The 57,444-nt window shown below is 38.4% G+C and carries 54 protein-coding genes; 21 read left to right on the plus strand and 33 right to left on the minus strand.

All coding sequences use genetic code 11. The features are described from left to right. Positions 1 to 18: 18 nt before the first annotated feature. Complete coding sequence (dnaA, locus tag GO621_RS16935) at positions 19 to 1,443, minus strand: chromosomal replication initiator protein DnaA (RefSeq protein ID WP_157569238.1); 1,425 nt, start codon at positions 1,441 to 1,443, stop codon at positions 19 to 21. A 393-nt stretch (positions 1,444 to 1,836) separates the two neighbouring features. Continuing rightward, complete coding sequence (locus tag GO621_RS16940; RefSeq protein ID WP_157569241.1) at positions 1,837 to 2,367, minus strand: DUF7935 family protein; 531 nt, start codon at positions 2,365 to 2,367, stop codon at positions 1,837 to 1,839. Positions 2,368 to 2,461: 94 nt separating this feature from the next. Between GO621_RS16940 and GO621_RS16945 the strand changes: the two genes are divergently transcribed. Further along, positions 2,462 to 2,815: a HesB/IscA family protein gene (locus GO621_RS16945; protein WP_157569243.1), complete on the plus strand. Its 354-nt coding sequence runs from the start codon at positions 2,462 to 2,464 to the stop codon at positions 2,813 to 2,815. 54 nt (positions 2,816 to 2,869) lie between these two features. Here GO621_RS16945 and GO621_RS16950 read toward each other — a convergent pair whose 3' ends face one another. The 5 genes from GO621_RS16950 to GO621_RS16970 are packed head-to-tail and all read right to left on the minus strand — an operon-like array spanning position 2,870 to position 7,996. Further along, positions 2,870 to 3,613, minus strand: coding sequence for a tyrosine-protein phosphatase (locus GO621_RS16950; RefSeq protein WP_157569245.1), 744 nt, complete (start codon positions 3,611 to 3,613; stop codon positions 2,870 to 2,872). A gap of 2 nt (positions 3,614 to 3,615) precedes the next feature. Beyond that, positions 3,616 to 4,671, minus strand: coding sequence for a dTDP-glucose 4,6-dehydratase (gene rfbB, locus GO621_RS16955; RefSeq protein ID WP_157569247.1), 1,056 nt, complete (start codon positions 4,669 to 4,671; stop codon positions 3,616 to 3,618). Between the two features lie 3 nt (positions 4,672 to 4,674). Beyond that, positions 4,675 to 5,700, minus strand: a complete 1,026-nt coding sequence (gene galE, locus GO621_RS16960; protein ID WP_157569249.1) for a UDP-glucose 4-epimerase GalE — start codon at positions 5,698 to 5,700, stop codon at positions 4,675 to 4,677. Between the two features lie 2 nt (positions 5,701 to 5,702). Further along, positions 5,703 to 6,686 carry a UDP-glucuronic acid decarboxylase family protein gene (locus GO621_RS16965; protein ID WP_157569251.1) on the minus strand — a complete coding sequence of 328 codons (984 nt, stop codon included), beginning with the start codon at positions 6,684 to 6,686 and terminating at the stop codon, positions 5,703 to 5,705. Beyond that, positions 6,686 to 7,996: a UDP-glucose dehydrogenase family protein gene (locus GO621_RS16970; RefSeq protein WP_157569253.1), complete on the minus strand. Its 1,311-nt coding sequence runs from the start codon at positions 7,994 to 7,996 to the stop codon at positions 6,686 to 6,688. The genes GO621_RS16965 and GO621_RS16970 overlap by 1 nt, the downstream gene beginning before the upstream one ends. Before the next feature lie 63 nt (positions 7,997 to 8,059). Between GO621_RS16970 and GO621_RS16975 the strand changes: the two genes are divergently transcribed. Further along, positions 8,060 to 9,289: a 3-deoxy-D-manno-octulosonic acid transferase gene (locus tag GO621_RS16975; protein ID WP_157569255.1), complete on the plus strand. Its 1,230-nt coding sequence runs from the start codon at positions 8,060 to 8,062 to the stop codon at positions 9,287 to 9,289. A gap of 141 nt (positions 9,290 to 9,430) precedes the next feature. Here the strand turns inward: GO621_RS16975 and hemH are convergent, their stop codons facing one another. Then, on the minus strand, positions 9,431 to 10,447 hold the full coding sequence (gene hemH / locus GO621_RS16980; RefSeq protein ID WP_157569257.1) for a ferrochelatase: 1,017 nt from the start codon (positions 10,445 to 10,447) through the stop codon (positions 9,431 to 9,433). Positions 10,448 to 10,620: 173 nt separating this feature from the next. On the opposite strand from hemH, the gene GO621_RS16985 reads away from it, so the two are divergent. Next, positions 10,621 to 10,854: a hypothetical protein gene (locus tag GO621_RS16985; RefSeq protein WP_157569259.1), complete on the plus strand. Its 234-nt coding sequence runs from the start codon at positions 10,621 to 10,623 to the stop codon at positions 10,852 to 10,854. Between the two features lie 36 nt (positions 10,855 to 10,890). Continuing rightward, positions 10,891 to 11,091, plus strand: coding sequence for a type II toxin-antitoxin system RelE/ParE family toxin (locus GO621_RS19450; protein WP_394350193.1), 201 nt, complete (start codon positions 10,891 to 10,893; stop codon positions 11,089 to 11,091). A gap of 15 nt (positions 11,092 to 11,106) precedes the next feature. Here the strand turns inward: GO621_RS19450 and GO621_RS16995 are convergent, their stop codons facing one another. From GO621_RS16995 to GO621_RS17065, 15 genes are all read right to left on the minus strand, one after another. Beyond that, positions 11,107 to 11,802 (minus strand): fatty acid desaturase, encoded by a 696-nt coding sequence (locus GO621_RS16995; RefSeq protein WP_198170296.1) that lies wholly within the window; start codon positions 11,800 to 11,802, stop codon positions 11,107 to 11,109. Positions 11,803 to 11,811: 9 nt separating this feature from the next. Further along, positions 11,812 to 12,663: a 4-hydroxy-3-methylbut-2-enyl diphosphate reductase gene (locus GO621_RS17000; protein ID WP_157569261.1), complete on the minus strand. Its 852-nt coding sequence runs from the start codon at positions 12,661 to 12,663 to the stop codon at positions 11,812 to 11,814. Positions 12,664 to 12,709: 46 nt separating this feature from the next. Next, on the minus strand, positions 12,710 to 13,342 hold the full coding sequence (locus GO621_RS17005) for a carotenoid biosynthesis protein (RefSeq protein ID WP_157569263.1): 633 nt from the start codon (positions 13,340 to 13,342) through the stop codon (positions 12,710 to 12,712). Then, positions 13,339 to 14,430 carry a glycosyltransferase gene (locus GO621_RS17010; protein WP_157569265.1) on the minus strand — a complete coding sequence of 364 codons (1,092 nt, stop codon included), beginning with the start codon at positions 14,428 to 14,430 and terminating at the stop codon, positions 13,339 to 13,341. Before GO621_RS17010 ends, GO621_RS17005 begins: the two co-directional genes overlap by 4 nt. Next, positions 14,430 to 15,053, minus strand: coding sequence for a 1-acyl-sn-glycerol-3-phosphate acyltransferase (locus tag GO621_RS17015; protein ID WP_157569267.1), 624 nt, complete (start codon positions 15,051 to 15,053; stop codon positions 14,430 to 14,432). The genes GO621_RS17010 and GO621_RS17015 overlap by 1 nt, the downstream gene beginning before the upstream one ends. A 20-nt stretch (positions 15,054 to 15,073) precedes the next feature. After that, positions 15,074 to 15,700, minus strand: a complete 627-nt coding sequence (locus tag GO621_RS17020) for a 1-acyl-sn-glycerol-3-phosphate acyltransferase (RefSeq protein WP_157569269.1) — start codon at positions 15,698 to 15,700, stop codon at positions 15,074 to 15,076. Then, positions 15,666 to 16,514 carry an alpha/beta fold hydrolase gene (locus tag GO621_RS17025; protein WP_157569271.1) on the minus strand — a complete coding sequence of 283 codons (849 nt, stop codon included), beginning with the start codon at positions 16,512 to 16,514 and terminating at the stop codon, positions 15,666 to 15,668. Before GO621_RS17025 ends, GO621_RS17020 begins: the two co-directional genes overlap by 35 nt. Before the next feature lie 107 nt (positions 16,515 to 16,621). Further along, positions 16,622 to 17,173: a YciE/YciF ferroxidase family protein gene (locus GO621_RS17030; protein WP_157569273.1), complete on the minus strand. Its 552-nt coding sequence runs from the start codon at positions 17,171 to 17,173 to the stop codon at positions 16,622 to 16,624. A 74-nt stretch (positions 17,174 to 17,247) separates the two neighbouring features. Beyond that, a complete protein-coding gene (gene crtD, locus GO621_RS17035; RefSeq protein WP_157569275.1) occupies positions 17,248 to 18,723 on the minus strand; it encodes a 1-hydroxycarotenoid 3,4-desaturase CrtD in 1,476 nt (491 codons plus the stop codon). A gap of 105 nt (positions 18,724 to 18,828) precedes the next feature. Continuing rightward, positions 18,829 to 19,416, minus strand: coding sequence for a type 1 glutamine amidotransferase domain-containing protein (locus tag GO621_RS17040; protein WP_157569277.1), 588 nt, complete (start codon positions 19,414 to 19,416; stop codon positions 18,829 to 18,831). Positions 19,417 to 19,501: 85 nt separating this feature from the next. Then, complete coding sequence (locus GO621_RS17045; protein ID WP_157569279.1) at positions 19,502 to 20,680, minus strand: threonine synthase; 1,179 nt, start codon at positions 20,678 to 20,680, stop codon at positions 19,502 to 19,504. A 66-nt stretch (positions 20,681 to 20,746) separates the two neighbouring features. Next, the gene (locus GO621_RS17050; RefSeq protein ID WP_157569281.1) at positions 20,747 to 21,640 is read right to left on the minus strand and encodes a LysR family transcriptional regulator; all 894 of its coding nucleotides are present in this window, start codon (positions 21,638 to 21,640) and stop codon (positions 20,747 to 20,749) included. A gap of 68 nt (positions 21,641 to 21,708) precedes the next feature. After that, a complete protein-coding gene (locus GO621_RS17055) occupies positions 21,709 to 22,722 on the minus strand; it encodes an aspartate-semialdehyde dehydrogenase (protein WP_157569283.1) in 1,014 nt (337 codons plus the stop codon). Positions 22,723 to 22,818: 96 nt separating this feature from the next. Further along, positions 22,819 to 23,166: a PIN domain-containing protein gene (locus GO621_RS17060; protein WP_317163466.1), complete on the minus strand. Its 348-nt coding sequence runs from the start codon at positions 23,164 to 23,166 to the stop codon at positions 22,819 to 22,821. A gap of 97 nt (positions 23,167 to 23,263) precedes the next feature. After that, positions 23,264 to 23,494, minus strand: a complete 231-nt coding sequence (locus GO621_RS17065) for a hypothetical protein (protein WP_157569285.1) — start codon at positions 23,492 to 23,494, stop codon at positions 23,264 to 23,266. 215 nt (positions 23,495 to 23,709) lie between these two features. Between GO621_RS17065 and GO621_RS17070 the strand changes: the two genes are divergently transcribed. From GO621_RS17070 to GO621_RS17080, 3 genes are read left to right on the plus strand one after another with little or no spacing between them, the layout of a single operon-like run. Further along, entirely contained in the window at positions 23,710 to 24,435 is a 726-nt protein-coding gene (locus GO621_RS17070; protein ID WP_157569287.1) for a YebC/PmpR family DNA-binding transcriptional regulator, read from the plus strand. Between the two features lie 58 nt (positions 24,436 to 24,493). After that, the gene (locus GO621_RS17075) at positions 24,494 to 24,805 is read left to right on the plus strand and encodes a hypothetical protein (protein ID WP_157569289.1); all 312 of its coding nucleotides are present in this window, start codon (positions 24,494 to 24,496) and stop codon (positions 24,803 to 24,805) included. 5 nt (positions 24,806 to 24,810) lie between these two features. Continuing rightward, positions 24,811 to 25,842 (plus strand): hypothetical protein, encoded by a 1,032-nt coding sequence (locus GO621_RS17080; RefSeq protein ID WP_157569292.1) that lies wholly within the window; start codon positions 24,811 to 24,813, stop codon positions 25,840 to 25,842. Positions 25,843 to 25,927: 85 nt separating this feature from the next. Here GO621_RS17080 and bglX read toward each other — a convergent pair whose 3' ends face one another. The 9 genes from bglX to GO621_RS17125 all read right to left on the minus strand — a co-directional run bounded on the left by bglX (position 25,928) and on the right by GO621_RS17125 (position 45,523). Then, complete coding sequence (gene bglX, locus GO621_RS17085; RefSeq protein WP_157569293.1) at positions 25,928 to 28,255, minus strand: beta-glucosidase BglX; 2,328 nt, start codon at positions 28,253 to 28,255, stop codon at positions 25,928 to 25,930. 12 nt (positions 28,256 to 28,267) lie between these two features. Further along, entirely contained in the window at positions 28,268 to 30,019 is a 1,752-nt protein-coding gene (locus GO621_RS17090) for a family 43 glycosylhydrolase (protein WP_157569296.1), read from the minus strand. A 10-nt stretch (positions 30,020 to 30,029) separates the two neighbouring features. Further along, positions 30,030 to 31,397 (minus strand): glucoamylase family protein, encoded by a 1,368-nt coding sequence (locus GO621_RS17095; RefSeq protein WP_157569298.1) that lies wholly within the window; start codon positions 31,395 to 31,397, stop codon positions 30,030 to 30,032. Positions 31,398 to 31,458: 61 nt separating this feature from the next. After that, positions 31,459 to 33,018, minus strand: coding sequence for a RagB/SusD family nutrient uptake outer membrane protein (locus GO621_RS17100; RefSeq protein WP_157569300.1), 1,560 nt, complete (start codon positions 33,016 to 33,018; stop codon positions 31,459 to 31,461). Positions 33,019 to 33,029: 11 nt separating this feature from the next. Then, positions 33,030 to 36,053 (minus strand): SusC/RagA family TonB-linked outer membrane protein, encoded by a 3,024-nt coding sequence (locus GO621_RS17105; protein ID WP_157569302.1) that lies wholly within the window; start codon positions 36,051 to 36,053, stop codon positions 33,030 to 33,032. Positions 36,054 to 36,299: 246 nt separating this feature from the next. Further along, a complete protein-coding gene (locus GO621_RS17110; RefSeq protein ID WP_157569304.1) occupies positions 36,300 to 39,206 on the minus strand; it encodes a triple tyrosine motif-containing protein in 2,907 nt (968 codons plus the stop codon). A 151-nt stretch (positions 39,207 to 39,357) separates the two neighbouring features. After that, a complete protein-coding gene (gene trhO / locus GO621_RS17115) occupies positions 39,358 to 40,326 on the minus strand; it encodes an oxygen-dependent tRNA uridine(34) hydroxylase TrhO (RefSeq protein ID WP_157569306.1) in 969 nt (322 codons plus the stop codon). 148 nt (positions 40,327 to 40,474) lie between these two features. Next, entirely contained in the window at positions 40,475 to 42,949 is a 2,475-nt protein-coding gene (locus tag GO621_RS17120; protein ID WP_157569308.1) for a DUF5686 and carboxypeptidase regulatory-like domain-containing protein, read from the minus strand. Positions 42,950 to 43,063: 114 nt separating this feature from the next. Next, entirely contained in the window at positions 43,064 to 45,523 is a 2,460-nt protein-coding gene (locus GO621_RS17125) for a DUF5686 family protein (RefSeq protein ID WP_157569310.1), read from the minus strand. A gap of 928 nt (positions 45,524 to 46,451) precedes the next feature. Between GO621_RS17125 and pheS the strand changes: the two genes are divergently transcribed. The 7 genes from pheS to GO621_RS17160 all read left to right on the plus strand — a co-directional run bounded on the left by pheS (position 46,452) and on the right by GO621_RS17160 (position 51,431). Further along, entirely contained in the window at positions 46,452 to 47,504 is a 1,053-nt protein-coding gene (pheS, locus tag GO621_RS17130) for a phenylalanine--tRNA ligase subunit alpha (RefSeq protein WP_157569312.1), read from the plus strand. Beyond that, positions 47,501 to 47,920: a Rieske (2Fe-2S) protein gene (locus GO621_RS17135; protein WP_157569315.1), complete on the plus strand. Its 420-nt coding sequence runs from the start codon at positions 47,501 to 47,503 to the stop codon at positions 47,918 to 47,920. The genes pheS and GO621_RS17135 overlap by 4 nt, the downstream gene beginning before the upstream one ends. After that, positions 47,920 to 48,498 (plus strand): TetR/AcrR family transcriptional regulator, encoded by a 579-nt coding sequence (locus tag GO621_RS17140; protein WP_157569317.1) that lies wholly within the window; start codon positions 47,920 to 47,922, stop codon positions 48,496 to 48,498. The genes GO621_RS17135 and GO621_RS17140 overlap by 1 nt, the downstream gene beginning before the upstream one ends. A gap of 172 nt (positions 48,499 to 48,670) precedes the next feature. Then, entirely contained in the window at positions 48,671 to 48,886 is a 216-nt protein-coding gene (locus GO621_RS17145) for a hypothetical protein (RefSeq protein ID WP_157569319.1), read from the plus strand. Positions 48,887 to 49,025: 139 nt separating this feature from the next. Continuing rightward, positions 49,026 to 50,459, plus strand: a complete 1,434-nt coding sequence (gene rlmD, locus GO621_RS17150) for a 23S rRNA (uracil(1939)-C(5))-methyltransferase RlmD (protein WP_157569321.1) — start codon at positions 49,026 to 49,028, stop codon at positions 50,457 to 50,459. A gap of 5 nt (positions 50,460 to 50,464) precedes the next feature. Next, positions 50,465 to 50,863, plus strand: coding sequence for a hypothetical protein (locus tag GO621_RS17155; RefSeq protein ID WP_157569323.1), 399 nt, complete (start codon positions 50,465 to 50,467; stop codon positions 50,861 to 50,863). Positions 50,864 to 50,921: 58 nt separating this feature from the next. After that, the gene (locus GO621_RS17160) at positions 50,922 to 51,431 is read left to right on the plus strand and encodes a phosphoribosyltransferase family protein (RefSeq protein ID WP_157569325.1); all 510 of its coding nucleotides are present in this window, start codon (positions 50,922 to 50,924) and stop codon (positions 51,429 to 51,431) included. Between the two features lie 33 nt (positions 51,432 to 51,464). On the opposite strand, the gene GO621_RS17165 is transcribed toward GO621_RS17160, so the two are convergent. After that, entirely contained in the window at positions 51,465 to 52,622 is a 1,158-nt protein-coding gene (locus GO621_RS17165; protein ID WP_157569327.1) for a hypothetical protein, read from the minus strand. 97 nt (positions 52,623 to 52,719) lie between these two features. Between GO621_RS17165 and GO621_RS19245 the strand changes: the two genes are divergently transcribed. The 7 genes from GO621_RS19245 (at position 52,720) to GO621_RS17195 (ending at position 57,239) form a co-directional block, all read left to right on the plus strand. Beyond that, positions 52,720 to 52,854 carry a hypothetical protein gene (locus tag GO621_RS19245; RefSeq protein ID WP_262885001.1) on the plus strand — a complete coding sequence of 45 codons (135 nt, stop codon included), beginning with the start codon at positions 52,720 to 52,722 and terminating at the stop codon, positions 52,852 to 52,854. After that, the gene (locus GO621_RS17170; protein ID WP_157569329.1) at positions 52,851 to 53,189 is read left to right on the plus strand and encodes a single-stranded DNA-binding protein; all 339 of its coding nucleotides are present in this window, start codon (positions 52,851 to 52,853) and stop codon (positions 53,187 to 53,189) included. The genes GO621_RS19245 and GO621_RS17170 overlap by 4 nt, the downstream gene beginning before the upstream one ends. Then, on the plus strand, positions 53,182 to 54,288 hold the full coding sequence (locus tag GO621_RS17175) for a tyrosine-type recombinase/integrase (RefSeq protein WP_157569331.1): 1,107 nt from the start codon (positions 53,182 to 53,184) through the stop codon (positions 54,286 to 54,288). The genes GO621_RS17170 and GO621_RS17175 overlap by 8 nt, the downstream gene beginning before the upstream one ends. A gap of 522 nt (positions 54,289 to 54,810) precedes the next feature. Next, positions 54,811 to 55,254 (plus strand): DUF4304 domain-containing protein, encoded by a 444-nt coding sequence (locus tag GO621_RS17180; RefSeq protein WP_157569333.1) that lies wholly within the window; start codon positions 54,811 to 54,813, stop codon positions 55,252 to 55,254. Between the two features lie 230 nt (positions 55,255 to 55,484). Beyond that, on the plus strand, positions 55,485 to 55,775 hold the full coding sequence (locus tag GO621_RS17185; RefSeq protein WP_198170298.1) for a hypothetical protein: 291 nt from the start codon (positions 55,485 to 55,487) through the stop codon (positions 55,773 to 55,775). Beyond that, a complete protein-coding gene (locus tag GO621_RS17190; protein WP_157569335.1) occupies positions 55,772 to 56,182 on the plus strand; it encodes a type II toxin-antitoxin system VapC family toxin in 411 nt (136 codons plus the stop codon). Before GO621_RS17185 ends, GO621_RS17190 begins: the two co-directional genes overlap by 4 nt. A gap of 250 nt (positions 56,183 to 56,432) precedes the next feature. Continuing rightward, positions 56,433 to 57,239, plus strand: coding sequence for a hypothetical protein (locus GO621_RS17195; protein ID WP_157569337.1), 807 nt, complete (start codon positions 56,433 to 56,435; stop codon positions 57,237 to 57,239). Positions 57,240 to 57,444: the final 205 nt, after the last annotated feature.

The raw sequence follows: 57,444 nt of genomic DNA on the forward strand, positions 1-57,444 counted from the left end.
TGTGAACAAGCTTTTGGCTTAGTTCATCTTTAATTTCTTTTGAATATCAGCTACGTATGTTTTAAACTTTTTATCGGTATCAATTAAATCTTCTACCGTTTGGCAGGCATAAATTACCGTAGAATGGTCTCTTCCCCCAAAAAACTGTCCGATTGTTTTTAATGAACTTTTAGTATGTGCTTTAGAAAGATACATCGAGATTTGGCGTGCCTGTACAATTTCACGTTTTCGGGTTGATGATTTTACCATCTCTACGGGAACTTCAAAATACTCGCAAACTAATTTCTGGATAGATTCCATCGAAATTTCTTTGCTTGAATTTTTAATAAAGTTCTTTAGCATCTGACGGGCTAACGCCAAATCAATTTCTTTTTTATTAAGTGTTGATTGCGCTAATAACGATACCATTGCACCTTCCAGTTCACGTACGTTATTATCAATGTTATGGGCAACATATTCAATTACTTCCTGGGGCAATTCTATGCCATCCTGGTAGATTTTCTTTTTCAGGATTGCCATACGTGTTTCCATATCCGGGATTTGCAGATCTGCTGACAAGCCCCATTTGAAACGGGACAATAAGCGTTCCTCCAATCCTGACAGATCTTTTGGGGATTTATCAGAAGTCAGGATAATCTGCTTTCCTGATTGGTGCAGGTGATTAAAAATGTGGAAGAAAATGTCCTGCGTTTTATCCCGGCCGGCAAAGTTGTGAACATCATCTACAATCAGTACATCCATTGCCTGGTAGAAATTTACAAAATCGTTGATGTTGTTATTCTTTAATGATTCTACAAATTGTGTCGTAAACTTTTCGCAGGAAACATACAATACCAATTTCTCCGGAAAAGATTGCTTGATCTCGTTACCAATAGCTTGCGCTAAATGCGTTTTTCCTAAGCCTACACCACCATAAATCATTAAGGGGTTAAAAGAAGTTCCACCGGGCTTTGCTGCTACGGCATAGCCGGCAGAACGGGCCAAGCGGTTGCAATCGCCTTCTATAAAAGTTTCAAAAGTGTAGTTCTGGTTTAGTTGCGGGTCAACCTGTAGTTTTCTTAATCCCGGTATTACAAATGGGTTTTTAATATCCTTGTTAATAGAAACAGGAATCGGCATAGACTGGTTTTTACCTTCGCTCCCATTTCCATTAGAAGGCATGTTAGTAGTAAAAGGTTTAGCCGAAGATTGTTCCATCACTATATTATACTCCAGCCTGCCTTCTTCACCCAACTGGTTTTTAATTGTTTTACGCAACAAGCCCACGTAATGTTCTTCCAGCCATTCATAAAAGAATAGGCTGGGAACCTGAATTGTAAGAACACTGCCTTCCTGCCGGATAGCTTTAATAGGTTCGAACCAGGTTTTAAAACTTTGGGCCGGAATATTGTCTTTTATGATGTTCAGACAGTTGTTCCAGATATGCGTACCAGTTTTTTCCATGTAGTTTTTATCAAAAAGTTGATTTCCAATCGATCAGTAAGGTTTCTTATAAACCCGTTTGGAAGACCGAAGATTCAAAAAAAAGATGTGGAAAAAAACTTTAATTTCCGATTTTTTATAAGCTGCTCAAATGCAATAAGATAAGAAATCCACCCTCAAATGTGCAAAAAAACATAACAAAAATGCTTTGTTTTGATTCCTTTTTTTATAATGTGGTAGTTCATCCAAATTTAACAATAAAAAAAATTGTTTATATTAAAGGTTTAATAATCAGTAGTATAAATATTAAAAAAATATTAACCCCAACTTCCACTATCAAAAAAACTGATATTTCTTACGTAAATACCAGTCATTTTATAAATACTTATCAACAAAGTGCTGTTTAATGGATTTTTACCGGAGAAGCTGTGCAGCTTCGTCCCGTATTATGGCTGCTGCCAACTCATAAGGGTTGTTTTCCATCCTTCCGATCTGCTCCAGTACAAGTTTTCCAAAATCTAAACCTGTTGCTTGTGGCGGCAGTGCTTTTACCGCACTGTTCATTAAAGATACTGTATCATTTTTAACCCTGTTTACAATTTCCCATGAAGCATCCCCCACATAAATTTGCTGTGTAATGTTATGCTGATACTCATTTCTGATTTCTGTTAATATCAGATAATGGAGTTCTCCGGCAGAAAAAGTATGGTTGTTTAACCTTACTAATAAATTAACCGGGTTTGTTCTGTCTATAAATAAAGTTAGCCGTTCATAAGCTTGTAAACGCAACGAAAGCGTTTGTTGATTAGCAGCTTGCTTCAGTTTGATCAACTGTTGATTTTCAAAACGCTGCAAATAAGGTTTAGCTATATAAAAAGCAGCAAACAGCACTAATAGCCCCGAAACTGTTAGTTTAACAATGTCAAAAAGATAGTTGTTCAGCATAAAAAATAATGTTGGTAAATGGTCATAAACGATAGGTGTATAACTTATATGTGCAATTTCAGTTATATTTGTTTAAATAAAAATTTTAAAAAAAATGAGTACTGTTATAGAATCCGTTTCAGCGCCAGTGTCTTTTACAGAAGGTGCTGTGGCCGAATTAAACAAACTGATTGATCAGCAGGAAATCAGTCCTGATTTTGGTTTACGTGTAGGTGTAGAAGGTGGAGGTTGTTCCGGAATGAATTATATTTTAGGTTTTGACCAGAAAAAAGACGGCGATCAGGAATTTATAATTAATGGTATCAAAACATTTATGCACAAAGCACATGGTTTATACCTTGCAGGCATGCAAATTGATTTTCAGGATGGCCTAAATGCCCGCGGTTTTACTTTTAACAATCCAAATGCAGCAAGTACTTGTGGCTGCGGTTCTTCTTTCTCTGTATAAATACTTCTTTTATCGTATAAAAATGCGCATGGTTAAAATAGCCAAGCGCATTTTTTATAATAAAAGTTGGTTTTTTAGCGGATAATCGTAAAGCAGCTTTTCTATATAAGGTGTTTTGAGCGATTTTTCTAATGCCTGCGCATGCCTTATATGGTGCATATCACTGGAAATAAAATCGACCATATTATGGTCAATCATTGCTTCTGCCATTGCTTTGGTTTTTCCTCCGTAATATCCGGTTAAAGAAATGGTGTTCATTTGCAAATTGCATCCCCAGCTTTTAATATTCTCGCAATTTTCTATACTTAAATAAGGATAACGTTCGGGATGCGCCAATATTGGTTTGTAACCTTTGTCAATCATTTTTTGAATGATGGGGATCAGGTTTGGATGAACGTCTATAAAAGACATTTCAAATAGCAGATAACCATCTTTCATGGGCATCACTTTATCTTCATCCAGTAGCGTTTCAAAAGCTTCGTCTAAATAATGCTCTGCAGCAGCTTCAATCTCAATTTCGATATGCTGTTTTTGCAGTTCATTTCTGAGTACTTGTAAAGCACTTCCAATAGTTTCTGCATTATTACGATAATAATCAACCATTATATGTGGTGTTGCAATAATCTTCTTAATACCAAGGTTCATTATTGCCTGTACCAATACAACCGATTCTTCTACTGTTTGCGCCCCATCATCAATACCCGGAAGAACATGCGAATGCATATCTACAGCAAGGGTGCTAAAATCGAGTGGTTTTACAAATTCTAAATTTCTTTTTTTACTGAAGATGCCAAACATGCTTAGCGGTTTTCATACTGTTCCTGGTAGTACTGCTTGTAATTACCAGAAGTAATATTGTTAAGCCATTTTTCGTTTGCCAGATACCAGTCAACAGTTTTCTCCAATCCCTGCTCAAAAGTTACACTTGGTGTCCAGCCTAATTCATTTTTTAATTTAGTTGCATCAATGGCATAACGCAAATCATGGCCTGCACGGTCTTTTACATAAGTAATCAGTTTTGCTGATTCCCCTTCTGCACGGCCTAATTTCTGGTCCATTATATTACATAAAAGATGTACCAGGTCGATGTTCTTCCATTCATTATGCCCGCCAATGTTATAAGTTTTACCAGCATCGGCATTATGAAAAATAACATCAATTGCACGCGCGTGGTCCTCTACCCAAAGCCAGTCGCGAATGTTTTCGCCTTTTCCATAAACCGGAATTGGTTTTTTCTCCTGGATGTTATGGATAGTAAGCGGAATTAATTTTTCGGGGAAATGATTAGAGCCATAGTTATTAGAACAATTGGAGATCACCGTATCCATTCCATAAGTATCCTGGTAAGCACGCACCAAATGATCGGAACCAGCTTTTGAAGCTGAATATGGAGAATGCGGATCATAAGCAGTTTCTTCTGTAAACATGCCCGTTTCGCCTAAAGTACCATAAACTTCATCTGTAGAAACATGATAAAAACGGGTTTTATCGTATTTACCTTTCCAGCAATCACGGGCAGCGTTTAACAAATTTGCTGTACCAACTACGTTAGTCATTACAAATTCTAACGGGTTCGTGATAGAACGGTCCACATGCGATTCTGCAGCCAGATGGATTACAGCATCAGGTTGTTCTGATGTAAATAATTCATTGATAAAAGAAGCATCAACAATATCCCCTTTTACAAACTGGTAATTCTGCTCGTTTTCAATATCACGTAAGTTCTCTAAATTACCGGCATAAGTTAGTTTATCTAAATTGATAATATGATATTGCGGATAAGTTTTTACAAACCGCCTTACTACATGTGATCCGATAAAACCGGCCCCTCCGGTTATGATAATTTTCTTTTCCATTTTTTATAAAGGATTTTCGTTGATGTATTTTTCCCAGTTCCAGGCAGTAAGCATCATCTGATCTACATCAAGCTCTGTTTTCCATTTTAGTTTTTCTGCTGCTTTGGTTACATCTCCCCAAACTTGTTCCACATCACCAGGACGGCGAGGGCCAATTTCATAATTTAATTTAACGCCCGTTGTTTTCTCGAACGCATGGATTACTTCCAACACAGAACTTCCTTTACCTGTGCCAATATTCACTACATCGTAACCTGTAAAATCTGTAGCTGTTTCCATATATCTTAAAGCAGCTACGTGTGCTTTTGCCAGGTCGACCACATGAATGTAATCGCGTATATTACTGCCATCAGGTGTGTTATAATCATCACCAAAAACAGTTAACTTTTGGCGTTTGCCAATAGCGGTTTGGGTGATAAAAGGAACTAAATTTTGTGGTACGCCAATAGGTAATTCGCCTATTAAAGCTGATTGATGTGCGCCAACCGGATTAAAATAACGCAGCGAAATAATTTTATAAGCACTGCCGGAAGCAATTACATCCTGTAAAATTTCTTCTGCAACTTGTTTTGTATTGCCATAAGGCGACTGTGCTTTTTTTACCGGTGCTTTTTCTGTAACCGGCAATTCGTCTGGCTGGCCATAAACGGTACAACTGGAAGAAAAAACAAAATTTAACTTCTTTCCCTGGTAAGCTTCCAATAGATTTAGTAAGGAAAAAAAGTTATTTTTATAATACATCAATGGCTTTTGGACAGATTCGCCTACTGCTTTTGAAGCAGCAAAATGAATAATGCCGGCAAGATCTGGTTCTTTACTTACCAATTCTGCAATTTCCTGTTCGTAACAAAGGTCTAATTTGTAGTAGTTTGGTTTGAAGCCTAAAATTTTGCTTAACTGATCTAAAATTTTAGGGTTTGAATTAGACAGGTTATCTACAATTACCGGTTCATATCCGGCATTAACCAATTCCACAACCGTATGCGAACCGATAAAGCCCAGTCCGCCTGTAACCAGAATTTTTGACATTATTATTTGTTATAGTAAGTAAAATCTTTATGCTGAATTTCTATATCGGGCAATGATTTAAAATATTCGTAAGTAATTTTCAAACCTTCCGCCCGTGATACTTTTGGCTCCCAACCTAAAATGGCTTTTGCTTTTGTAATATCAGGCCGGCGTTGTTTTGGGTCATCAGTTGGCAATGGTTTACTTACCAGCTCTTGATTGGTTCCGGTTAGTTTGATAATTTCTTCGCCAAACTGCCTGATTGTTATTTCATCCGGGTTACCAATATTCATGGGTTGGGTATAATCACTCATCAATAAACGATGGATACCTTCGATCAAATCATCGACATAACAAAAAGAACGGGTTTGAGAACCATCACCAAAAACAGTAAGTTCTTCTCCTCTCAATGCCTGACCGATAAATGCCGGTAAAACACGACCGTCATTTAAACGCATTCGGGGGCCGTAAGTATTAAAAATGCGGATAATACGGGTTTCTACCTGATGAAAAGTATGATAAGCCATGGTAATCGCTTCCTGAAAACGTTTGGCTTCATCATAAACACCTCTTGGCCCAACCGGGTTAACATTGCCCCAGTATTCTTCGGGTTGTGGGTTCACGCTTGGGTCGCCATAAACCTCTGAAGTTGAAGCAACCAGGATACGTGCTTTTTTATCTTTAGCCAAACCAAGCAGATTATGTGTACCTAATGAACCTACTTTTAAAGTTTGAATAGGGATTTTTAAATAATCGATCGGGCTGGCCGGCGAAGCAAAATGAAGAATGTAATCTAATTTACCAGAAATATGTACATATTTAGAAACATCGTGGTTATAAAACTCGAAGTTTTCCAGTTTAAAAAGATGTTCGATGTTTCTGAGGTCACCTGTAATAAGGTTATCCATCGCAATTACATGAAAATCTTCTTTAATGTAACGATCGCACAAATGAGAGCCTAAAAAGCCTGCTGCACCTGTAATTAAAATTCGTTTTCTATTTTCCATTATGCGATTGTTTTCCTTCCGATGCTACTGTAATAAAATCCGGCTTTAGTCATTTTATCCAGGTCGTATAAATTACGGCCATCAAAAATAACATTATTCTTGAGCTTCTCTTTTACGTAGTTGAAGTCAGGCGTTCTGAAAACAGACCATTCTGTAACGATTAATAATGCATCTGCGCCATCTAAAGCAGCATAACGATCTGGAGCATACGTAATCTTATCACCTAAAAGCCTTTGCACATTTGGCATTCCTTCCGGGTCATAAGCAACTACCGAAGCGCCATGTTTTATCAATTCATCAATAATATATAACGCCGGTGCTTCGCGGATATCATCGGTTTCAGGCTTAAATGCCAATCCCCAAATGGCAAACTTTTTCCCTTCTATTCCATCTTTAAAATATTCCAATACTTTTTTTACCAGCTTCTTTTTCTGTGTTTCGTTCACATCCATTACAGAGTCCAGAATTTTGAAATCGTACCCATATTCTTTGGCAGATTTAGCCATTGCCTGTACATCTTTCGGGAAGCAACTACCACCATAACCAACACCCGGGAACAAAAAGCGTTTACCAATACGGGCATCTGCACCAATTCCTGCACGAACCATATCTACATTTGCACCAACCAGTTCGCACATGTTGGCTACTTCGTTCATAAAAGTAATTTTAGTAGCGAGGAAAGAATTGGCTGCATATTTTGTTAATTCTGATGATCGCTCGTCCATAAATAAAATCGGGTTTCCCTGGCGCACATAAGGCCCATACAATTCACCTAAAATGTCACGGGCACGCACATCGGTTGTACCAATAACCACACGGTCCGGTTTCATAAAATCCTCTACCGCAACCCCTTCACGTAAAAACTCAGGATTAGAAACCACGGCAAACTCAACCGAAGTATTTTCTTTAAAAACAGCAGTTACTTTATCTGCCGTACCAACCGGAACAGTAGATTTAGTTACGATTACTTTATAGTCTGTTATTAATTTAGCAATATCTTTTGCAGCACCCAACACAAAGCTTAAATCGGCAGAACCATCTCCACCCGGCGGCGTTGGCAAAGCCAGGAAAATAACCTGTGCCTCTTTGATAGCTTCGGCCAGATCTTTTGTAAAGTGCAGGCGTTCCTGTTTAATATTCCGGTGAAAAAGCTGTTCTAAACCAGGTTCATAAATTGGCAGAACGCCGTTTTGCATGGCTTTAACTTTTTCTTCATTAATGTCCACGCAGATCACCTCATTTCCGGTTTCTGCCAAACATGTTCCGGTTACTAATCCAACGTAACCTGTTCCTACAACGGCTATTTTCATATTTGAAATTCTTATTAAAATTTATGTTTTACCTTCGACGAATATATAAAATTCTGTTAAAATATGCTTATTCTTTATCGTATTAGTATTAAAGCTTACTATTTTGGCATTTGGCTGGCTTCCTTTTTTAATCCAAAAGCACGTTTATGGATTGAAGGGCGCCGGAAACAAAAGCTTGTTACGTTAAATGAAAGTATTTGGTTCCACTTTGCTTCATTAGGCGAGTTTGAGCAGGGACGGCCGGTCCTGGAAAAACTAAAAGCAGAAAATCCTGCCGTAAAAACAGTAGTTACTTTTTTTTCCCCTTCGGGATACGAGATCAGGAAAAATACGCCTTTAGCAGATTATGTTTACTATTTGCCATTGGATACACGAAGAAATGCTAAATTATTCATTAGTACCATCAAACCTAAAATTGCCATTTTTACCAAGTATGAATACTGGTATTTTTATATGGATGAGCTATATCAGCGTGAAATACCATTGTATCTCATTTCAGCGATCTACCGTCCGCAGCAAATTTTTTTCAGAAGTTATGGAGGATTTTATAGGAACATGCTTCTTTTAACACAACATTTTTTTGTTCAGGACGAGGTTTCAAAAAAACTGCTGGCTGATATTAACATTGATGAAGCAACCGTAAGCGGAGATACGCGTTTTGACCGCGTTTGGGAAAATGCACAAACCGTAAAACCGCTGGAAACGATAGCAGCTTTTAAAGGTGAAAGCAAAGTTTTTATAGCAGGAAGTACCTGGCCGACGGACGAAGATTTGATTACAAATTTAATTTTGATTTATCCAAAATGGAAATTCATTATCGCGCCACACGAAATCAGTAAAGAAAAAATCAGTAATTTATTGGAGAAACTTCCGGCAGAAAAAACAGTGAGATATTCTGAAATTCCTACAGATTCAAATTTATTACATCAAAAGCAGGTTTTGGTAATTGATAATATCGGACTACTTTCACGGCTTTACCAATATGGCACCATTGCGTATATTGGCGGCGGTTTTGGTGCCGGCATCCACAATACTTTAGAAGCTGCCGCTTTTGGTTTGCCAGTTATTTTCGGCCCTATTTATCAGAAATTTAAGGAAGCGCAGGACTTGATTACCTTGAATGCAGGTTTTTCTATTGTAAACGAAGCATCATTAGAAAACATTGTTTATCAATTAATCAATGATGATAATTTTTATTTTCGGGCTTCTGCAAATGCTAAAAATTACACACAGCAAAATACAGGGGCTACCAATAAAATTATAAATTATATTCGCTCCCATCAAACATTTTGATATTTGGCTATCTGTCGATGCTTCTTTTATCACCTAAAAAACTTTAATCATTTTTATTGATGCACCAATTTTGTAGTGCTAAAAGAAGCATTGGTGTTTTCATCACAACCCCAACTTTCTCAACGCAGCAATTCCAATAACTTAGGCAATCGCCATTTGCCTTAATGCTTCAACAAACAGCGGCGAATCATTTAAGCTTTCAACCAGTTGTATTTTTTCTCCGCCTAAAGCTTTAAACTCTTCGTTATATTCTATCGAAACTTCGTAAACGGTTTCCAGACAATCTGCCACAAAAGCCGGACAAAATACCAGCATTCGTTTTTTTCCTGCTTTGGCTAATTCTGCCACAACTTCAACCGTATAAGGTTTTACCCAGGGATCGTTTCCTAAACGTGACTGGAAACAAATGGTATATTGATCTGGAGTGAGATTGAGTTTTGCTGCAATTAAACGGGCTGTATGATGAGATTGTGCAGAGTAGCAAAATTTATTGGCATCAGTAAGCGTAGCGCAGCAATCAGCTGTTTTTAAGCAATGATTTTGGGTTGGATCTGATTTGATCAACTGCCTTTGCGGCAAACCATGAAAGCTGAACAAAACGTGGTCAAATGTTTCAGGTTGATACTTTCTTCCATTTTCAGCAAAGTTTTCAATCATTAACTCATTATCATGGAAAGAATTAACAAAAGACAGATCAGGAATAGTCAGCCATTTGCTAACCAGTTCCATTACCTTCTGATAAACCGAACCACTGCTTGCAGAGGCATACTGCGGAAAAAGTGCAATTACTTTTAAACTATCCAAATTTGCCGCTTTTAGTTTTTCCAGAGCAGATTCTATGGAAGGGCTTTGATAACGCATGGCCAGCTCCACCTGATAATCGTCGCCCAAACTTTCCTGCAATAGCTCGGCTTGCTTAATGCTGTAGTATAATAAGGGCGAACCATTTTCCGGCGACCAGATTTCCTGGTATAATTTAGCAGATTTTGGCGAACGAAAAGGTACAATTGCGCCTTTTACCAGTAAAGCACGCGTTATTGGATTGATGTCTATTACCCGGTCATCCATCAAAAATTCATTCAGATATTTCCGTACATCTTTTGTTTTCGGACTGTCTGGCGTACCCAGATTTACTAATAAAACTCCTTTTTTCCCCATAAATATTTTAGGCAATGCTTCTTTTACTGTGCAAAAGTATATTTTATTGGATTGGAGTTGTTATGAAAAGGATTAGAGAAAATCAATTTGACGGTTTGGCAACAATTTTTTTTGTTCCTGAATTTCTTAGCTGCTCTTTTAAAAGTCTATGATTATTTATTTAAATTTGATCTATGAGCGTATTAGTAAACACAAAAAACGAACAGGAGGAAAAAGTTTTATTAGCTTTTTTGGACAGTTTACGTTACGACTATCAATCCGATATTAAGGAAGAGGTTAATCAAATCAATTATTTATTTATTAACCACTACAATGATGAAATAGATCAGGCTGATTCTGAAATTGAAAATTTTGTTAAGCATGAAGATGTGGAACAACTTTTTCAACAAAGAAGAAAAGCGCTTTGATGAATATAAAATGGAATAAATTGGCTATTAAAAAAGATAGAAAAGGAAATTTTAGCACAAATAAAAGCATTACCTAAAAACGCAGCACTTTACCAAGCTGATAGATTTAAGAAAAATAATGATGGGAGCTTTTACGCTTTTGAAATAGACCATTACAGAATTTCTTACCGGAAGCTACCTAAAGAAATAAGAATTTTAAGGATCAGACATTCAAGCAGAAAGCCTTTTACGAGATAAGATAAACTTTAAAAGTTACGCTTTCTTCATCTTCCACAACAACCACCAAGGCGTTCCCGGAGAATCATGGTGTTCATAATGATAACCAAAAAAATAGCAGGTAAAAAAAGCAAACAGATGATTTTTGCGCTGTGTGCTCGACTGATGCCGGTTATCATGCTCGCCTTTGTGCGGCAAATATGTACCGAAGTAAAAAAGCTGTAAAGTGCTCAGCAATGATGGCAAAACCCAAAACAGGATCAGGTTTTGCTGCGGGACCCAGATTTTTAGAACATTAAACAAGATCGCCATAAAAACTACTTGCCAAACTGACAAGTAATTCCTGATAAAACGAAAATACCAGCTAACAAAATTGCCATAATGATAATCCGGATCTTGTTCTGTATGAACATGACTGTGGTGCAAATGATGCTTGGTGTACAATTTAGGATACCAGAAAGCAGCGTAAAACAAAGTACAAATTTGTCCGACTACTTTATTGATAATTGGTTTTGGAGAAACCGTACCGTGCATTGCATCATGAGCGGTAATAAAAAGCCCTGTGTATAAGTGTATTTGCAACAGGACCAGGAAATAAACCGTTGGGTTGCTCCAGCTAAAATGCCAGCACATTAATAATACGGTTGATAAAGCCCAACAAGAAATTACAAGGGTTGCAAAAAACAAACCTAAGCCGGAAGCTGCATATTTTCTAATATTCAGATCGGTCATAACAAATTTTTAATATTGTTCGAGTACTTGTTTTACTTCTTTCATTAACCACATTGGTGTTGAAGTTGCACCACAGATGCCAATTTTATCATTAGGCGAGAACATGGAAACTTCCAGTTCATGAGGAGAGGAAATAAAGTAAGTGTTTGGATTATATTTCCGGCAAACTTCATATAAAACCTTTCCATTAGAGGATTTTCTGCCGGATACAAAAAGGATCTTATCAAATTTTTGTACAAAATCTGGTAAATCTTTATCCCGGTTTGATACCTGCCTGCAAATCGTATCATTTGCAATAACTTCATGGCCACGCCTGGTCAGTTCATCTTTAATATGATAAAACTTCTCCATGCTTTTGGTCGTCTGACTATACAAAGTAAATTTTTGCGGAAGCTCTACTTGATCGAGTTCTTTTATATCTTGAAAAACCAATGCTTCATCATTGGTTTGCCCTTGTAAACCAATAACTTCTGCATGACCGTGCTTTCCAAAAATCAATATTTTCTCATCCTGATCATAAGAACTTTTAATCCGGTTCTGCAGTTTTAAAACTACCGGACAGGATGCATCAATCAGGCTAATATTGTTTTGAAGGGCAATACGATACGTTTCTGGCGCTTCGCCATGCGCGCGGATCAATACTTTTTCGTGCTGTAAGTTTGGCAGATCCTCGTGCGAAATAATACGCAAACCCTTCATTTTCAATCTTTCTACCTCTTCATCATTGTGCACAATATCGCCCAAACAATACAAATAACCATCCTGCTCCAAAATTTCTTCGGCCATGTCAATGGCATAAACAACGCCAAAACAAAAGCCGGAATCCTGATCGATTGTTACATGTAACTGGTAATTTTCCATAATGTACAAATTTAACGTAAAATGCGGAATTTAAGTTCTTTAATTATCAGGCAAAATTCAAAACTGCAAAGAAGACAAATTGCACAAGCAGTAAAACAGGTGCAACCCAATTTTGAAACCTAAAATTAAAATATTGAAAAACAGTTAGTAAAGATAAACTAACGATGCACCAACAAATATAATTTTTAACAGGAACGGCGTCTGTAAGCCAATTCCAGTAATCGAAACGGATTGCAACCGGTTCAAGGATGAGATCAAGCAAAACCAGTATAACCGAACCGGAAATAACTTTTAATGCTACTGTTTTTACCGATAGTTTTTGCAGAAGGACACTTGTTGAATAAATAAGTAAAAACCAGTTTATTCCAATTATCAGCGGAATTTCATCCACCTTAAAACCTAAAGTTTTACCATAAACATAATTGCCGAAAAGCCAGTGTTTATGCACTCCGGTCCATTCGGCAGCAAAACCTGCGGTTATGATAATTAAAGCAAACAGGAGCAGTTTAAAGAATCTTCCATGATGATTTATCAGCACTAAAAACAGCATCAGCAATAAATGGAATGGAACGAGCTGTAAAAAAAGCGGCTGTAAAAAAGGTACAAAGAAACCTATCAGCCCAACAAAATGGAACAGGACAATCAGGACAATTGAAACGTTTTTTTTGTTTAGCTTCAAACTTTTCTTCCTTTCCAGGTTACTGTTTTGGTAAGATGTTTTTTAATGGATAGATGCGCTATAATAACCAAACTTACCATTTGTAAAGGGTGCAATAGCATATTGTAAAACGGGTTTTGGCCGGATTCCAGGGAAATCATAATGCGCGTAAGCACGATGAGGGAAACCATCATTAAAAACAGTTGCAGGTTTAAAGTCAGGCCAACTATAATTGGTCCGCCAATTAAAAAAAACAGGTAAAGTAAAAAAGTAATAATGCTGTAATTAAAAGGCGCTAAAAAATTCTTACTAAATCCATGGACCGCTTCCTGATAATTGTTGTACATTCTGCATCGTATTAATCCGTTTGCCAGCAAACCCTCTCCTTTTAACCGGTTTTGCTTTACACATTTCATAATTTCTACATCTTCTACCACCTGGTCTTTCACTTTTTGATGCCATTGGTGCCCGCGGTATTTCTCCGCATCAAAAAACATAAATTGGCCGCTGGCAGCAGCAAAAGCAGGATTTTTAGAAAGATAAATTAACCGCAACGGCAACAAATTTAAAAGCATGTAGTGCATCAGCGGAACAACCAATGTTTCGCCTAAAGTTACCATTACCTGATTGGTAAAAAGGCTTAACAAAGCCAAACGGTGTACTTTAGTACGATAAACAGCGCTGTTGATTAAGCCGTTGTAAATTTCTTCATCGGCGTCCAAAAATAACAAATATTTACCTTTTGCCTGCTGCGCCAACTGGTAACAAGCATAATTTTTACCCAGCCAACCCTCTGGCAGAGGTTTACCAATAATTACTTTAACTGTTGGGTTTTTTCGGGCAAATTCTGTACACAAGTTATAAGTATGATCGGTAGATTGGTCGTCTAACACAATTACTTCTATATTTTTATAGTCTTGTTTTTCAATAGATTGCAGTAAGGTTAAAATGTTTTTTTCTTCATCTCTGGCGGGGACCAGGATAGAAACCAGATCGTGGTACTGGCGGGAAACTTTGGTTAATTTGGGATTGGAAATAAAGTTGAAAAGTGTAACGCAAAAGCGCAGTATCAGGAAAAAATAAACGAGGTAACAAAACAGAATAGCCATTATTTAACAATTGCAGTTTGCACTATCCCCGATTGCTGGTAGTGTTCCTGATACGCGGATTGAACATTTTCCAGGCCGGCAAAGTTTGATGCTTCAAAACTTTTTAAATAAATAAAAGCGGTAGGTTTTGCCTCAGAAAAATGTTCGGTAAAAGAAGCAGCAAAAATATATTGGAATTTTTGCTTGCTAAAACCAATTATCCGCTCTAAACCTTTTTCAAAATTTATCGCTTTTGTAAAATTTGAATGTAATTTCCCCTGCGGAAAAATTAACACTAAATTTTGAGGGTTATTTAACAAATCGCCCGCGTATTTTAAAGTTTGCATTATACTTTTTGAACCTTTAGAAACAGAAAATGCACCTGTGTATTTCATAAAACTGTTTTTACGGATGGTTTTTTCCAAAATCATTACATGGAATTTCTTTTTAAAAAGCAGTTTATTCAGATGAAAAAACAAAAATCCGTCCCACCAACTGTAGTGGTTTGCAATGAGTAATATTGATTTATTGGTATCAATTGGAACTGAATTGTAAACAAGTTGATGAAAATGTTTATGGACCAACCGGGAAATGTACCAGGAAAAAAAACTGTAAATAAACCAGTTGTTTTTATTTTTGACCATGCTTCTTTTACCGGTGTTTTTTAATGACTTACGTTGATCTGATTTTTTAAAGCCTGCTGATGGAAACCGTTAATTTGTTTAGTCAGCTTTTCCAAAGAAAAATCATGGTTAGTGCCGCAATCTAATAAGTGAAAATAAGCAGTTGGTTTAAAACTTTCAAAGTAATCAACAAAAACAGAAGCGTAAACAATCTGGCAATTGCCTTTGATGTTTCTAACCAGATAACTGATGCCTTTTTCAATCCTGATCTCGGTACTGTGGTTTGATTCTAAAGCGCCTTGCGGAAATACAGTTACTATATTTTCTGGCCTATCTAATTGTAAAGCAGCATATTGCATTGATTTTAACATATCGCGCGAAGTTCTGCTGATCGAAAACGAACCTAACCTGCGCAGCCACATCCGCTGCTGCAGATGGTCTTCCTGCATCATGGTAAATATTTTTTTATGAAAGATGAAGTGGCCGAGATAAGCTGCCAGAAAGCCATCCCACCAACTAAAATGATTGCATAAAAGAAGCACCGAATGCCCGGGCTTAATTTCGATTTGATTATATAAAGTTAACGCACGAAAGCTTTTAAGCATCCGCCAGCGCATAAAAGGCAAAAAAAGTTTATAAAATAATCTGTTCCTGTTGCTGGTAATCATTGGTTTGTTTTGCAATATACTGATCAAGTTTTGCCGTTATAAGCCAGTGGCCCAATGGGAGCACATGCAATTCTGGCTGGTTTAATAAACTTAAAAACTTTTTACTATTGCTTTCCGGAAATAAATTATCAAACTGCCCGAAATATAATTGACAGCGAATATTATTTAGGTTAATTAACCGGGCAATTTTTTCAATATCAGGACGAATGGTTTTGTTAAAATTAACAGTGTAATAAGCATTCAACCGCTTTGTTGGCGTATCTATTTCATGATACGCAATAATATATAAACTATGGTCGATTACATTTATTTTGTTAAGTAGCTTTAGTGCCAAAACCATCATCCAACTGCTATAAGTTAATTTTCTGAAAATTTTTTTACCGATAAAAGAAGCACGTAAAAAGTGTAAGCCCTGGTGTTCTGCCAATCCATCAGGTGCCATTAAAAAAATCTCATCTACCCATTCTGCAAAATTTTCCAATAAAAATAGCGCCATATTTGCCCCTATAGAATATCCGATCAGTGAAAACCGTTGTTCCCCAAATTGTTTAAACCAGGTTGTAAGATATGCTTTCAGCAAATCCGGCTGCATTCCTGCTAAAACGTAAGCTTCGGTTCCGTTATCTAAAACAGAAGTACCGTGAAAAAAATGATCGAAACCAATAACACGGTGTTGTTTTAGCAATGAATTTTCAAGTATAGAAAACTGTTTCCCCGTCATGCCATATCCGTGAAAAGCAAAAAGCAGCTTTTGTCCGCTGCCATATTCATGGTAATGCACTTTGCCTAAACCCTTAATCTCCAGAAAACCCATGCAAGCAAGTATAAATATTTTTATTAAAAGCCTTTAAAAGAAGTACGGCTTAAACTAAAAAAGGGCTATCGTTTTACCAATAACCCTTTAATTTTAAAAAAAGAAAATTATTTTTTTTCATTTTCAGCAGCTGCGTTTACGCCGCCTTCTGCAATTTCTGTTAACAGTTTATCAGCGTATTTTTCTTCTGCCAAAGTTTCCTCTAATAATGTTACTGCTTCATCGTAACCAAGTACGCCTGCTAAGGTTTTTAAAGTTCCGTATGTTGCAATTTCATAATGCTCACATTTTTGTGCAGCAGAAATTAATGCTACGTCACGCACTTCTGTGCCTTCTTCTGTATCTTCAATCAGTTCTTCAGCTTCTTTAGCCAAACCTGCCATTGCTTCACATTTTTTAGGATTTGCTTCTTCACCAACTATTTCAAAAACTTTTTCCAGACGAGAAATCTGCCCTTCTGTTTCTGTAAGGTGCGTATCAAAAGCATCTTTTAATTTATCAGAAGTAGTTGCTGCCGATAGTTTTTTAAGGCTTTTAACTAATTGGTTTTCAGCCCAAAGAATATCTTTTAACTCATCTACAAATAATTCTTTTAATGCACTTTCTTCTGCCGGGGTGCGTTTTGTTTTAGGGGCACTTTTAGATTTTGCTGTTGCCATTGTTAAATAGTTTAAATTTGATTGTTGTTAGTACAAATGGCAGCAAAAAATGTTTTTTTAAAAGCATTCCTTTATTATTTACCAATCCAATCACTCACAATTTTTGCAGATAACAAAGCCAGCGGAATTCCTCCGCCCGGATGCACGCTTCCGCCACAAAAAAACAGATTTTTTATTTTAGAGGATTTATTAGAATGGCGCAAAAAGGCCGCAAACTGGCTGTTAGAACTTGTTCCATATAAAGAACCCTGGTAAGAAAAAGTTTTACTTTCGATGCTTCGCGGGTCCAAAATACTTTCGCAAACAATCAGTTCACCAATATCTTCGCCTAAAGCTTTTGATAGTTTTTGGATGATATCTTTTCGCGCTTCTGCAATCAATTTATCCCAGTTTTGGCCTTGATTTGAAGGAACATTGATCATGGTAAACCAATTTTCGCAACCTTCCGGTGCATCTTTCTTTTCGTATTTAGAGCTGATATTTAAATAAATTGTAGGATCATCACTAATGCTTTTTTGCTGCCAGATGTGTTCAAACTCTTTCTGATAATCTTCGCTGAAAAAAATATTATGTAAATCCAATTGCCGAAACTGCTTTTTGATCCCCCAATAAAATATTAACGCCGAACTGCTCCGCTCCTGCCTTAAAATTCGTTTTGGTAATAACTTTGGATATTCACTAAGCAATTTTTTGTAGGTAAAATAAACATCTGAATTAGAAATAACTATATCCGCAGAAACAAATCCTCGTTCCACGATCTTCACTCCTTTCACGCTGTTCTTTTCAAGCACAATTTTTTCTATGGGAGAATTATAATGAAATTTCACGCCTAACCTTTCTGCCAGTTCAACCAGCGAAAGCGTAATTTGATACATGCCGCCATCAGGGAAATAAGCACCAAAATGCTGCTCCAAATGCGGAATAACATTAAGTGTTGCGGGCGCTTTAAATGGATTTGAACCGTTGTAAGTAGCAAAACGATCTGCATATTGCACCATTTTTTTATCGGTAAAAAAAGCATGGTTCGCTTTGTGCATTGAACGGAAAGCATCAATTTGAGTCAGCCTTAAAACTGATTTTAAAGTTTTAAAGCTGAGATAAGTTGATAAACGATGCAGGGACTTTTTCAAAAAAACATGATTGGTGATTTGATAAATCCGCTTACTATTCTCTAAATATTTTTTAATTGCCCCCGGCTGATCGCTTGTTTTTTTGCTGATTTCTGCTGCAAAAGCATTTGTTTCGTTAAAAGCGTCAACCTTCGTTCCATCCGGATAAAAATAACGGCAAACCATTGACAACTTTTGGTAGGTAAAAGAAGCATTGGGTTTTTCTCCGGCCAATGCAAACAGCTCGTCAACGTATTGCGGCATGGTAAACAAACTTGGGCCGGCATCAAAACGAAAACCATTTTGTTTAATTTCCGAAAGTTTTCCTCCGGGACAACTGTTCGCTTCAAAAACTTCAACCTCAAAACCTTTTACAGCCAAACGGATTGCAGTTGCAATTCCGGCAATTCCGGCACCAATGATGATCGCTTTTTTAGGCATAGAGGTTCGAGGTATCAGGTTGTGTGCTGTGACAAACTTAAAACAACAAAAAAGCAGGACAACAAATTATCCTGCTTTTTCTGATACTGTTTTTACCGGTGTTTTTTATAAAATTTCTTCACCCGGAGAATGATGTACTTCCGGCACCTGGTGTTTTCCTTCCAGGATTTCTTCGATCATTTTTTTATTGAAAGCCGGTAAATCTTTTGGTGTACGGCTGGTTACCAAGCCTTTATCGGCTACCACTTCTTCATCAACCCAATTTACACCGGCATTTTTCAAATCTGTTTTTAAAGATGGATAGGAAGTCATGGTCCTTCCGCTGATCATGCCGGTTTCAATCAACGTTTGCGGACCGTGGCAAATGGCTGCAACCGGTTTACCTTCATCTAAAAATGCTGATACAAAAGCTACTGCATCTTTATGCTGACGTAATTTATCAGGGTTTAAAACGCCGCCCGGAAGTACCAAAGCATCGTAATCATCCGGATTGGCATCTTCCAGTTTTTTATCTGCATTAATAGTAATTCCCCAATTGGTTTGGTCCCAGGCTTTAATTTCGCCGCCTTCCGGAGAAATTACATGTACTGTTGCGCCTGCTTCTTTTAAAGCTTCCAGCGGACTGGTTAATTCTACTTGTTCAAAACCTTCTTCGGTTAATATTGCTACTGTTTTATTACTTAAATCAGCCATAATCATTTTTATTTTTGTGTAGTTTAATATTGAACTAACTACAGCTAATGTTAAAGTTGGTTTTACAATTAACAAAATTTGACGATTACTGTCTTAGAATAATATTATCCAGATATTTATAACCTGTTCCGGTATTTAATATTAGTGCTTTTTCATTTTCTTTGATCCAGCCTGCATCAATCAGTTTTCGTGTAGCTTTCCAAACGGCAGCACCTTCAGGAGCCATTAATGTGCCTTTTTGCTGTGCGGCTTCAATAGTTGCGCTGATAATTTCTTCCTCGCTTAATGCAATTGCTGTTCCGTTTGATCCGGTTAAAACTTCCATCATTAAATCCATCCCGAAAGGAAAAGGAACGGCCAAACCGTTAGCTACAGAAGCCGACGGAAGTTCGTAATCATTTTTTTGTCCGGTAAAAGAAGCATAAGTTTTAACCACAGGCTGACAAGCTGAAGATTGCACAGCAACCATTCGAGGCAGTTTTCCTTCAATCCAGCCCATTTGCTGCATTTCCCGGAAAGCTTTCCAGATGCCGATTAAACCAGTTCCGCCGCCGGTTGGATAAACAATTACATCAGGCAGTTGCCAGTTAAACTGCTCGGCAATTTCGTAGCCCATTGTTTTTTTGCCTTCAATACGATAAGGTTCTTTTAAGGTAGAAACATCAAAAGCGCCGGTTTCCAGCTTCATTTCTGCTACTTTTTTACCGCAATCGCTGATTAAACCATCAATTAAAATTACTTCTGCGCCGTGTAGTTTACATTCTTGAATAAAAATTGCAGGCGTATGGCTTGGCATTACCACTGTTGCTTTGATGCCTGCTTTTGCACAAAAAACAGCTAATGCGCTGCCAGCATTTCCGGCTGTTGGAACGATGCAATGCGTTACGCCTAATTCTTTGGCTTTAGAAACAGCCATACCGATCCCTCGTGCTTTAAAAGAGCCGGACGGATTATAGCTTTCATCTTTCAGATAAATATCAACGTTTTTAAAATTTTCAAAAAGCCTAACGGGCGTAAAACCTTCGCCTAAAGTCACAATATTTTCAGCATCAAAAACAGGCAGAAACTCCTGATAACGCCACATATCCTGACGGCGGTTTTTTAATTCCTCTTTTTCGGGAGCATCAGCAAGATCATAGTTAACCAAAAAAGGTTTGTTACAACAAGGCGAAAAAGTATGGAGTTGATGAATATCGTACGGTTGTTTACAACGAGAGCAGATTAAATCTGTAGCTAAAGAAACGCTTTCAATAGTGGTTTGCATACAACAAAAGTAGATGGTGCATGATAACCAAGCTTATACAATTATTTCATAAGCTATAACTTAAATTTATAATGATTGTAAACAATAGCGGATAAATTGTTTCGTTAAGCCGTATTCTTCACTTCCTTTTCTGCGGATAAAAAAGAATTCTCTTTTAACGCTTAAACCTTTAACCGGAACTTCTACCAGATCGCCCGAATTTAATTCGCGCAAGATAGAAGGGCGAGGTAAAAAACCAAGAATTTCATCTGCCAATAAAAAGTTTTTTAGCGCTTCGGTCCCGCCAAGCCTGATTTTAACTTTTAGATCTGAAGGTTTGATAGGATGACCAGCCAAAGTATGCAAAAGTGCATTTAAAGTTCCTGAGCCACGTTCCCGCAAAGCTAACGGAACTGTTTTTAATTCTTCTATCGTTAAACTTTTTCCGGCTAAAGCACTTTTTTTAGAGCAGATGGCAATTACTTCATCATTCATAAAATGCTGATAAGAAACGGTGGTGAGTTTGTTTTCCACTTCAATAATACCTACATCAATTTCATGGTTTAGCAAGGCGTTCATCACATTTTCCGAATTTCGGTTAACCAACTGTATATCCACATTTGGAAATTTTTGCTGGAAGCCGGATAAAATGGAAGGCAGAATGTATAATGCGATGGTTGTACTGGCACCTAATTTTAAAAAACCTGCTGCACCTTCTCCTTTGCTTAATGTTAACAGGTCGAATTCAATTTTTTTCTCAATCTCACGTGCTTCTAATAAATAGTAGTAAAGCTTTTGCCCGGCTTCGGTAATTAAAATGGAATTGCCTTTCCGTTCAAAAAGCGGCAGTTTGTACTGATCTTCTAAAATTTTGATCTGTTTACTTACCGCAGGCTGACTGATAAATAAAGCTTTGGAAGCTTTAGAAAAGCTTAAATGTGCAGCTACTTCCAGAAAAACACGATGCGTGATAGAGATCATGCTGTTTTTATCGACTAAAAAAGGGCAATAAGAAATTCCTATCGCCCTTTAAAAAATGGTATTTTAAATTAAACTTCTACTTCTACCGGCTCGCCAATTAAATGGTTTGCCATTAAATATTCTGCAATTTGAATAGCATTTGTTGCTGCGCCTTTGCGTAAGTTATCAGAAACGATCCAGCAGTTTAAAGTATTTGGCTGCGTTTCATCTCTGCGGATCCTTCCTACAAAAACCTCGTCTTTTTCGTGTGCTTCTAACGGAGTTGGATATTTCAGGTTTGCAACATCATCAACTACAACAACGCCTGGTGCTTTTTCTAATAGTTCTTTTACTTCACCTAAATCAAAATCTTTCTCAAACTCAATATTTACGGATTCTGAGTGGCCGCCCATCACCGGGATACGAACGGTAGTTGCGGTAACCTTAATGCTGTCATCGCCCATAATTTTTTTGGTTTCCAGGATCATTTTCATTTCCTCTTTGGTGTAACCATTATCGGTAAATACATCAATATGAGGGAGCACGTTTAAATCGATTTTGTACGGATAAGCCATCGGCCCATCAATGCCTTTACGCTCGTTCATCAACTGGTCAACTGCTTTTACGCCTGTTCCGGTTACAGATTGATAAGTAGAAACAACAACACGTTTAATTTTATAAGCGTCGTGAAGCGGTTTTAAAGCCACAACCATCTGAATAGTAGAGCAATTCGGATTGGCGATAATTTTATCTTCCGCAGTTAAAACATCAGCATTTACTTCCGGAACGACCAGTTTTTTGGTTGGGTCCATGCGCCAGGCTGATGAATTATCAACTACAGTAATACCAGCTGATGCAAAAAGCGGGGCTTGTTGTAATGAAGTGTTGCCGCCGGCAGAAAATAATGCGATATCCGGCTTCATGCTAATCGCGGTTTCTGCTGAAACCACCTTGTACTGCTTTCCCTTAAATTCAACTTCCTTGCCAATGCTCTTTTCTGATGCTACCGGAATTAATGCTGTTACAGGAAAGTTGCGTTCTGCCAGAACCTGCAACATTTTCGTTCCCACCAGGCCGGTGGCGCCTACTACTGCTACTTTCATTTTTGTTTTAAACTATAAATATGATTTTGTTAATTATCCAAATATGCGAAAATTTTTGGCTTTTTGAAGAAGGAATAAACAATAGAAATGCCCGAATCATTTCAAAACTTTGGGATTAATATATTGAACTTCGAGAAACACGCGATGTAAGTGGTTAAAGTCAGCATCGGTTGTTACTAATTTTAAACCTAATAATGCAGCAGTTGAAGCGATCCATAAGTCATTTTTACCCATGTTTCGGGATGTTAGAAAAGGATAATTTGAGTAAGAAGGGTTCCGGCATTGAGAATAAGCGTCGATTTCAACATAAATATTAGTTAAGCTTTCATTTATCTCAACAAAATTTACTTTATTCAAAAATACATCTATAACCTGTAATCTTTTAATTCCCCAGTTATTTTGTAGTGCTATCGATTTTAACTCTGCAACAGAAACAATTGATATAAATACTTCTTGATTTTTTGGGTGATAACCTGCATTAAAAGTTCAGGGCTTAAACTTTTTGCAAACTGAAGTAAAATATTAGTATCAAACAACAAATTCATTTATTGTCCTTTAACATTTTCAAAGCAAGTTCTAATTCCTCCTCAGTAAGAAAAGCATCAGCAGGCAAATTTTTCAACGCTTCTACAAGCTGTTGCGGATGTTTGCCTGATTTATTGGCAAAAGCAGTTGTACCGCCGGCTGCCATAATCTCCTCAACGGAATAAGATTTAAAGTCAGCAAATGATAACTTGGTTTCATCTGAAGTTTTAGGGCTTTGCTTTTCCATAAAATGTTGTTCCTTATAATATTAAAACGAATTTATAAATTTTTTACTGAGGAATAAAGAACACATCATTTAACACCAATTTTTAGTGCATAAAAGAAGCATCAACTCAAAACCAAATCCTAAACCTTTAACACAAATTTTTAACTTTGAGGCTGATTACCGACAGCTTTTGGCTATCGGCCATGAACTATTAACCATCAACTACAAAAACATAAATGGGAAGAGCATTTGAATTCCGTAAAGAAAGAAAATTTAAAAGATGGGCCAAAATGGCCGTGCAGTTTACACGCTTAGGAAAAGAGATTGTGATGGCGGTGAAAGCTGGCGGCGGCAGTCCGGAAACCAACTCCAGGTTACGTACAGCCATGCAAAATGCCAAAGCCGTAAACATGCCGAAAGACCGTGTGGAAGCAGCCATCAAACGTGCAACCAGCAAAGATGAAAGCAACTACGACGAAATTGTTTACGAAGGTTATGCGCCGCATGGCGTGGCTGTTTTGGTAGAAACCGCTACGGATAATACCAACAGAACTGTGGCCAACGTGCGCAGTTATTTTACCAAAACCAACGGTTCTTTAGGCAAAACCGGTTCTTTGGATTTTATTTTCAGCCGGAAATCTGTTTTTACTTTTGATCCTAAAGATCAGGATTTGGACGAGCTGGAATTGGAACTGATTGATGCCGGACTGGAGGATTTATTTGTTGAACAGGACGAAGAAGGAAATGATGTAGCCGTTATTCACGCTGCTTATGAAGATTTTGGCAAGATGCAGAAAGCTTTGGAAGAAAAAGGCATTGAAACCAAAAGCGCCAAGTTGGAACGTATTGCACAATCTCATCATGAAGTAACGGAAGAACAGGTTGCTGATGTAATGAAACTGATTGATAAACTGGAAGAAGACGACGATGTGCAGGCCGTTTATCACAATATGGCTGAATAATTGTTTTACTATTTTTATGCGATAAAAGAAGTAGCTTGTTTGTTTAAACTAAAATATTATGGCTGATAAAGATTTGCTTGCAATTATTGCTGATATCCTGCGGAAAATGGACCAGCATGACGGAATTTTAGATTTACACACCAAGCTTTTGGAAAAACAAGGGGAAGCTATAATTAGAATTGGCGATACCCTGAACACTTTTATGGATGTTTCTGTTAAGCATTTTGAACAGCAGCAAAATTTCAATGAGCGGTTTTTAGCTTTAGGTGAACGAAACGCTAAACGTTTAGACAGTATTGAAACTACCTTAAATAAGGTTTTAGACATGGAAACCCGTGTTAAACGTTTAGAAGATGCGGTTTTTAAATAGTCCTGATGTTAACGTTTGAAGATTTTTTCAAGAAGAAAAAGATAGACCTGCAGCAATTGCAACAGGCCGAACCTGCTTTATTTGCCGAGTTTAGCAGGCATTATCCTTTAATGGGCGAAAAAAGCTTCGATCACACCAAAAAATACTGGTTTAACAATTTACGCCGTACCTATCCTTTAGCGCAGGAAGCGAAACCGCACCCAGTACAAGCGGAAGCCATTTCGCAAACAGCAATGCAAGGTGTAGCCGCTGCAGCCGCACAAAATTTAAACGCAGCCATCGAAAGGCCGAAGTTTAAAGAAGATAACCTGACGGAATTAGTGGAAGAAAACGTACCGGAACAGGATGTTTCGTTAGCTGAAATAGAAAAAGAGATAAAGGAAGGCTCATCAGAAACGCCTTCAGAAGCAGCACCCAAACCTGCTTTTAAACCTCGTTTTAACCCTAAAAATATCAAGAAACCGGAAGCTGCACCAGAACCGGAAACGGAGAACACAGAACCAACAACTGAACCAGAAGCAAAACCTGCATTTAAACCAAGGTTTAATATGCAGAACATTAAAAAAGATGCGGTAAAAACAGCATCGGAAGAAACAGAAAACGCACAAACAGGTCCGGCTGAAGAACTTGAAAATAAGGCAGAAGAAATACCTGCTGCAAAACCTGCATTTAAACCACGGTTTAATATGCAAAATATTAAAAAAGATACGGTAAAAACAGCATCGGAAGTAGAAACAGAAAACATGCTACCGACAAAAACAGCCGAACCAGAAAGCAGATCTGAGGAAGTACCTGCAAAACTAGTTTATAAACCGCGCTTTCAGATGAAAAATGTAAAGCCTGCGGAACAAGATCCGGAAGCCGCAAAAACGGATGAACCGGCAGAAAGCTCAGCGCCAGAACCGGCAACCGAAAACCCAGAACCGGCAACTGCACCCGCAGAAAACAAAGAAGCGAAGCCTGTTTACAAGCCCCGCTTCCAGATGAAAAATATGCCTAAACCGGCAGGTGAAAATCCACCGCCACTGGCTGAGTAAGTTTTTTATCAACCTAAATCCTATGCTTAACTATGGAAATCAAAGCACAGAAAAAACACCGGTAAAAGAAGCATCGATAGCTTCTTTAGGGCAATAAGGTAAAATTAGCTGATTGTACATCATGAGAATTTGTTCCGGTGAAAACTTCAAAATCTCCTGGTTCAGAATCAAATTTCAGTTCTAAATTATAGAATTTCAAGTCGTTATTGGTGATGGTGAATAGTATATTCTTGCTTTCACCTTTCTTCAAAAACACTTTCTGGAAACCTTTTAGCTCTTTAACCGGCTGGGTGATTGATCCAACCAGATCACGGATGTAAAGCTGTACTACTTCTTCCCCATCGTAATTTCCGGTATTGGTAACTTTTACAGTTACATGCAGTTCTTCATTTTTGCTGATCTTATTTTTATCTAATACCGGTTTTTCATAGCTAAAAGAAGTATAGCTCAACCCAAAACCGAACGGATAAAGCGGATCGTTGGAAACATCAAGATAATTGGAACGGAATTTCTGGAACCACTCACCTTCGCCCAACGGACGGCCTGTGTTTTTGTGATTGTAATATAACGGCACCTGACCAACATTTTGAGGAAAAGTAGCCGTAAGTTTTCCAGAAGGATTTACGTCTCCAAATAAAACATCAGAAATAGCATCACCAGCTTCCGATCCGCCGAACCAAACGTTCAGGATTGCCGGTACATTTTTGCTTTCCCAGGTTAGATCAAGCGGCCGGCCGGTAAACAATACCAACACAACCGGTTTTCCGGTTTTTAACAAAGCCTGCAATAATTCCTGTTGGATTTTTGGAATTTGAATATTGCTGCGGCTGCTGCTTTCGCCGCTCATTTCTGCCGATTCGCCAACGGCTGCTACAATTACATCTGCTTTTTCAGCAGTTTTTAAGGCTTCCTGTAAAATTTCATTTGCGGGGCGTTGATCACGGTTCAAGGTTTTGCCGAACATGGTTGCGCGGGTTTCAAAGGCAGGATCAGCATCCAGGTTAGAACCTTTGGCATAAACAATTTTTGCTTTGTTGCCGACTGCATCTTTTAAGGCAGTTAAAAAAGATTTGTATTTTGATGCATCCGCAGCAACGCTCCACGTACCCGACATATTATTTTTTGCATCAGCCAGCGGGCCGATCAGCGCAATGGTCCCGCTTTTTTTTAGCGGCAAAATGTTGTTATCGTTTTTTAGGAGAACAAAGCTTTTTGCGGCAATTTCCCGGGCTGCTTTGCGGTTAGCTTCCGAATAGATTTCTGTTTGTGCCCTTTTTACATTGCAAAAACGGTAAGGATCAGCAAAAAGTCCTAACATATATTTTGCCTGAAGCACGTTACGGCAAGCATTGTCGATTTCCTGCTGCCTTATTTTTCCTTCAGCTAATGATTTTTTTAGCGTGGTTAGAAAACCTTCGCCAACCATATCCATATCCACGCCTGCTTTTAATGCTAAAGCAGAAACCTGCTGCAGATCGCCCATGCCATGTGCAGTCATTTCATTAATACCCGTGTAATCGGTTACTACAAAGCCATTAAAGCCCCACTGTTTGCGCAATACATCTGTTAACAGCCATTTATTTCCGGTTGCCGGGATGCCGTCCACCGTATTAAAAGAAGCCATCACACTACCTGCTCCTGCATCAACAGCAGCTTTATAAGGTGGGAAATAATCGTTATACATTTGCACATGGCTCATATCGGCGGTGTTATATTCACGGCCGGCTTCAATAGCTCCGTATAAAGCAAAGTGCTTTACACATGCCATAATGCGATTTGGTTTAGAATAATTATCTCCCTGGTAACCTTGTACCATTGCCCGTGCAATTTGCGAACCTAAATACGGATCTTCTCCCGAACCTTCAGACATACGCCCCCAGCGCGGGTCACGGGAAATATCAACCATTGGCGAAAACGTCCAGCAAATTCCGTCGGCGCTGGCTTCTGTTGCTGCTATGCGTGCGCTTTTTTCGATTGCCTGCATATCCCAGCTACAGGATAATCCAAGAGGGATCGGGAAAACGGTTTCGTACCCGTGGATCACATCCATGCCGAAGATCAAAGGTATTTTTAAACGGCTTTTTTCTACAGCCAGCTTTTGCACTTCGCGGATCTTGGCTACTGATTTAATATTGAACAATCCTCCTACCTGTCCGGCTTGTATCTTTTGTGCGATGCCGGTATTACTGGCCGTTCCGGTTGTAAAATCACCGGAACTTGGAAGGTTTAACTGGCCGATCTTTTCATCCAGCGTCATTTTCTTCATCAGGGATGAAATAAACTGGTCCATTTTCGGATCAGCCTTTACAGCTTTTTGGGCGGTAAAAGAAGCATTTGCAACAGCAGCTTTTTGTGCGAAAGCGGCAGGTGCAAAAGCTAAAGCGAGTATAGTTAAGCAAGTAGCTTTGTTCATGGTAAGATATTTTTATTCTGATTTTAAAATTTTAGTACGGGTTGAAGTTCCGTTTTCGTTAATGGCTTCGATGGAAAAATAGTACGGAACGTTTTTGTCCATCGCTTTAAACCAATAATCGTTGGCATTATAAACCATGATGCAGTTGTACAATTTATCCGGAGCTGTGCCTACATAAATATTGTAAGCATAAGCATCGCTGGAAAGCTGCCACCTGATCCAGGCGCTCCGCTTATCCGCTTCTCCCCTTAAAACAACAAAGTTTTTTACAGGCTGAGGTTTTGCGCCGTTGCCATTGCCAAAAACCCGTAAACCACTAATGGCAAACTTCCCCGTTGGCATGTGGATGTTTTCCAGTTTGATAAATCGTGTTTTTACCGGCTGGGGCAGCTCGACATAATCATGCGGGACATCCGTTTTGTTATTGCTTTTATCCACTAAAATCTTCCATTTCTTACCGTCTGCAGATTGCCATAAACGGTATTGATGATAGATGCCGTTTTTTTTGCCAAGAAAAGAAGTATCCACATCCTGATCAGCATAATTGATCTGGATGGCTCGGACGGTAGATAAATTTCCTAAATCGGTTTCTATCCATTCGCCCTTATTTCCGCTTGCGGCGCTCCAGTAGGTTTTGATATTTTCATCAACTGCATCATTGGCGTGATAGCCGCCCAAAGTAGAAGAAACCCGCACCGGTTTGTTATAATTTAACAGCATCCAGCCCGTAAAACTACTTTTTAGGTGATCGGCTTTAGCTGAAGGAAGATAGGTTGGATAATCGCCAAAAGCAGCATCCATGTACATTACACCGTCCTGATCAAAACCGGCTGGCCATAATCCTAATCTCCGTTCAAAATTATTTTTTACGTTGATAACTTGTGTGGAAATATGCCAGTAATTTTCCCAATGATCGGTAAAAGTGCTGCCATGGCCAGCGCCTCTTGCGAAACCGCCAGGTTTATAACTAAAAGGCATAGATTGCGGTACGAAAGGGCCAAGCGGATGATCGCCCACAATAACGCCATCAGCATAACCGCTAAATTCGGTTGCTGGCGCGCCGTATTGCAAGTAATATTTCCCGTTATGCTTGGTCATCCAGGCACCTTCCATAAAAGGATCGAGAAAAGTATTATCTAAATATTCGCCGAAACGCTGCCAGCCGTAGCGGTTTGGTTCTAAGAGATACATTTCTGTTCGTGTTCCTATCGGCTCAAAGTTTTTTCGGTTGATTTCTACTCCGTACAACGGGAATTTATTGCTGCTGCCATTATACATGTATAATCGGCTGTCATCATCCACAAAAAAATCAGGGTCCCAGCCTCCAATATCAAATTTATGTATTGCTTCTTTCCATTCATTTCCTTTGGGATTTGTACTCATCCAAATAGGGAAATTACGCGAATAAGTAGAGCCGAAAACCAGCATTGTATCGCGCTGAATCCAAACTGCTGGTGCACATAAATCATCATAAACTTTTAAATCAGGACGAAGAAAGGAACGGGAAACAAAATGCCAGTTGCTTAAATCGTGGCTCCACCAGTAACCCCACTGGTTGGTAGAGAACAGGTAGTAATCATCTTTATATCGAACAATAACCGGATCTGCTGTTGCCCGGTGCCTGCCTGCTTCCGAGAAATTTGGAATAGGTGTATAACCGTAATCCAGGTTCATCGGGTTACAGTAAGTTTTTTGTGCCGGTTGAGCTAAGCCATGAAAAAACATGCCTAAAAGAAGCATTGCCGTTAAAACGAGTTTCTGCATTATACTTCACTTATATTTGCGGACTGGTAAAACCGAGTTTTTTTAAGCCTTGCTTTACTTCGGGGCAGCTCATAAATAATTTCCAAAGCAAACCGGTACGCCCGTTTTCGATCATGACCACTTGCGGCCCCTGGTCAATACCTAAATATTTTTTCGGGTACCAATCCGCGGTTTCACTATAAGCATCGTAAAAACCGTACTTGCCCCAAAGTTTATCGCCCAGATCTTCATATAAATGGCGTATTACCTGCATAGATTCTTTGGGCGTGTAAGGATAAGAGGAGATTGCAGCTGTTGGGGCAATCACACCCAGATCGTCTTTTTCGTTAGAATTATGTGCAGCGTAACCTTTTACAGAATAACTTGCGGTTAAGCCCCATGAATTTGCGCCGTAGCCTTTATAATGCTTGGGGTTTTCTACACAATAAGCGCGGTTAATTAAAGTATGATCGGTATTGTGCAGCCAATAATCGGCGGATTTATCCTTCAAACCTTTCGGGTTAAGGCCGAGGTAAGAATAGTGCGCCCAGAAAAGCGGCCCAACGTACTTACCTTGTTCTACATTGTGTTTTAAGGTGATGAGGTATCCAAAAGGCTTAATATTGGTTTCGATACCGCCGCTGCGCGCCCAGCCTTCCTGATAAACTGCGGCAGGAATAGTATGTGTTGGCGAAGACGCAGCAAGCACGTACATAATCAAACATTCATTATAACCTTCTACCGGAAAGTTTTCGATCCACGCATATTGCGGCGACCAGTGCCAGTATAATACGTTATGATTATTTTGCCGGTACCAGTTGTAATCAACTCCTTTCCAGATTTTATCTATTCGTGCAGCAAGTTTTTTTTCTTCTGGTGATCCCTTTGCATAATATTGACGAACGCAAAGCAAGCCTTGCATCAGGAAAGAAGTTTCTACTAAATCACCTCCGTTATCTGTTTTTCCGAATGCTTTTGCTTTTCCGTCTGGCAGCATCCAATGGGCATAAGCTCCGTGAAAACGGTCAGCTTTTTCCAGGAAGCTTACAATTTTTTCAAAGCGTTCTGTGCCTTGTTTACGGGTGATAAAATGATGTTCTATGCCAACTAAAAGAGCCATCACGCCAAAACCTGATGCACCGGTTGCAATGGTAGTTTGATCGTTATCCGGATAAATGCCATCCATATGAATACGTTCATGTGCCATGCCTGAAACTGGTTCCGCACCATTCCAGAAGTATTTAAAAGTACGGTACTGGACCGTATCCAGTAATTGGTTGTCTGTGAGTTTTTTTTTAGACTGGGCTTGAACTGTTGATGAAAATATAGTGGTAAAAACAGTATTAAACAGCATTAAACCAACTGCTATTTTATTAACAGATACTCTTTTTAACAGCATTATTCTATTATTTTACAAAGACAATGCCGGAGTAGCTTTTACTCCGGCTGAAAAAATGATTTTAATAACCAGGGTTTTGGGTTAGTTTTCCACCGCTTAAATCAATTTGTGCTTGTGGTATCGGAAACAAAGCACGTGTTGCCGACCATGTTTTACCCCCATCTGCTGCAAAAGCTGCTGCTGCCCGGCCTGGCTGAACAGCATCCTGCCGAACTAAATCGAAGAAACGATCATGTTCTAACGCCAATTCTACACGGCGTTCGTGCCAAATTGCAGTAAGTGTTGGTGCTACGTCTGGTAAGCCTGCCCTTGCGCGTACTAAATGAAGATCAGTGGTTGCAGCTCCTGTATTTCCTAATTGTACTGCTGCTTCCGCATTAATTAATAACACATCAGCATACCTTAAAATACGCACCTGTTTCGGTAACCGGTCTGTATTACCGCCGCAATTACTTTCTGCCGTGCGGCTGTGATAGGCTTTATAGCTGTAGGTTGAGTTTTGCACAGAATCCTGACTCGGTATCCTGAAACCATCAAACAATACCGTACCTTTAGAATTAGTGGGAGTTGTAGGGTTGATAAAAATGATCGTTCCGTTTTTACGGACGTCTCCGACTTCGTATTCTTTTTGTAAACTAGCTGATGGATTATTAAAGCCAAAACCCAGATCAGACCAACCATATTTATTACCGGCGCGCGGCCCTTGCGATACGGTGTACAAGTTGATACCGGCAGAACAATCCTTGTTAATACCTGCCTGAATCTCAAAAATTGATTCGCTATTATTGTTTCCGCCGTCGCCTGCTGCAGATGGCTTTTCGCGCCAGATTAAAGAATAATCTTTTACCAATGAATACTTGCCACCTGTAATTACGACTTGAGAAAGGTCATAAGCTTTCTGGTAGTTTTTCATGTACAGATAAACTTTGGCTTCTAATGCCTGGGCTGCGCTTTTTGTTGCCCTACCCACATCAGTAGCGCCTTTGTCGGGTAAATTAGTTACCGCAAAATCAAGATCGCTTACAATAAAAGCATAAATATCTGCTGCAGAAGCACGGGTTTGCAGTTGCGGACTATTTGCCTCGCTTACGCTTGGAACATGATCTAACTTAGGAACGCCACCAAAAAGCCGTACAAGATTGAAATAGAAATAAGCCCGTAAAAACCTGGTTTCCCCAATCAACTTGTTTTTTGTGGTAGCATCAAAAGTTGCTGTTTGCAACTGGCCTAATGCCTGGTTAGTCCGTGCAATTCCCTGGTAATATCCGTTCCAGACATTATTAACAACGCCATTGGTAGCAGGTGTCTGCAAGTTATCGATTTGCAAAGCATCGCCATAATCTGTTGGCGTACTCCCTTTATCACCATCATCCGATGCAATATCGGTCATGATCACAAATTGGAAACTATCAATATCAGGAGCGAAACCACCAATATAAAATACATTATAAATACCTGTAACCAAATTCTGGGCAGCAACCGGGTCTGTTGCTATTTGTGCCTGTGTAATTTGCCCCTGTGGGTTTACATCGAGGTAATTTTTACAGCCCTCAAAGCTCATGGATAACAAAGCAATGCAGGAGGTAATCATTATTATTTTTTTATTAACTATTTTTTTCATGTTGCTGATGATTAAAACTGAAGATTTAAGCCAAATGAAAAGGTACGGATAGTTGGATAAGTGCCTAATTCAATACCAGAACTTAAAATATTAGTAGTATTATTAGGATCTAAACCTTGTAACTCCGGACTAAAGCCACTGTAACGCTTTGCAGTAAACAAATTTTGTGAAGTTGCAAAGATGCGCAAGCGGGAGATTTTTGCTCTTTTTAATAATTCCGAAGGAACAGTATATCCCAGGGAAAGATTATTAAGGCGAAGAAATGCGCCCGATTCTATAAAGTAAGTTGATGCCGGAGTTGACTGCGTAATTACGTTCGGATCTGTTGTGGATGGGTTAGAAGTTGTCCACCGGTTATTAGCGTAATTGGATTCGATATTGTCTTCCGGGCTGTAACGGTAAGCTTTTTTACCATTATAAATCTTGTTTCCCCAGTTGCCATAAAAATCTGCATTTAAATCAAAATCACCATAACTCATGCTCACATTGAACCCGCCAAAGAATTTAGGCTGATAAGAACCTGCATAAATACGGTCGTTTGCATCAATTTTACCATCGTGGTTGATATCAGCATACATTAAACCGCCAACTTTATTGGCTTCATAAGTATTAGTAGGGGCGGCATTAACCTGCGCCTGGTTTTGAAAAATACCTGTTGCCTGCAACACATAGAAACTGGCTATCGGATGGCCATTATCTGTACGGGTTACATTTCCTTGTCCGCCTACTCCACCGCCTTGTAAAGCTTGCCCACCGTTTAAACCAATTACCGTGTTTTTATTGTACGCTAAATTAGCACCAATGCTGTATTTAAATTTAGGGCCAACTTTATCGCTCCAGTTTAAAGAAACCTCAGCACCTTCATTTTTATAAGAAGCAGCATTAGTAACATACTGGTTATCAGGATCACCTAAAATACCAGGAATGGATACATAAGTTAGGGCATTCTTAACTTTTTTATTGTAATAATCTGCCTCACCTGTTAAACGATTGTTTAAAAAGCCGTACTCGATACCTAAATCTAATTGGTTAGTGGTTTCCCATTTTAAGTTAGTGTCTTTTATATCCTGTATAACACTACCATAAGTAAGAGTACCGTTGTTGAAATAGTACGGCTGGTTAATTGCTGCTGTAACTACATAAAGCCCGGTACCAATGTTATCATTTCCTAATTCGCCATAACTTCCCCTTAATTTAAGGTTACTGAAGATCTTTTGATTTTTCATAAAACTTTCCTCACTAATTACCCAGCCCGCACCTACTGTGTAAAAGTTGCCATATCGTGTGCTAAACCTGGAACTTCCATCACGGCGAAAAGTACCGCTTAACAAATACTTCCCTCCAAAACTATAATTGGCCCGGGTGAAGAATGATTGGCGCGTATATAAATCTCCGCCGTTTGCATCTAATGCATTCAAGCTCGGATCACCTAAACTTAAAAACCATTCATCAGGACTTGCAGGCACATTAACGCGTGTACCATTAATAAAACTTGACCTGAATTTCTCCATCGAATAGCCACCTAAAACAACTAAATGGCTTTCACCAAAAGTTTGATCGTAAGTAGCTGTATTGTCCCAAACATAATGGTAAGAATTATTTTGTTCTGCAGTTAACGAACTATTGGTTTGGCGCTGATTACCTCCAGCAATCGTAAATGTACTGGCATCATTATTATATTGATACAAGTAAGAACGATTATTATTAAAAACCACATCATCATTAAAGGCGGTATGTAATTTTAGAAACTTTAAAGGATTATAATCCAATGCCAGGTTACCCTGAACTCGGTTGCCAATATTTAAGGTATTGGTTTTGTTGATCTGCAGCAAAGGGTTACCCACATTTCCCCATGCAGAAGTATTGCCATATAAGCCATTAGCAGTTTCTGCCGGAATAATAGGCGCTGCCCTGTAAATGCTATTGTAAGTATCGCCAAGCGGAACAGCGCGATCGGCGCCACGGGTTAAAGAAAGCTGAGAACTTAGCTTTAATTTATCAGAAATATTAATGTCTGAATTTTCACGCAATGTAAACCGCTGAAAATTATTTGTTTGAATAATACCATTGTTAGTTAAATAATTAGCACTAACAAAGTAATCGCTTTTATCAGAACCACCAGAAACAGAAACATTGTGGTTCATGTAAAAAGCGTTTCTTAAAACAGCGCCATACCAATCGGTAGTGCCGGGAATAGTTAAAGGCGCTGCATCACTGGATTTAATCTTACCCGGATCAGCATCATTTAAGTAGGCCACATACTGGTCGCGGTTGGCCATTTTTACTTTATTGGCCAATTGACTAAAACCTGAATTAGCATCATAACGAACAACAGGCGGCCCGATCTTGCCTTTACGTGTCGTAATGATGACCACACCATTTGCACCACGTACACCATAAATGGCAGCGGAAGCATCTTTTAAAACATCAACACTGATAATATCAGCATTATTAATGTTCCTGATGTCGTCTGTTAGTACACCATCCACTACATACAAGGGTTCCGCACCTGCCAAAACAGAACCAGTTCCACGAATACGTACTTGTGGCTGGGAATTTGGTTGTCCGGATGAAATAACCTGTACGCCTGCTACTTTACCCTGCAAGGCCTGGGTTGGCGTTTGTACAGGCTGCCGGGCCAGTTCATCACCGTTTACGGTTGCTACAGAACCGGTAACATCCCTCCGGCGTTGGGTGCCATAACCTATTACCACTACTTGTGCCAATTGCGTTGCTGCGGAAGCAAGCCTGATGTTAATAGTGGTTTGATTGCTAACAGCAACCTCTTGGGTAGTGTAGCCAACATAAGTAAAACTAAGGGTTGAGTTAGCAGGCGCATTGATGCTGAACATACCGTTAACATCTGTTTGGGTACCGGTTGTAGTTCCTTTAACTAAAACGCTTACACCTATTAAAGTTTCGCCTGATGTTGCATCAGTTACGGTACCTCTAATATTTTGCTGGGCAAAAGAAGCATTTACAAAAAGAATACAAACCAATACCGCACCGCAAAGGCTGGTAAAAATTTTTCTCATAAGTAATTAATTATTGTTGTTAATTGGTTTTAACTGCCGTAAAGGTCTAACTACAATTATTTAATCCCAAAAAAATGTACTCAACATTACTACATCATGTGCAACCAAAGTAAATAATTCTTTGTAATATAAGTGGACATCAATACTTTAGCCTGTAAAAGTTAGTATTAATTTGAATTAATACAATTATTTTAATTCAAATTTTATAGGCATAAAAACAGTATGAGAGAGGTAATGATGTAGTAATTATAATCCCATGAGAAACTCAACGAGGTTCTGATCGTGTTCTAAATTTAATTTTTTGCGTAGTCTGTACCGCCTGATCTCTACGCCTCGCAAGGTTATATTTAGCAAAGAAGCTATTTCTTTACTGTTCATGTTCATCCGTAAAAAGGCACAAAGCTTTAAATCATTTGGTACAAGGTCTGGATGACCGACTTTAAGTTTTTTGAAAAAGCTCTCATGTGTTTCATTAAAACTGGTTTCAAACAAATTCCAATCGCGTTCATCCACTTTCCCTTCATCAATTACTTTCTGTATTTTCTTCATATTGTCGGCAGAAATTCTTTTGCCCTGGTCGTCATGCAATGCCGTTAATTCTTCTCTTATTTTTTGAAGCAGCTCATTTTTATAAACGATGTTCATAGCCGAGTTGGTTAGCTCACGGCTTTTACTGGCCAGTTCCGTTTGCAATTGTTCATTACGCAGTTCAACCATTCGCTGCTGATTGGCTAAAGCTTCCTGTTTTAAATATTCTTCCTTTTCTTTTTGCAGCTTTTTCTGAATAGCGTTTTGATGCATTTCCAGGTTATGGTAATAATACTTTCGCAACTGCCAAACCAGCAACACAAAAAACAGTGCATAAAAGAAGTATGCCCAGATGGTATTGTACCAGGGCGACAGAATTACGAAACTGTACACTGCCTCGCCCGACTCGTTTTGGTCATTTACTTTTGCGCGAACTTTAAACTGATATTTACCGGGAGGAAGATTGATAAATTCTTTTTGTGTTTGATTGCCCCAATCGGACCATTTATCATTTAAACCTGACAACTGATATTGGTACCTGATTTTTACCTCGTGGTAATACGGCAACGAATAAGAAATACGCAGGTTATTTTTACTATATGGAAATACTGCTTTTATCGGGTCATTTTCTGTAACAGCAATCTTATCCGTTGTGTTACTGGTATTTTCTACCTTCCGGATCAATACATTTGGTAAAACAATTTTAGAAACTGTTCCGGTATCCCGGGCATGATAAATTACAAACCCATCATCTAAACTAATTAAATGAAAAGAATTATTGATCCTGCTAATGTTTTCATAAGTTTCCAGCATCCTTCCGTTTAATTCGCTAAAACTGATAGAATCGATTTTTAATTGTCCGGGTTTTGTTAAATCAGCTAAAGCAATTTTTCCATGATTGATAAACCAATATTTTTTATCACCGGCTTTAATTACTTTGTTAGAAAAAGCAAACGAACCTAACACAGAATTAAGTTGCTGGTATTTAATAAATTGATCGCTTATTTCATCATACCGGTAAAAACCCAAATTGGTTGCAAAAACAGGCTGGCCTTCTAAATTAAAAATACCGATGTGGAAATTGTCAGGCAAACCATTTTTCTGATCATACATTCGAACACTTTTGGCCTCTTTTAAATCATCACTCAGTTTTAATTTGTAAAGCCCTTTATAAGCATGGCTTACCCAAAAATTGCCTTTATTATCTGGTTCTACGTATCTGGAAGGTTCTCCAAAATGATCTACTTTATTAGAAAAATGCCAATTTCCGCTTTGATCTTTCCTGTAAATAACCAGGCCGGTGTAAGTTCCCTGTACAAGCACATTTTGCTGTGTATTATTTAACTTGCTAATCATCCAGCCGCCATTAATGCCGGATATTTTATTAAGATGCGTGCCGTTTACAAGATAAGTGCCTTCATTATGTCCACAAAATAGTTGTCCGTCTATCAAAGCCAAGTCCCAAACCTGTCCTTGCGAATTCGGAACAAGCAAAAAATCGAAATGCTGAAAATAACGCGGGTTACTTTCGTTCCAATCGCTGTAAAATAATCCCTGATTAGTGCCTATATAAATTTTATTTTTATAAATGATGCTCGAATAAACCGTACCAAACTTTCCGGTTTTATCTAAGTAAAAATAAAGCGGCGAATTGATCTCTATCCTGTCGATCCCGTTATCCAAACCTGTCCACAAGTTTTGTTCCTGGTCTGTAAAAACACTTAAAACAGTATTATTTTGAAGGCCGCTTGTTTTGTTAACCTGCTGTACAATGTTTCCGTTTTCATCAATAATAATGATGCCGTTCAGAATAGTTCCGAAAGCATAATAATGATTTAAAACCAAAGCGCCATTGTTAAGCTGAAAAGTTTTTAAAAAACTGTTGGCCTGGTTGTTCCAGGGCTTAATGCCCAAACTATCATAAATAAATAAACCACTTTTTGCTGTACCAATTAAAAAACTATTTTTTTTAAAAGGAAGAACAGACAATACGGCCATATTGCTTAACAAACTGCTGTTAGGCACCGGAAAGAGTTTTTGCCCTTTCAGTTCAAACAACCCTTTGGAAATAACTTCTGCAAAATAACGCGTTCCTGCTTTAAAGAGAAAAAGGAAAGAATTATCCTCTTTTACAACACTGATTTTACCATTTTCATAAATAAAAATAGATGCAAACGACTGGAAAATCACCTTACTGCCATCTACATAAATTTTCCATATTTCATCTTTTGGCTGATACTGCGTGGGAACGAGGCCAATAAGCGAATGATAAGTTAATAAGCCTGTGTTGCTATACTTCCAATAACCAAATTCGCCAAAGCCACCTGCGTAAATCCTGTCTTTCCGGTCGGCAGCCACCGCTCTTACAATCAGCCGGTTCGGCATCCGGTTTAGTTGCCAGTATTTGCCATCAAAAGATAATAAACCTTCGGAATTACCAAAATACATAATGCCACGCACATCTTTGGTTACCGACCAGTTTTGATTGCCGGCCTGGTACATTCCTTTGGTATAGTTATCTACAAAAGGAGTACCGATACGTTGGATATTGCCCGCTTTTGAAAATTGAAAAAACAGAAGCAGTAGGATGATGCGAACTAATAATAAACCAGTAATTTTTCTCATTCAGGAATATAATATGCTCCTTTATTTGCAAAAAGTAATGCAATTTTAACAAATATCTTTAAGGGCATAAAACCGATGCTTCTTTTATGCACAAAAAACAAGTGCATAAAAGAAGCATCGCAATAATTCCTCCTTATAAAAATTATACAAGTTAGCCGCCTTGCACTTGTACAGCGGCCTTGTGTTTTTTTGCAGCTAAATTTACCGGTTGGGGCACTTTTACATAATAACCGGTCCCGTCATAAACCCGTTTACGCGGATGTTCTTTACATGGTATAGAGCAACAGCCATCCATTTCCCAGCCGCATTCTTCGCATTGGGTAAAATGCTCATTACATTCGGGATTAGCACAATTGATCATTTTCGGTGTTTCTTTTCCGCAGTTAAAGCAACGGGAAATAACGACCGGGTTTACCGAATTTACATCGACCGACAGGCGGTTATCAAAAACATAACATTTGCCTTCAAAATCTTTTCCGCCTGCTTCTTTCCCGTATTTGATGATACCGCCGTGCAACTGGTAAACATTTTCAAAACCTTCCTGCAGTAACAATGCTGAAGCTTTTTCGCATTTGATGCCACCGGTACAATAAGTCAGTATTTTTTTGTCTTTAAAAGAAGCAAGCTGATTAATCATTTCTGGAAAATCGCGGAAATTCTCTATATCAAAAGTTACTGCGTTTTTAAACTTGCCCAGGTTGTGCTCGTAATTAGAACGAACATCCAGCACAACTACATCATCACGGTCTTTCATCTCCATAAACTCCAACGGTTCCAAATGGATGCCGGTTTGTTTAGTTGGATCGATCATTTTAGGGTCGAGCAGACCGGAATGTACAATTTCTGACTTGTATCGGACGTGCATCTTGATAAAAGAAGGTTCGGCAACATCATCAACCTTAAAATCAATTTTAGCAAACCGCGGATCTGCATGCAAGGTTTTCATATAAGTTTCGCAAGCTTCTTTAGTGCCTGAAACTGTTCCGTTTAAACCTTCATCAGCCACAATTATGCGGCCTAATAAATCTAAGCTTTTACAAAATTGTAAATGATCGGTTGCAAACTGCCCGCCGTTTTCTATCGTTACGTAGCAGTAATAAAGAAGGGTCTGGTATTTCATAACAACATTGATACTGGTGTAAACAGCGTAAAATGAAGCGCAAAGATAAGGTTTTTAGGGGAAAGGTTGAAAGGCGAAAGGTAAAAGGTTGAAAGGCTCTTTCCCCCTTTATCCTTTCGCCTTTCCTCCTTTATCCTTTCCCCCTTTCCTAAAATCCATAATAAATACGCAAACCCTGGTGTACTTTCTTTTCAGCATTGTAAGCGATGCCGTAATCCACACGGAAAATAAAACGCTGAAGGCCGATATAAAACTCTGAGTAACTGTTATAAGCTTTTGTTAAGCTGCCAATAGCAGGTTGCTGGGACAAATAGGCAGCGCCAATAATTTCTTCTAACTTAAATTTCCGTATAAAAGGCACTTTGTTAAGCAGGAACCCTGAAAAGTTGTGCTCGTAATGGCCTTCCAGATACTGTGTACGGGTACTGTAAGGATAAAAATCAAGAAAGTGAAACGCGCCGATGGTTGGATTAAACGTTAAGCTTTCATTACCCAGGAAGTGATTGTAGTCCGGATAAAAAAGTTCTTTCCGGGTAAAGAATTTGCCGGCTGAAAACAGAAAGGACGAATAACCATATAAACCCAGCCTGATCCTGTTTTGAAAAACGTTAATGGAGCCAAAATTATAATCTTCATCAGAACCCAAAACCGAAAAAGCTTTGCGATAATTTAACCTAACCTGCGGGTATTTGGAAGGTTGGTAAAAACGGCCGTCGGGGCGGGTAGTATATTGCTGATTGAAAGTAAACAAAGCAGAGGCCGAGAAAGTTAAAGATTGATATTCGGGAAACAACTGCGTTTCTGCGGATGGGTTTAAGGGATTATTGGAAGTCAGGTCATTATCTTTATAAATTTTATCCAGCATTGTCGTGTTATACAACTGCTTGTGGTTGGCATATTCTAATTGCCCGGTAAGCAAAATACCATTGGTAACTTCACGCTGCGTACCAATCATGGCAGCTTCGGAGCGATAAAGTTTTAAATAATTCTCTTTATACAATATGGTTCCAAGCGAGTTGATAAATAAGCTCTGTGTGCCCAGATTATTCAGGTCAAGCACATCAGAACCAATTTTACCGAAAATAAATCCCTGGTTTATCGGGTCATAACGATAAGTACCCTCCGCATTCAAACTTAAAATATGGTTTGAAAACCCATAGCGGATATTTGGCGTAACAGAAAAAGCGCGCCGGTATTCATCACTTTTGGTATAAGTAGCTTTTAAATTTACAGCAAAACCTTCAACCGTATTGTAATGAATTAATTTATAAGCAGCCGGAAAAGAAATAGAGGTATGGTCATAACGGTCATTTTTGGTATAGCCTGTAATCAAAAATGGCAATATTTTAAATTGATTGTTGGCACGTTCCAAAGAATCAAGATAATGTTTGGTTTGCTTTCTGCCGGCCGTATCGTCGCGGAATTTATAATTATACCTTTCTTCTGCTGTTAGCGGCACGGGCCGGTTTTTATTCCAGTAAACAGAGTCTTTTTTGTTCACTTCTTTCGTGACCTTCATCACTTCGCCATTAAAGAAGTTTTTAGGGAACTTCGGGTCAACATTGTAATTGCTGTAAATCCCCAGGAAATAGCCATCAAACTTAAAACCTAAAACTTTTCCCTTAAAGCCAAACTGCACAAACGCAGGCTGCCAGATGTTGTTTTTAACCGGAATATATTGCTGACTTAAATTCAAAGTATCCACAAAATTGATCTGGGAGCTTTTGGTAAGATGAAGGTCAACACTGTAAATGCGCCACTGACCATCAACAATATAAATATTCCCCCTGAAAACAGGATCGTATTCGCGGCGCGGTATCACTTGTATCTTATCGATCGTGTGGCCGTTAATTACATCCGTCCCTAATAATTTATAGCGATAATAAAACAAGGCATTATCGGCAATGGGCGAAATAAAACCACGGTTTGTAAGGCCATTAAATTCGATCAGGTTCTTATAGAACGTTAACTGTAAGTCTGAAGCGCGGTTAAAACTAAAAGCGTTGTTGCGGCCGGCAATTTTAGAAGAAACCATAATTTCTTTAACCTTGTCTGGCGCTTCGTAATTAAAGTGCGATTCGGATTCTGATAAATAAATAATCCCTTTCCGGTTAGAATCCAATTGCAAAACCTTCTGTACATCACGGCCTAAAATCTTTTTTGGTGCGCTTAACAGTTTCTGCATCCCTTTAATATACACGTCGCAGGAATAGGCTTTCAGTTCTGTTAAATACTGTTTTCTTTTTCGGATGGCTTTTCGGATAATGGCATAAGCCGGATCTTCTCCGTTGCCATTAACAGATACTTCTTTTAGCTGGTAAATTTCTTTATCCAACACTACATCGTGGTTCAGATCGCTGTTTTCTATAGTCAGGTGTTCCACCTTCTCCTTGTAACCAACGTAGCGGTAAATAATATCGTAAGTTCCCGGACTGATATGTAACTGGTACAAACCCCGGTCATTAGCAGAAGTCCCTTTTGTTGTATTTTTTAGGTAGATGGAAGTAAACGGAATTGGGTTTCCCTGAACATCTGTTATTTTGCCGGAAACAAGATACTGCTGTGAAAAGGCATTAGAAATAAATAACAGGGCAATAATGAACGGTAATAAAGTTTTTTTCATGCTGATGGCGTACTGCTAACAAAGATGCACTTTAAAACAAAATTGTTTTGAACAGGAAGCAATTTATTTTATACAATAAATACTTCTTTTACCGATATAAAATATAGAAGGGATTTAAAAGCTGTAAACATAGCGGAAACCCTGGTAAATTTTCTGGTTTCCATTAAAAGCAAAGCCATAATCGAACCTGACGAGCAGTTTTTTTATCCCGAAGTAAAACTCATGGTAATTGGGCAAAATGCGTTGGGTCAAAAAAGAACCGCCAACAATTTCTTCCAACCGTAACTTACGTATAAATGGCAAACGGTTTAATAAATAGCCGCCAAAATCGTGCTCGAAATGGCCTTCCAGGTAATTGCGGTTGGTGCTGTATAAATAATAGTTGAGGTAGTGGAAGCTGCCCAGTGAAGAATCAAAAACAAAAGGCAGGCCGCCGCGAAACTGTTTGTAATCCGGGTAGTACAAACTTTTATAATTTAAAAATGAGCCTGCCGAAAAATAGTAGGACGAATAACCCAAAATACCCATGCGGAACCTGTCCTGAAAAACATCGACCGAAAGAAAGTCATAATTTACATCCGAACCCAAAATTGGAAAACCTTTCCGGTAATTTACACGCACCCTCGGATACAGGCTTGGTTCAATATATTTGCCATCCGGCCGCATAGTATATTGCTGGTTAAAAGTAAAAGTAGCCGAACCACTGAAAGAAAGTGCACGATAACGAGGAAAAAGCGGCACATCACTTCCAGGATCTAAAGGGTTGTTTGATTGTGGCGGGAAACCATAACGCGGTGTAACCTGTGTACTGTCTTTACCAGACTTTGTACTAAGATTATTCAGGCTGCGCCTATCAGCATATTCCAGCAAACCGTTCAGTAAAATACCGTTTTCTACTTCGCCCTGCGTTCCGCCCTGTATAAATTTAGACTGATACAGCTTTAATAAATTATGCTCGGTAAACAAATTGCTCAAGGTATTTAGAAAAAGGCTGACTGTTCCCGAATTATTTAAATCGAGAAAATCTGTTCCGACTTTACCATAAATACTGGCCTGCTTCATTGGATTATAACGATACGAAGCATAAACGTTTGCGTTTAAAAGTTTTAACCCAAAGGCATAACGGACTATTGGCCTAATGTCTAAAGTTTTACCATTTGTAGCAAACCTTTTATAACGCGGCGCTACATTAACGCCCCAACCTTCTACCGAGTTATAAAAAACAATATCTTTTGGCGATTGGATATTATATGTTTGAGTAGCGTTGCGGTTTTTGATAGTGTATCCGTTTAAAACCCAGGGTACAAACAAAAATGTATTGTTAACCTTTTTTGCCGAATCCAGGTACTGTATAGATTGCCGTTTTCGGCCTAAACTATCTTTGTTGTAATAATATATTTCTTCCTGTTGGGTTAAGGGCACCGGCCGGTTATTGTTCCAGTAAACAGAATCTCTTTTAGAAGCCTCTTTCGGGATTTCCATTACCTGTTTATTAAAAAAATCAGGCGCGAAGTTTGGATTGATCCTGTAATCAGTATATACCCCTTCATAATAACCGCTGAAAACAAAACCCAATACCTTACCACGGTAATAAAAGCGGACGGAAGAAGGTTGCCATACATCACCAATAACCGGAAAATACTGTTGCGTAAGCCGAAGGGAATCTACAAAATTAATATTGGCTAATTTATATAATTTTAAATCGAGGCTGTGAATGCGCCAAATACCATCAACAATATAAATATAACCGTTAAAAGTAGGGTCGCTTTTACGTTTGGCAATTACTTCTATTTTACGGACCAGCCGGCCGTTTTCTGTAAAACTTCCTACTAACTTATACCGGTAAAAAGCCAGGGCATTAGAGGCGATAGGCGAAACAAACGAACGGTTGCTCAGGGCGTCCCAATGCACCAGGTTATCGTAAAAATCAGTTTTTATATCCAGGGCACGGTTAAAACTAAGCGAAGCGTGGTCTCCGGCAGTGCGTGAAGCCAGCAACACTTCTTTTACTTTGTTTGGCCTGGAAAAGTTGAATTGTGAACTGGCTTCGGACTCATAAACAATGCTGCTGCCGTTTTTATTTAAACTAAGCGCTTTAATTACGTTGTCTTTCAAATAACGTTTTGGCCCGCTCACCAGTTTCTGAACCCCTTTTAAATAAACATTGCACGAATAGCCATCCACCTGTTTCCGGTAAAACTGCCGTTTGGCAATTGCTTTTCTGATGATGGCATAAGCCGGGTCTTCATCTGTAACCAATGCTTCTTTTAGGTGGTAAATTTCCGGGGCAAGTTTAATATCTATTACCGTATCTTGTTTTAAATTTAATTTAACCGAACTTTGCTTCTGCCCGATTAAACGATAAATAAGTGTGTAAGTACCAGGTGCCAGCCTCAGGCGATAAAAGCCACGCTCATTAGCCAGGGTACCTAAAGTAGTATGTTCTGCAAAAACTGCACTAAATGGCAGGCGTTTACCGGTACTGTCTGTAATAGTGCCGGTTACCTCTGCCTGTTGGGCAAAAGCAAGAACAGGAAACAGCAGTAAACAAACAAAAAGTAAACGTTTTAGCATGAAACACAAAACAATAAGATATAATTGGCGAAAAAAAGTTTGATCTAAAAATAATTAAACCTGAACTTGTTTAAACTTTTTTTTGGCCCTCTTTTTTTGGGTTGATGCTTCTTTTATCGATTAAAAAATATTAACCGCTGGTTTTTAATTTCTGTAGTTGATGTTTCTTTTATCACCTCAAAAATGTTAGGGCATGTTTAAATTTTGTCTTTTTGTTTGATGCCCCTTTTATGCCATGATTTTTAAATGTTTGGTGGTTTTGGTTTTTTGGCTAAGGCCTGTTGCCGGTTATCCTTTGTCCACGGCCTGAAGGCCGTGGAAACGGCCAATTAGAACCTGGCCCGGACGTCCTGTCCGCACAGAGCAATCCAGCGTTGGAAGGTTGTCGTAAAAACTACGCTTTAAAATTGCCACGGCCTTCAGGCCGTGGGTGGTAGAAACACAGGCAGCGGCTTTAGCCAAAAAAAGAAGCATACAAAAAATTAGGGAATAAATTTTAAGCAGGCCTTGTTTTTTTGATTTTTAGGCTGATGCTTCTTTTATCACCTAAAAATGTTGACCATTGTTTTTTTGATTATTTAAATGCAGGCAAACACCAGTTTTTATCCGGTAAAAGAAGCATGGGCACGGTCCTGAACATATCGAAGGACCTTGTACCTATTTAAACGAAGCCTAAAAGTTTAAACAACTTCCCTAACAAACACATTTGTTATAGTAACAAAGGTATAGGTAATTACACCTTTATTTAAAAAGCTAATTACAGCTATTTATTGTGTTTTTTATGCGATAAAAGAAGTATAATGATTGGCCTGTTCAAAGCATCCTTCAAAATAAAAAACGTTCATTTTGTTTAAAAAACAACAAATAAGTTTATAACCCTTATTTTTGTACTTTAATTAAAATAGCGCAGTGCTTTCGGGTATTTATCATGCAAGAGCAAATTACACAATACACAACAGAAATTAATACTTTCCATCCTGACAGTGCTGCTGAACTGGAAGCTTTCCGGATCCGTTTTTTAGGCACTAAAGGATTGATCAAAGATCTTTTTGATCAGTTTAAAACCGTAAGCCCGGAAGAAAAACGAACGCTTGGTAAAACGCTGAACGAGTTTAAGCAATTAGCCGAAACCAAATACCAAAGCCTGAAAGAACAGTTGGAAACGCAGCCGGAAAAAACTGCTTTAAAAGACGATTTAACACTGCCCGGAGAAGGTTTCCAATTAGGTTCGCGCCATCCGCTTTCTCTGGTCAGAAACGAGATCATTGATATTTTTAAACGCCTTGGTTTTATTATTGCCGAAGGGCCGGAAATTGAAGACGACTGGCACAACTTCTCCGCCTTAAACTTTCCGGAAGAACATCCGGCAAGAGATATGCAGGATACTTTTTTTATCAGCAAAAAAAGTCCGGCGGATTCTGGTGAGGCTGCCGGCGATATTGCTTTACGTACACATACTTCATCTGTCCAGGTTCGGATGATGGAAGCCGGAAAACCACCTTTCCGCGCCATTATGCCGGGCCGCGTTTACCGTAACGAAGCTATTTCTGCCCGTGCGCATTGCTTTTTTCATCAGGTGGAAGGATTATATGTGGATGAAAATGTTTCTTTTGCCGATTTAAAGCAAACCCTTTATCATTTTGTACTTGAATTATATGGAGAAGGGACCAAAGTACGTTTCCGTCCCTCCTATTTTCCTTTTACAGAACCTTCTGCGGAGATGGACGTATCGTGCAGCATTTGTAAAGGTGCAGGCTGCCAGATGTGTAAATACAGCGGCTGGGTAGAAATTTTAGGTTGTGGTATGGTCGATCCGAATGTGTTGGAAAACTGCGGGATCGATCCTGAAAAATATACCGGTTTTGCTTTTGGTATGGGCATAGAAAGAATTACCAATTTAAAATATCAGATACGGGATTTGCGTTTATTTTCTGAAAACGATATCCGTTTCCTTAAACAATTTCAAACCGAAATAAGTTGATCAAAAAAATTGCACCCATACTTCTTTTATGCCTGGTTTTTCTATCCTGCGGAAAAACTAACCAAGGTACTATTCCTTACGTACAGGTGAATTTTAGTGCGCCTTTGTCTGATCCGCGTTTAAGCCGGCTTTCTGTTGTTGGCGGCGCTGTAACCATCGATGGTTATGGACTTTGCGGATTGATTATTTACCACAGTCCAACTACAGGTTACGTTGCCTATGATCGCTGCAGCAGTTATATGCCGGAAAACAGATGCGCTGTTACGTTAGACAGTCCGACCTTAACCGCGACCGACCCTTGCAGCGGTTCTAAGTTTTCTTTGGATGATGGTTCGCCGGTAAAAGCACCGGCAACACGCTATCTGCGTTCATATTCTGTAAATGTGAGCATCAATCAGATCTTTGTGAGCAATTGATGGAAACCGACAAAACAACAGAAAGCATCAAGCAGGCTGCGAGAGAGCTTTACCGGAAGTTTGGTTACCATAAAACCAGTGTAAACGAAATTGCCAGGAAGGCCAAGGTTGCCAAGGCAACTATTTATAAATATTTCGACAGCAAAGAAGCTATTTTACAGGTTCTGCTGATGGATTACATTCGTTTAAGTGTGGACGATTTGATCCAGAACAGTGCGATAGATATGGATGAGGAAAAACACCTGACCAACCTCATCATGAAAACCAGCCGCCTTTCTTACACAGTTTGTAATGAGTTTATTGGCTGGGATTTTATCCGCGAATCTGCCAATGCACAGGATTTTTTAAAGAAGCTTTCCAACGAACTGGAAGAACTGCTTTATCACTCTTTCACTGGTGTAAGCGAACTGCATATTAATGATACTTTTCCGGCAAGGCTTCGTTTTCTCATTAAATCAAGCAAAAGCATTGTTTTTAGTTTTGCTTTTACTTCGGTTAGTGATGCGGATGTGCGGAAGAATTTTGTAAGTTTTCAGAAAGAGATTTTGCCTTATTTGGTTAAGGCGGCTTTGAAGTAGGGCATCCCAATGCTTCTTTTTTAAAACCTACCAGCTATTATCCGTTTAGAAAAAGACTTATTTTATTTTTTAAATATACATTGCAATATCGTGCATTCTGCTTAATTTAGTACAACAGCAAGAATAGGTTCGCATTTTACAATTAATTGTTAGTATTTTTAATAATACTTAAATGGACTCTAAAGCCATCGATAAAAAGAAACTTGGCAGGAAAGAAATAATTATTTTAACAGGGCTTGCCTTTTTAATAATTACTCTATTATTAGGTTTTGTAAGCCTATATTTTCACTGGAAAATCCTGTTTAATATAATTCGTGTCTTTTGTTTTGTTGTAAGTTTTATTGCTTTGGTTTATAATCTTAAACAAAGGTTAAAAACGAAAGCATGAATTCGCTTAAATTTTGTCACAATTTATATAATTCCGTAATGGATTGCGAGAAGTAAAAGCCAATACTTCTTTTACCACCTAAAAATCTTCTCTCCAACTCCATTTCCTAAAACTAAAAATAGCCCTAAATTTGCGGTCCATGAGAAGATCATCGCCCCGCGAAAAAACCGTAGCAGAAAACGTAACCATTTTTGATATTGCCGAAGAAGGAAAAGGCGTTGGCCGGGCCGGAGAAATGGTGGTTTTTGTAGAAAAAGCCGTTCCGGGCGATGTAGCAGATGTGGAGATCTTCCGCAGAAAAAAGAATTTTGGTGAAGCTAAAATTGTTGCCTTAAAAACAGCATCTGATTTACGGACAGAACCTTTTTGTCAGCATTTTGGCGATTGCGGCGGCTGCAAATGGCAACACATGACGTACGAAGCGCAGTTGCATTACAAGCAAAAAGCCGTTACGGATGCTTTGGAACGGATTGCAAAGATTGATGTAAGCAGCTTGATCCCAATTTTGCCTTCGCCGGAAACCCGTTTTTATCGCAATAAATTGGAGTTTACTTTTTCTGACCGAAGATGGCTGACGAATAAAGAAATCAGCAGCGGCGAAAATTTTACAACTGATGCGCTCGGTTTCCATGTTCCGCTTTATTTTGACCGGATTTTGGATATTCAGAAATGCCATCTGCAAGCTGATCCTTCCAACGATATCCGAAACAGCGTTCGTGATTTTGCCATGCAAAACGGCATCAGCTTTTACAATTTGCGCAACCATGAAGGCGCTTTACGCAACCTGATTGTCCGTACTTCTTCTACCGGGGAATTAATGGTGATTGTGGTTTTTGCTTACATCGAACAGGAACAAATCAATGGAATGATGGAATTTATCAAAAGCAGTTTTCCGCAAATTACTTCGCTGTTGTATATCATCAACCAAAAGAAAAACGATACGATTTTTGATCAGGAAGTTTTGACTTACTCTGGCCGCGATTTTATTTATGAAGAGATGCGCACTGATTTTACCGGCATAAACAAAGTACGTTTCCGCATCGGCCCGAAATCTTTTTATCAAACCAACTCGCACCAGGCAACCAGATTGTATGAAGTTGCACGAGATTTTGCCGGTTTTAAAGGTGATGAACTGGTTTACGATTTATACACCGGCGCCGGGACCATTGCCAATTTTATTGCCGGAAAAGTGAAACAGGTAATTGGAATAGAATATGTTGAAAGTGCGATTGAAGATGCAAAAGTAAATTCGGCCATTAACAACATTACCAATACTACTTTTTTTGCCGGCGATATGAAGGATGTATTGGATGCTTCTTTTACCGCTAAAAATGGCAGGCCTGATGTCATTATTACCGATCCGCCGCGCGCAGGAATGCATCCGGATGTAGTAAACCGGTTGATGGAAATGGAAGCCGAAAAAATTGTATATGTAAGTTGCAATGTGGCAACACAAGCGCGAGATTTGCTGGTACTGAAAGAAAAATACGAAGTGGTAAAAATACAGCCTGTTGATATGTTTCCGCATACGCAGCATGTAGAAAATGTGCTTCTTTTACAGTTAAAAAAATAACAAAAATGAACCCCGAAGATTTATTGCAGGAAGGTGGCAGCGAAGAGGAAAAAAAGAAAAGAAGCCCGCTGGAAAGTCTGGAAGTTGATTTAAAATTCCTGAGCGATTCCATCAAAGAAATTGCGGTGGAAATTATGGTGGAAGGCTTATCCAAATATCCGATTTTCATCGCACATCAACATGAAGTTGCTTTAGGCGAAGTTATTTTTGACCGTTTTGAAATGAATACAGATTGGACTATTCAAGCTTCTACCTTAGAAGAATTTATGGAACGCGGTGTCATCAAAAAAGAACTGAAACAACGCTTTATGGATACTTATAAAAACCCCAATAAATTTATGTGCGTGTTTGTAATTGTACCCGATGGCGCTAATTTCGTTTTCTTTCCGTATGCTAAAGATTGATTTTTAAACTATCTTACCGTTATTTCAATCTGATGCTTCTTTTATCCACCTAAAACTTATGTCTGATAAAAAAATCCTTGTTTTAAACAGTCGCCAGGTCCAGCAAAAAATCAACCGGATTGCCTATCAGCTATTGGAAGATAATTTTGAAGAAACCGAGATCATTTTAGCCGGTGTAGTAGCCCGCGGTTACCGGCTGGCAACACGGTTAAAAAGCATCCTGGAAGAAATTGCTCCTTTTAAAATTACGCTGATTAGTATTGACCTGGACAAACTTAGTTCAAGCCTAAACGGTTCTTTAAGTGTCCCGCTGGAAGATTGCAGCAACAAAGTGCTGATTTTAGTGGACGATGTATTGAATTCGGGAAAGGCCTTGGCTTATGCTTTTGGTATTTTCCTGAATATTCCGCTAAAAAAAATACGTACCGTTGTTTTGGTTGACCGTAACCACAAAAGCTTTCCGATTGCTACTGATTTTACCGGGTTGGCACTTTCTACCGTTTTAAAAGAACATGTTGACGTGGTGCTGGATGAAAACGGCGAAGAAGACGCGGTTTACCTGAGATAAATTCCTGGCCATACTGTTTTTACCGGCAAAAAATCAGGAAGCATTTTTTGCTTTAATACCCAATGCCGTTAATTCCTGGTCAATCCGCTGGTTCCAACGTTCCTGCTCGCCGGTATTTAGGCCGTGCCGCGTTTCATCATCATACTGGTCCTGCAAATGGTTCATCTCGCCAAAATAATTGTAAAACTGGTAATTAATAATGCCCTCATAATTTAAAACGGATAATGGCGTAGCACGTATTTTTTGCTCAAACCGTTGTTCAATTATTTTTACAATATCAAAATGCCGTTGTTCATGATTGAGCGTGTAATCATCCCGGCTAAAATCTTTTACCCAACAGCCGCTTTTGGGCACAAAAGTTTTCATCTCGAGTTTTATACTGATTACACCGTTTGCAATTTCCGTTTTTTCTTCAAAACCAAAACTCGGGAAAACGGAGGCTGCATATTTACTGCCGCGGGGTTTATCCTGAAAATCGTCCCATCGTAACGGACGGTTTACAGCATAATAAATAGTATCGCCCTCCTGCTTTTGCTGGTACTCTTTAAAAGTAACTTTAACTTCTCTGGCCAACTTCGGGTTGTTATTGGCCTGGCTGTCCATCCAGGTATTAAAATATTTTAGCGCAGCGTTTAACGAACTGCTTAACATGGATGCAGGTACATTAATTTGATTGTCTGGCCTGGTGTACTTACTGTCAATGCGATAATTAGTGAGAAAAATACTGCCCTCTCCGGCCAATAAATCAAACGATAAAGACAGGGCAACCTTACCTTCTACCCTATTTTGCGCTGACAGCGATTCTGTTACCCTGCATTCTTTTATATGCATTAAAACCGGACGCAGTTTTTTATCACTGGGCAAACTTTGCCAGATAAAATCCTGAATAGCAGCTAATCCTCCTCCTTTTAAATCAACCGCCTGTAAACCTGTTTTTTGTTTTAGGTTGATAGCCGCCGGGTAAATCCATGCTACTGCTTTTTGTTCCGGCCGTTCGTCTGTTATTTGAGCAATATAAAACTCTTTAGGTATTGTAATTAGCTTTTGCGGTGTAAGCACAATCGGCCCTATTTGGGCCTGAACACCTGAGGTAAAAAAAAGGGTGATAAAAACAGCATATACCAGGCAAAACTTTGCAGAAAAAGTGCTAAAAATAGTTTTTTTAGTAGATTTTGAAACGGTAGGAAACAATGGGATATAAATGATTTTAACAAATTTATAAACGTACTTACAAATGTTTTAGTGTATTAAATTCTGGCTGGGTTAAACAGTATTAAAGGTTTAGCAAATGTTTAACTATATTTATAATTTAATTATTAGTTTAATTATTATAATATTTGTTTTGTTGGTAGCTGCTACACAACCTAATTTTACTGCCACGCTTGCTGCCAACATGTTTGCAGCAACCAAAGCATTAGCATGAGAGGACTTAATAAGGTAACTTTAATAGGCAATTTAGGTAAAGACCCGGAAAACCGGCAATTGTCCGGCAATATAGCTGTAACAAAATTTTCTTTGGCCACTACCCAAATATTTAAAGATAAGGACGGACAAACAGCTGCTAAAACCGAATGGCATACCATTGTATTATGGAGAAGCCTGGCAGAACTGGCTGCAAAGTATTTGCATAAAGGAAGCCTGGTGTACATAGAAGGCAGACTAAAAACCCGGCAGTTTGAAGACAAAGAAGGTAAAATACGGTACACCACAGAAATTGTGGCGGAACAATTGATTATGCTGGACAAAAAAAATGACTGAAGCACAAACTACTGGTATAGAAAACCGATTGGAAATACAGGAGCCTTTATGCAGGTTTGAAACAGCGGAGCATGCTGATAAAGATGTGATATTTATTTATTTTGAACATAACAGTAAGTTAAATCAAGAAGTTAAAAAACTTGCCGGTGTTAAGTGGAGCCAGTCTAAAAAAGCCTGGTATGTAACCCATAACCAAACTAACCGCCATAAATTTAACCTTCCGCTTAATCCGGTTGGCAAAGAAGTATTATCACTTATCCATCCCGTTAACCAGCCTGCCCTTCTGTTTTTTATCGAAACACTTCAACTAAAAACTTATAGTGAAAGCACGGTCAAAACATACCGGAACGAATTTGCACAACTGCTTTACCTGCTGAAAAGCGTACCCGTAAACACACTCGGCACAACCAGGCTGCGCAGTTACTTTTTGTATTGTACCAACACTTTAAAACTTTCTGAAAACACGCTGCACAGCCGCATAAACGCCGTTAAGTTTTATTTTGAGCAAGTGCTGCACCGGGAAAAATTGTTTTTTGAAATTCCCCGTCCTAAAAAACCTGCCCTGCTTCCCAAAATAATTTCTACGAAAGACATTAGTAAGCTTTTTACCGTAACAGAAAACCTGAAACACAACCTCATGCTAAAACTTTGCTATGGAATGGGTTTACGGGTGAGTGAAATAGTAAACATCAAAATTGTTGATATTGACAGTAAAACGATGCAGGTTTTTATAGAAAGGGCCAAAGGGAAAAAAGACCGTTATGCCAATTTGCCCGAGAGTGTGCTAAAACAGTTACGGGAATATTATAAAGCCTATAAACCTAAAAAGCATCTGTTTGAAGGCCAATACGGCGAGCAGTACAGCATAAGAAGTGTACAAAAAGTTTTTAAAAATGCTTTAAAAAAGGCAAACATTAATAAAGATATTAGCGTACACGGCCTGCGGCACAGTTTTGCAACCCATTTATTAGAAAACGGAACTGATATTAAATTCATCCAGGAATTATTAGGGCATAACGATATTAAAACTACGCTGCGTTATATCCATGTAAGCCAGCAGAGTTTAAAAAACGTTAAAAGCCCGTTGGATAAACTTTAGCTGCTGCAAATAAAAGGTGCGCATTATGTATTGTTTAACTTTCGACAATACAAAAAAACGAAGTACGCATTTTGTATTGTTCAACTTTCGGCAATACAAAAAAGCGAAGTACGTATTTTGTATTGTTTGGCGGCAAAACTAATATAGCTTAAGCCATTTTTTAAATTATAAAAAGCTGATATTAAAGCAATTGAATTTATATATGAAATACAATTTTTCTGTGAAAATAAATATTTTAGATTTGTAACTGAGGTGCCGAAAGGTGCGTATATTTATGAGTTAGGCGCAATTTGTGTTTTCGCCCGAGAAAGTTTGCTAAAGATTTTTTTGTCCCAAAAAAGCAAAAACACAAAAAGCGGCTAACATGGGTTTGGCAAAAGTTGGGCGAAAATACTTTTACTAAAATTTGTACTTTTATGAACTTACTGCTTTTACTAAACTTTTTTGCTGAAAATTCCCAACCTTCGCCAAGCCTTTTCCGTTGTATGCCATTCAATAGCAAACGTAAACGACGACTAACAAGTGGATAAAAAAGATTTAGTAAGCATTATTGACAAGGAATTTAAACCGTTAGGCTTTAAAAGAGTTGGTAATTACTGGAAACTGCTTGGAAAAGAAATAATAAAAATTATTTATTTACAGAGGTCTTCATATAGTAAATTATATTACATCAATTATGGTTTTAATTTTGTAAATCTTGAATATGATGGAGTATCAATACACGTTTTTCATAGATTAGGTTCTCCAGACAAGAAAGAAAATGAATTGATACAAAGTTTATTAGACTTTGAAAATGATATTGACTCTGAAACAAGAACTATTCAGCTTACTGACATTGTTAGGAATGTCCTCAAAGTTGAACTTGGCAAAATTAATTGTGAAAACGATGTTTTGAAAGAAATAGAAGAAAAACCAATTCTGTTAAACTTGCTACCTTTAAAAGTAAAGGAATACCTTGAAGTTTGATTGAAAGAACGTCATACAACATTGGTTTGGCAAAAAACTGGCTGACGAATGAAACATCAACTTTTGTTTTGCTATTTTGCTTCAGTTTCGGCTGAAGGATTAAAATTTAGCTGGTAAAAGAAGCATCGGCATTTGATTATTAATTTAACTTTGGTTTTGGCTGACAGGTTTCAAATTCCAGTTCTTCGCCAAGCCTTCTCCGTTGTGTGTAATGCTGTCAACCGCTGTACTTGAAAATAACACGAAACACTGTAACTTTAGGAAAAATATTTCATATGAATTCCTCAACTCAACATATTAGCCTTGCTGACTATTACTACGGGTTTTTAAAAAATCTTAACTCAGATAGCAAACTTGACCTAATTTCAAAACTTTCACAGTCTTTAAAGGAAACGGAAACAACTCCCGAAACGCCTTTAGAATCTCTTTTTGGCGCATACAAATCTGATGAATCTGCAGAAGAAATCATTGCAGAACTTAGAGCATCGAGAGTTTTTAACCGTAATATTGAAACACTTTGAAAAAATATTTGCTCGATACCAACATCTGTATATTTTTCATTAAAGGACAGTATGAGCTAAATAAGAAAATTGCAGAAGTAGGTGAACAAAATTGTTTCATTTCTGAAATTACGGTTGCAGAGTTAAAATACGGAATTGAAAATAGCAAGACTGTTGAAGCTATGCGAATTATTGTGGAAGCATTTATCCCCAAATTTGCTATTCTTCCCGTTTACAATTCACTGGATATATATGCAAAAGAAAAAGTAAAATTGAGAAAGCAAGGATTGCTTATCGATGACTTCGATATTTTAATTGGCTCTACGGCAATTGTAAATGAAATGATTATGGTAACTAACAATGTTGCACATTTAAACAGACTTGATAATATTGTTATTGAAGATTGGACAACTTTAGCGAAGAAATAGCACTACACACAACATTGGTTTGGCAAAAAACTGGCTGACGAATTAAACATCACTTTTGTTTTACTATTCTGCTTCAGTTTCGGCAGAAGGATCAATATTTAGCTGGTAAAAGAAGCATCAATATTTGAACATTAATTTAACTTTGGTTTTGGGCGGAAGAGTTTCTATTTCCAGTTCTTCGCCAAGCCTTTTCCGTTGTGTGCCATTTTGTGGAAACCCTTCAAGAATGCATTTCCTTGTAAAACACTAAATGAAGTATTCAATATTATTTATTTCCTGTGTAGTTTTTTTATTTGGCAGTTGTCAGACAAAAAATAAAACTGACGACAAATCAATTAATGAACGCTTTAATTGCTTGAAAGGATTGATGAAAAGCGCCTGGTATGAACATGGTATTGACGAACGTATTCCACCAATCAAAAACGTTGACTACGGCTTCATAATTTTGGTTGACACAAACTTTAAGGCGACTAATTTCATTTCATTTGATGAGGATTTTTCAAGAAAAAGATCAAAAGCACTTGACACAACTGACTATACATTGCATGATAATGAATGGGAAAAAATGACCAGCAAACAAAAACTTGATAAAGTATTTGAGCAAAAACTTTATTACAAAAAACAAGCTGACTCAGCACATATAAAAAATAATTTAGGACAAAATCAAGTTTGGGTAATTAACAACACTACTGACACAGTTTCTATACAAATGCAAGATTGGAGCTACATCTGCATTTTACAAGGACTTACCAAAAGTGGACAATGGTTACCAATCCAATATTGGAGATTTAGCAATTGTGGAAACAGTTACTATGACAAACATTTCCTACCAAAGACAGCAAATTCTTTTATCACGACCTTGCCAAACACGGGAAATTACCAAACAAAATTGAGATTTAAACTTTTAGGTACAGACAAATTTTATTACTCAAACGAATTTACAGGAAAAATTAATTATTGTGACTTTGTAGAAGACAGTTTAAATTACGATAACAGAAGGTCAAAACCTAAACCACATTATAAACTCGACACTTTAATTCATTTATCCATGTTGTAATGGCAAAGAAAACGGCACACAACATTGGTTTGGCAAAAAACTGGCTGACGAATTAAACATCAACTTTTTGTTTTGCTATTTTGCTTCAGTTTCAGCAGAAGGAACAGAAATTTAGCCGGTAAAATAAGCATCAACTTTTGATTATTAATTTAACTTTGGTTTTGGCTGAGGAGTTTCAAATATCAGTTCTTCGCCAAGCCTTTTC

The organism is Mucilaginibacter arboris (assembly GCF_009754915.1).
GTDB lineage: Bacteria > Bacteroidota > Bacteroidia > Sphingobacteriales > Sphingobacteriaceae > Mucilaginibacter_A > Mucilaginibacter_A arboris.

Bases quoted from the DNA above. Each gene is read 5' to 3' on its own strand.
- dnaA (WP_157569238.1), bottom strand. From the start codon at position 1,443: ATGGAAAAAACTGGTACGCATATCTGGAACAACTGTCTGAACATCATA.
- GO621_RS16940 (WP_157569241.1), bottom strand. From the start codon at position 2,367: ATGCTGAACAACTATCTTTTTGACATTGTTAAACTAACAGTTTCGGGG.
- GO621_RS16945 (WP_157569243.1), top strand. From the start codon at position 2,462: ATGAGTACTGTTATAGAATCCGTTTCAGCGCCAGTGTCTTTTACAGAA.
- GO621_RS16950 (WP_157569245.1), bottom strand. From the start codon at position 3,613: ATGTTTGGCATCTTCAGTAAAAAAAGAAATTTAGAATTTGTAAAACCA.
- rfbB (WP_157569247.1), bottom strand. From the start codon at position 4,671: ATGGAAAAGAAAATTATCATAACCGGAGGGGCCGGTTTTATCGGATCA.
- galE (WP_157569249.1), bottom strand. From the start codon at position 5,700: ATGTCAAAAATTCTGGTTACAGGCGGACTGGGCTTTATCGGTTCGCAT.
- GO621_RS16965 (WP_157569251.1), bottom strand. From the start codon at position 6,686: ATGGAAAATAGAAAACGAATTTTAATTACAGGTGCAGCAGGCTTTTTA.
- GO621_RS16970 (WP_157569253.1), bottom strand. From the start codon at position 7,996: ATGAAAATAGCCGTTGTAGGAACAGGTTACGTTGGATTAGTAACCGGA.
- GO621_RS16975 (WP_157569255.1), top strand. From the start codon at position 8,060: ATGCTTATTCTTTATCGTATTAGTATTAAAGCTTACTATTTTGGCATT.
- hemH (WP_157569257.1), bottom strand. From the start codon at position 10,447: ATGGGGAAAAAAGGAGTTTTATTAGTAAATCTGGGTACGCCAGACAGT.
- GO621_RS16985 (WP_157569259.1), top strand. From the start codon at position 10,621: ATGAGCGTATTAGTAAACACAAAAAACGAACAGGAGGAAAAAGTTTTA.
- GO621_RS16995 (WP_198170296.1), bottom strand. From the start codon at position 11,802: ATGACCGATCTGAATATTAGAAAATATGCAGCTTCCGGCTTAGGTTTG.
- GO621_RS17000 (WP_157569261.1), bottom strand. From the start codon at position 12,663: ATGGAAAATTACCAGTTACATGTAACAATCGATCAGGATTCCGGCTTT.
- GO621_RS17010 (WP_157569265.1), bottom strand. From the start codon at position 14,430: ATGGCTATTCTGTTTTGTTACCTCGTTTATTTTTTCCTGATACTGCGC.
- GO621_RS17015 (WP_157569267.1), bottom strand. From the start codon at position 15,053: ATGGTCAAAAATAAAAACAACTGGTTTATTTACAGTTTTTTTTCCTGG.
- GO621_RS17020 (WP_157569269.1), bottom strand. From the start codon at position 15,700: ATGATTACCAGCAACAGGAACAGATTATTTTATAAACTTTTTTTGCCT.
- GO621_RS17025 (WP_157569271.1), bottom strand. From the start codon at position 16,514: ATGGGTTTTCTGGAGATTAAGGGTTTAGGCAAAGTGCATTACCATGAA.
- GO621_RS17030 (WP_157569273.1), bottom strand. From the start codon at position 17,173: ATGGCAACAGCAAAATCTAAAAGTGCCCCTAAAACAAAACGCACCCCG.
- crtD (WP_157569275.1), bottom strand. From the start codon at position 18,723: ATGCCTAAAAAAGCGATCATCATTGGTGCCGGAATTGCCGGAATTGCA.
- GO621_RS17040 (WP_157569277.1), bottom strand. From the start codon at position 19,416: ATGGCTGATTTAAGTAATAAAACAGTAGCAATATTAACCGAAGAAGGT.
- GO621_RS17045 (WP_157569279.1), bottom strand. From the start codon at position 20,680: ATGCAAACCACTATTGAAAGCGTTTCTTTAGCTACAGATTTAATCTGC.
- GO621_RS17050 (WP_157569281.1), bottom strand. From the start codon at position 21,640: ATGATCTCTATCACGCATCGTGTTTTTCTGGAAGTAGCTGCACATTTA.
- GO621_RS17055 (WP_157569283.1), bottom strand. From the start codon at position 22,722: ATGAAAGTAGCAGTAGTAGGCGCCACCGGCCTGGTGGGAACGAAAATG.
- GO621_RS17065 (WP_157569285.1), bottom strand. From the start codon at position 23,494: ATGGAAAAGCAAAGCCCTAAAACTTCAGATGAAACCAAGTTATCATTT.
- GO621_RS17070 (WP_157569287.1), top strand. From the start codon at position 23,710: ATGGGAAGAGCATTTGAATTCCGTAAAGAAAGAAAATTTAAAAGATGG.
- GO621_RS17075 (WP_157569289.1), top strand. From the start codon at position 24,494: ATGGCTGATAAAGATTTGCTTGCAATTATTGCTGATATCCTGCGGAAA.
- GO621_RS17080 (WP_157569292.1), top strand. From the start codon at position 24,811: ATGTTAACGTTTGAAGATTTTTTCAAGAAGAAAAAGATAGACCTGCAG.
- bglX (WP_157569293.1), bottom strand. From the start codon at position 28,255: ATGAACAAAGCTACTTGCTTAACTATACTCGCTTTAGCTTTTGCACCT.
- GO621_RS17090 (WP_157569296.1), bottom strand. From the start codon at position 30,019: ATGCAGAAACTCGTTTTAACGGCAATGCTTCTTTTAGGCATGTTTTTT.
- GO621_RS17095 (WP_157569298.1), bottom strand. From the start codon at position 31,397: ATGCTGTTAAAAAGAGTATCTGTTAATAAAATAGCAGTTGGTTTAATG.
- GO621_RS17100 (WP_157569300.1), bottom strand. From the start codon at position 33,018: ATGAAAAAAATAGTTAATAAAAAAATAATAATGATTACCTCCTGCATT.
- GO621_RS17105 (WP_157569302.1), bottom strand. From the start codon at position 36,053: ATGAGAAAAATTTTTACCAGCCTTTGCGGTGCGGTATTGGTTTGTATT.
- GO621_RS17110 (WP_157569304.1), bottom strand. From the start codon at position 39,206: ATGAGAAAAATTACTGGTTTATTATTAGTTCGCATCATCCTACTGCTT.
- trhO (WP_157569306.1), bottom strand. From the start codon at position 40,326: ATGAAATACCAGACCCTTCTTTATTACTGCTACGTAACGATAGAAAAC.
- GO621_RS17120 (WP_157569308.1), bottom strand. From the start codon at position 42,949: ATGAAAAAAACTTTATTACCGTTCATTATTGCCCTGTTATTTATTTCT.
- GO621_RS17125 (WP_157569310.1), bottom strand. From the start codon at position 45,523: ATGCTAAAACGTTTACTTTTTGTTTGTTTACTGCTGTTTCCTGTTCTT.
- pheS (WP_157569312.1), top strand. From the start codon at position 46,452: ATGCAAGAGCAAATTACACAATACACAACAGAAATTAATACTTTCCAT.
- GO621_RS17140 (WP_157569317.1), top strand. From the start codon at position 47,920: ATGGAAACCGACAAAACAACAGAAAGCATCAAGCAGGCTGCGAGAGAG.
- GO621_RS17145 (WP_157569319.1), top strand. From the start codon at position 48,671: ATGGACTCTAAAGCCATCGATAAAAAGAAACTTGGCAGGAAAGAAATA.
- rlmD (WP_157569321.1), top strand. From the start codon at position 49,026: ATGAGAAGATCATCGCCCCGCGAAAAAACCGTAGCAGAAAACGTAACC.
- GO621_RS17155 (WP_157569323.1), top strand. From the start codon at position 50,465: ATGAACCCCGAAGATTTATTGCAGGAAGGTGGCAGCGAAGAGGAAAAA.
- GO621_RS17160 (WP_157569325.1), top strand. From the start codon at position 50,922: ATGTCTGATAAAAAAATCCTTGTTTTAAACAGTCGCCAGGTCCAGCAA.
- GO621_RS19245 (WP_262885001.1), top strand. From the start codon at position 52,720: ATGTTTAACTATATTTATAATTTAATTATTAGTTTAATTATTATAATA.
- GO621_RS17170 (WP_157569329.1), top strand. From the start codon at position 52,851: ATGAGAGGACTTAATAAGGTAACTTTAATAGGCAATTTAGGTAAAGAC.
- GO621_RS17175 (WP_157569331.1), top strand. From the start codon at position 53,182: ATGACTGAAGCACAAACTACTGGTATAGAAAACCGATTGGAAATACAG.
- GO621_RS17195 (WP_157569337.1), top strand. From the start codon at position 56,433: ATGAAGTATTCAATATTATTTATTTCCTGTGTAGTTTTTTTATTTGGC.